Raw genomic sequence first — 57,122 nt, 5'->3', positions numbered from 1 at the left:
GTGATTTGAACAACTTGCATGAATCCGAGCAGGAAGTAATAGCTTTATTGGTGAGTTACCCGGAGGTAGTACAGGAAGCTGGTAAATTATATGCCCCATCTGTGATTGCCAATTACGCCTACGAACTGGCCAAAGCCTACAACCGTTTCTACCAGGAGATCTCGATCTTCAATGAAACCGATGAGCAGGCCCGTCGCTTCCGCATTGCCCTGTCTGCCATGGTAGCCCGCTTCGTGCGCGAGAGCATGAGCCTGCTAGGTATAGAAGTGCCGGAGCGGATGTAGAGCGTTGGGATTAATATGGCCTGCAGAAGTAGGTCATCCCCCGGCCCCCTTCAAAGGGGGACTTTGCGGTGAACGATTGATAGCAAGTACAAACAAATGCCAGTACCAGCGGTTAAGCCGCAAATACTTATACCTTAACAAAACTAAACATGAAGCGCATCGCACAACTTTTGACCCTGGGACTGATAACAGGCCTGACAGCAGCCTGCTCCGGCGGAGCTAACACTGCTAATTCAACAACTGATAAAACTGACAAGATGGCAACGGAGGCAATCCAGCCTGCACAGGCAAACAGCTTTCACGCGTTTAAGGTAAGCAGCCTGGACGGGCAGGAAGTTGATTTGTCGAAGTACAAGGGTAAGAAAGTGCTGGTGGTGAATACTGCTTCGGAATGCGGCTACACCCCGCAATACGCCGACCTGCAGAAACTGCACGAAACGCATGGCGACAAAGTGGTTGTATTGGGCTTTCCGGCAAACAACTTTGGCGGCCAAGAGCCGGGTTCAGAAGAGGAGATCGCGGCCTTCTGCCAAAAGAACTATGGCGTGACCTTCCAGATGATGGAAAAGGTATCGGTGAAAGGCGAGGACCAGCATCCGCTGTACCAGTGGCTTGCTAAGAATAGCCCAAACAACGAAGAGCCGGCCTGGAACTTCAGCAAGTACCTGATCGACGAGAACGGCAAAGTAGTCGCTTTCTATCCGTCCAAAGTGAAGCCGATGGGAGAGGAGATCCTGACGGCGATTCAGAAGTAATGTGCTAAGGTATAGCCTCGGTCGCTATACCTTTAAATATCAACCATACATTGAACAAAACGCAACACATCCCGCAGAATCCAGGTCTGGTAAAGGCCTGGATTTCCGCTTTTAGGCCACGCACGCTGCCCTTGGCTTTTTCCTGTATCGGCATGGGCGGTTTTATGGCCGCTGCACACGGCAGCTTCAATGCAACCGTTGTAGGCCTTTGCGTGCTGACTACGCTCTTTCTGCAGATACTTTCTAACCTGGCCAACGACTACGGCGACTCCCTGCATGGTGCAGACAGTGAGCACCGGGAAGGACCGAAGCGTGCCGTGCAGGCGGGTCACATCAAGGCTGCGCACATGAAAAAAGGGATGGCTGTGTTCAGTTTGCTGTCGCTGGTGTCGGGTTTACTGCTGCTGTGGGTGGCTTTCGGCACGGAGGGGCTATACCTGTTCCTGATCTTCTTGGGGCTTGGGCTGGCGTCGATCTGGGCGGCCATCAATTATACGGCAGGCTCTAAACCCTATGGCTACGCTGGTTTAGGAGATATCTTCGTGTTTGTGTTTTTTGGGCTGGTCGGTGTGCTGGGTACTTACTTTCTGCAGGCGCAGTCGCTGCCGGCGCTGGTGATTCTGCCTGCTCTGGTTTGCGGCTTCTTCTCGACGGCGGTGCTCAACGTGAACAACATCCGTGACATGAAGTCGGATGTGCTGGCAGGCAAGCGCTCTATACCTGTACGGCTCGGGCCAGTGCGGGCACGTATCTACCATACTTCCTTATTGGCAGGAGGGGTGCTGAGTGCAGTGGCTTATGTGCTGTTTAACTTTTACAGCCCTTGGCAATTTCTGTTTGTGCTGGCAGTGCCGCTGGTTATAGTCAACGGCGTTAAGGTATGGCAGAAGCAAACACCCGCCGAACTCGATCCCTACCTGAAACAAATGGCCATCACGACCATGCTTTTTGTGCTGCTCTTCGGCATAGGCCAGGTGGCAGGCTGAGCACTCATAACAGTTCGCTGCTCCGGATGATTTTTGCGCCTCTGGCCAGCAGATCGGCACGGGCCGCGTCATACCCTTCCGGACTGATGGGGCGGGTGGCGTCTTCTATCAGGTACGTCTCAAAACCCTCTGACAGTGCATCTTTCGCAGAGTAGTACACACAGTAGTCGGCTGCAAGCCCTACCAGGTATAGCTGTGTCACGCCTTTACCCCGCAGGTAGTCTGCCAAGCCAGTGGACTTCAGCCGTCCGTTATCATAGAAACCGCTGTAGCTGTCTATCTCGGGGTTGGTACCTTTTCTGAATATAGCCTCCATTTTATTCGTGGCCAGTGCCGGGGCGAGTGCGGCTCCCGGTGTGCCTTGCAAACAGTGGTTCGGCCAAAGCACTTGCGGCAAGCCAAGCAGTTCGGTCATCTCAAAGGGCTTTTTACCCTGGTGGTTAGAAGCGAAGCTTTTGTGGTTGGCGGGGTGCCAGTCCTGGGTGGCCACCACCAGGTCAAAGCGCTGTTGCAACTGGTTCACGACAGGTATAATCTGATCTCCCTCAGGTACGGCAAGTGAACCTCCGGGAAGAAAGTCGTTCTGGATGTCGATCAGGAGGAGTGCTTTCATATAATCATGTTCAGGTACGGCAAGGTATAGGTATAGGGTGACTTATGCAAAGCCATGCTCTCTATGCCTGCTCAGAGGCTTATACCTGTTTGGGCTCACAATTCGTCTGTCAGGTTGGCCAAAGGTGGTTTATGGTCCTCGCCGTAAATCTCAAAATAGACCTTGTCGCCAATGGACTCCACCACGCCCGCCTGCTTAATCACATCCTGGTACGTTTTATAGCAGCTGAGTGCTTTTTTCATCATCTCAATGTCTTCCCCGCGCAATTGGACTTCGCAATCGATGAGGCTGGGGGCGCTGTGTTTCATTATGAAGGTGCCATGCTGCAAAGGCTGCTCGGTTTTGTTCGGCAAGGTGAGGAAGGCAAGTCGCTTCAGGTAGTCCGCACCGCCATCGCGCATTTCCAGGTATAGCCGCTTAATCACCGCGTGCATTACCAGGTGGTCGTGAAAGCCGCTTACGCCATGCACCGGGTACGACACGATTAGCTGCGGCTCGATCTGCCGGATGTGTGCCCTGACCACCTTCTCAATCTCACGCGGGTCCATTTCGGCCAGCCCATTGTCGGGCAGGTCGAGTACGGTCATGCCAGAAAGACCCAATGTGCGTTCCACCGCCAGCATTTCCTTATACCTGATTTCGCCCATTTCTTCCACGCTCAGCCCCATCTCGTGGCGAACCTTCGTAGCGCCGCCTCTGGTAAGCGTGAGCAGGTATACCTGGTGGCCTTGTTCGAGTTGTTGCCACATAACCGGGACTGGCCCAAAGGATTCGTCGTCGGGGTGGGGGAAGATGTAGAGAATGCGCATGATAGAGGTCTGGTTAAGTTCAGGTACTTAAACGCAGGATTGCGCTACTACGGTTTGGCCGGTTCCAGCAAGCGGCACCATGGCGAAACCCCTAAAAAGACCAAAAGCCACCTTTAAGGCGGCTCCCGGTAGCTAAACCTAACAAATTCTTTATTTAATTTCCTCCACCATTTCCGCCTTGCTGTTCGCCGGCTTTCATGTCATCATTCTTGATGCCGCGCTTTTTGCGGGCAATGTCACCCTTCAATTGGCCAAAACGGTAGTTGAAGCCCAGGCTGTAGCGGCGCATCAAATAAATGGACTCCTGATTCTGGGTGAAGCGCGGGTCATTGATCTCGTTGAGGACGCGACGGTTTTTTTGGAACGGACTGTTCACCGAGAAACTGATGCTGGCTTTGTTGTCTTTGAGGAACTGCTTGTTAATGGAAATACTGTTCCAGACATAGCCTGCAGAACGGCCCTGCAGCAATATGCGCGAAGAGTAGTAGCCCAGGTTTCCGCTTGCACGCCAACCTTTCTCGAAGCGGTAGCTGGAGTAACCATAAATACTGTAGGTAAAGCCCTCGTTGTTCTGAGGCAGCCCGTTGATCATGCTGGTAAGCTTCACATAATTGGTGCTGCTGCTTAGGTTAATGCTCAACTTCTTAAACAGGGTCGTGTTTCCGCTCAATGAGAAGCCGTAGGTCTGGTTGCGGCCAATGTTGCCATAGGTCGTGCGTGCCACAGTGTCAGCCCCCAGGGTGGTATAGCCCTGAATGGAGTTGTTCGTGTAATTGTGGAAGATACTGGCGTTGACGGAAGTGCCTTTCATAAATGTGCTGTAAGCCAGATTGAACACATTGTTGGTTGCCGGGGTCAGTTTCGGGTTGCCGTAGCTGATATTGCGCGGGTCAGTCTGGTTCACGTAAGGGTTCAGGAAATAAAGGCTCGGGCGCTCGATTCGTTGGGTATAGGACAGGCGCATGGTGCTGGTGCCTTTAAGCTTGCGCGACAGCGTGACGTTCGGGATCAGGTTCAAGTAATCCGGAATGGCTATGGGCGTGGCGGACCTGAAGTTGGCGTCGATTTTGGTCTCTTCCAAACGTAGGCCGGTCTTCAGTCCCCAATCCCCCTTTTTGAGGCTGAGAGAGGTATAGGCCGCATAGATATCCTGCCGGTAGTCAAAATTGTTGCTCAGGCTAGGGTCCAACACAAATTCGCCGGTCTCCGTGTGTTGGGTCTTGTAGAAATAGTCGCTGCTGTTGAGGCGCATGATCGTCTTGACGCCTAGCTCCAGCGTTTGCTTGTGGATGGGCTGCACATAGTCCGCCTGCACGGTATGCTCTATAGAGTGGCCCTCGTTGTCGGTTTGGCTTACCTGCCCATCGTAGTTGAGCAGCGGCTGTATGGTGAAATCAGTACCGTTCCCGTTTCCGTTGCTGCTTAGTTTGTAGGAAAGCGTGAACAACTGGTCTTTGTTTCTTTTGAAAGTGCGCTGGTAGTCTGCGCCAAAATCGCTGCCCTGCCAGCGGAAAGTGCCTTGGTTCAGACGTCGGTAGGCCTGGGCCAGGTTACCGGAGGCGTGGTATAAATCCACCTGCTGCCTCAGGCTGTTGGAGCCTGTGTTCAGGTTCATGCTGAAATTGGCTGTAAACAGGTTGAGCGTGTCCAGCTCGTAGCTGAACTCCCCGCTGGCGTATTGAAAGGTGTTTCTGCTAGTGCTCTCTCCGGTCTGCTCCAGCGTAGTCTGGAAAATTCTGTCTTCCCTGAACAGGTTGCTGCTGTTGGCCGGACTGAAGTAGCTGCCCCTGCCGAAATAGCCTGAGAAGCCGGCTTTGCCAGCCTTTACCGTTAAGTAGCCACCTATGTTTGAGCCTTTGGGGGTGCTGGCCTGCAGGTTGACGGAGCCGTTGTAGCCGCCTATGTTCTTTTTATGAGTTATGATATTGATGATGCCGCCCACGCCCTCGGCCTCATACTTGGAAGGCGGGTTGGTGATTACCTCGATGTTCTTGATCGTGCCGGCCGGCATGCTGCGGAACACGTCTTTCGGGCTGCGCAAAAACAACGATGAGGTTTTGCCATTGATGAGCACCCGGTAATTACTATTGCCATTCAGCGTGATGTTGTCTTCTGCGTCCACCATCAGCAGCGGCACTTTGCGCAGCATATCCAGCGCAGTCATGGTCTGGCTCTCCGGGTCGGCGTCAACGTGATAGGTAATCTTGTCGATGTCCTGCTCTACTAACAGCTTTTCGGTTACGACCTGCACTTCCTTCAGCTGGTTTGCCGACGAGACAAGCAGTAGCTTGCCCAAGTCAAGAGTAGAGGAGGTAATGGAGGGTAGTGGCAGTACCTTTGTTTTATAGCCCACATAGGAGAGCACTAACTGGTACTGTTTTTCGGGAAGCCCTGTTAGTTCAAAGGAGCCGTTCTCTTTTGTGAAGGTGCTTTTGATGGCCTGATTTTTCCCGGCTTCCTGCACGACAACGGTTACGTAACCAAGCGTGGCCTGGCTGGCTGAGTCTGCCACCGTGCCTTTTATGGTGCGTGACAAGGTATGGGCAGGACCCGAAGTCTGCGCAAAGGGTGCCGTAAATGCCAGGCAACACAGCAGTGCCAGCAATAGAGTTTGTTTCATGTAGTAGTGGTTACTGGTTGCGGCATCCTACATGGCCCACACAGCTGCACAACATGCTGCTTTGCGTTTTGCCATCGCCTGAACAAGGCACTGAATCTAGCACTGTGTATGGAATACTGGGTAATCCTGATGGGTCAAGGCCAGGCTTAACCTATGTGAATTAAAAAGTATTATATTAGCAGGCTTTTTCCTGGGATGAAAATCTTTACAGGTAAGTGTATAAGAATTTGTGCCAATATATGACAGAAAAGATTATATAGAAAATATTAAATTGATTTTAACTCAGTATTATTTTTAATATACTGAGTTTCAGTGCGATTTTAAATAAGAAGGTTTTAGACTGATAGGAGGGAGACTCACTTCACTGGAATCGGTGCTAAGTAAGGCATACATAGGAGTGGTGATGGGATTGCCCAACTAGCTGCATTGGAGTATGTGAAGTTGACACAGTGTAATAAAAAAGAGCCGCTCCAATGGGGGCGGCTCTTACACTTTATCTTAGCTGTTATCCTGCGGTACCGGCTGGCTGCTGCCTTGTGCATTGGAATTGCCAGGCTTGTTCCGGTTGCGGTTTTTATTCCGGTTTCGGCTTTTGTTGCGGTTCGGTTTGTGCTCACCTTCCTGCCCTTCGGCCCTTGGGGCTCTTTCTCCCTCGGGGCGTGGGTTGGCTAACTTCACAGGTCGGTCGCCCCCCTCTCTGCGAGGAGCTGATGTGCCCTCCGGTTTGGGGCCTCTGCGGCGGTTACGGTCTTTGCTGCCACCTTCGCTGGCACGTCCGCCGCCTGATCTGCCTCCTCCTTGTCTGCCACCGCCTTTTCCGCCTCTTCCGAAATCGCGACGGGTCGGGTCAAATACTGGAGCCGGACCGAAGCCCTCCGGAAGCGCCAGTTTTGGCAAGTCACGCTCTATGAGTTGCTCTACCTTGCGTACACGGTACATGTCGTTCTCGTTCACAAACGTGATGGCCATACCTGTGGATGCGGCACGGGCTGTACGGCCTACACGGTGCACATAATCCTCTGCATCCTGTGGCATGTCAAAATTTACCACGTGGCTCAGACTGTCGATGTCTATACCTCTGGATAGGATGTCGGTTGCGACAAGTATCTGGTACTTCTTGTTTTTAAAGCCCTGCAAAGCCTTCTCGCGTTCCTCCTGCGTCAGGTCCGACATAATGCCTTCGGCCCCAAAACCCATCTTTTGCAGAGAGCGCACAATCTGATTCACGTTGGATTTGCGAGAGGTAAAGATGATCATGTTAGACACCTCCAGTTCACGGATCAAATGCTCCAGTAACGGCAGCTTCTGGTTGTCGTAGGTCAGGTAGAGGCGCTGGTCAATTCCTTCAGCTGGTTTTGAAATGGCCAGGTTGATTTCTGACGGCTCCTGCAATATCTGCTGGGCGAGTTCACGAATCTTCTTTGGCATAGTGGCCGAGAAAAGCAGCGTCTGGCGTTTGGCAGGGAGGGAACGCACGATCTTCAGGATATCATCCATAAAGCCCATGTCTAGCATTTTGTCGGCCTCGTCCAGCACCAGGTACTGCAGTTGGTCTAGTTTCACATAGCCCAGTGCCATATGCGACATCAGGCGGCCTGGTGTCGCAATAATAATGTCGGCCCCGCTGGTGAGGGCGCGTTTTTGCTGCTCCCACTCATCGCCCTTGCTTCCGCCATAGATGGCAATGGAGCTGACAGGTGCAAAATAACCCAGTCCTTCTACCTGCTCGTCAATCTGCTTGGCCAGTTCACGGGTAGGCACCAAGATGAGTGTGCTGGTGAAGCCAAAGTTAGCATGTGAAATGCGGTCAATGAGCGGCAACAAATACGCTGCGGTCTTGCCTGTTCCGGTTTGGGCGCACGCTATTATGTCTTTGCGCTCCAGTATCAGTGGTATGGCTTGCTGCTGCACCGGCGTTGGGGTATTGTACCCCATTGACTCGATTCCGGTGATTACATCGTCGTGTAAGTTGAATGAACGAAAATCCAAAGTTATCTCCTTAAAATTATTTTTATGGCCTGGCGGCCTCTAATCCGCATTTATTGTGGTAAAGATACGATTTTTATACCTTATTTAAGAAAAATTTAAAAGTTGATGTTATTTATATTGAAAATTATATTAATATTGCATCGGCTTAAGGGAGATAATTGTAGTAATCTCTTATAAAGTTGAATGACTATTTGAAATGTTCAAAGTATTAGAATATCTCTATATAGCATGTAAGTTTGAAATATCACCCGGAATAAAGGTTTTCGTTAGTACTATATATAACTTAAACAATATTAGATTTTATTTACATAGATTTTTTTATATAAACGCTGAAACATTAAAAAAAAGACGGCGTAAACAAAGTCAAAGTGATTTAAACCATCATCTAAAAAACGATAAAAAAAGATTTATTTAAATTAAAATGAAAAAAGCTATACAAGACTCACCAAATTTCTATCTGCTTCTTGGCGTTAACATCATCAACGCGATCTTCATGCTGATATAGCGGCATCTCTACTCGATTTTAGATTTCAAAATTATATAGGCAGTTCTCCTTATCCGGAGAACTGCCTTTTTTTGTGGCTTTTTGATAGCTTTGCTAAAATGAGCTACCAGGCTTTTTAGAATTTACTCTACTTAAACGGAGCAGCGCTATGAACAAAGCAGAAGAACCCGTGTGTCAAGGTATGCTGGTGCTGGAACTGGCCAGTGTTTTGGCCGGGCCCAGCGTTGGGCAGTTTTTTGCAGAACTGGGGGCCACGGTCGTGAAACTGGAGAATGCAGTCACCAAGGGCGACGTAACCCGTACCTGGAAACTGGCCTCAGAGCGCATCGATACGGATAGCTCTGCTTACTTCTCTGCAGCCAATTGGGGAAAGCTGTCCCTGGGGCTGGACATAACGCAACCGACGGCCCTGGAAGTGGTGCACCGGTTGGCAGCAAGCGCCGATGTGGTGATTGCCAGTTACAAACCCGGCGACGCCGAAAAGCTCCAGGTAGATTACCATACTTTGCGCCAACTAAACCCCAGGCTGATTTATGGACACATTACCGGCTATGGTGCGGACGACAAGCGGGCAGGGTATGATGCGGTTGTGCAGGCCGAAAGCGGCTTTATGTATATGAACGGCGACCCGGATGGGCAACCGACCAAAATGCCCGTGGCCCTCATGGACATCCTGGCGGCACATCAGCTCAAAGAAGGTATACTGGTTGCCCTCTGGCAACGGGAACGCACCGGAAGAGGGCAGTATGTAACGGTTTCGCTGTTGGAAGCGGCCGTTTCGGCACTCGCCAACCAGGCGACCAATTACCTGGTGGCAGGGTACAATCCGCAACGGATGGGGTCGGGACATCCCAATATAGTCCCTTACGGCAGTGTGTTCATGAGCAAGGAGGGTTTGCCACTTGTGCTGGCCATAGGCGATGATCGGCAGTTTAGTAGACTTTGTGCCGTGCTGGGAGCCCCTGATTTAGCCGTGAACCCGGATTTTGCAACGAATGAGGCGAGAGTGCATCATCGGGCAATCATCAACGCGAAACTGAAAGAGCTGATCGGGCAGCAGGAGCGGAGTAGCTTGCTGGAGGCATTGCATACACGGCATGTACCCGCTGGGGCGGTGAATAGCATAGCAGAAGTATTCGAGCAGCCCCTGGCACGACAGATGTGCCTGCATGGAAGTGCGGGCTCAGCCGGCCTGCGGCAGGTTGCGTTCAAAGAGTCCGCCGCAGGTATAGCGGCCCTGACACCGCCCCCTGCTTATGGCCAGCATACCTGGCAAGTGTTGCAGGAATTGGCTGGCCTCAGTCCGGAAGAACTCACCGAGCTGCAACGCCAGGTATAGTAGTCGGTCAGGCGGCTTCAGAATTGCCCGAATGCTATACCTGCAATAACTATTTGTATTGCAAAACAGTACAAAATACAGCCATTTTTTAAAAAGGAATACCCTTATCAATATGAAAGATAGACTCGACGATATAATAACCGGCCTGCAGCAGAAGTCCACTACCAAGCAAGCCATCTACCGCAATACCCTGGATACTTTTAATCGGATGAAGGAAATCTCGCAGGAGATCGTAGCCGAGCTGACAGACCGCATTACCAAGCACAACGCCGATGTGGTGATTGAGTACCGCGCCATCAGCGACCTGGAGTTTCAGATTAAGTTTTCAGGTGATTTGCTGGTGTTTGTGATGCACTCCAACATTGTCACTTTTCCGGACGACTATGAGATCATGCGCACGGATTATATTGATGAGGATTTCAGGCGCAGGTTTTTTGGCCACATCATGGCCTATAACTTTATGGCCGACACCATCAAGTACAACCGTCTGGATGACCCGGGCTATTTGGTGGGCCGCATGCTCATCAACATTGAAAATCATTTCTGTATCGAGGGTGTCAAGCAGCTTGACCTGCCTTACGACCAGATCGCCCGAAATGTGATTACGGATGCGACCTTGCGGCTCATTGTGGAAAGTGCCATGATCGCCGCCGTGAACAACGACCTTATGGGCCAGGATGTGTCTGACATTGAGCGCATCACCTACAAGCAAAAGCTCGAAAATTCACAGCTGTCGAAGCCACGCAAGCTGGGTTTCATGATCAACCACGAACTGACGCATTGATCTCCCTTTTATTTTTATAGATTAATTATTGGCCCACCCCGCCTTACTCGCAGGAGTTTGCAGGAGTGGGCCAATATTGTTTCAGGAACTAGTTCAGAGGTGCAAATTCCTTCTTTCTCAACTCATCCAAAGCCTTCTCGATTACTGGCAGGCTATCCCGTAGCTGCTCAAAACTGCTGATGCAGAAATACTGACTCTGGAAGGTTTCTTTGATATAGCCTGTATCCAGGATGTGCTGCACATCAAAATCAAACTTCACGCTTTCTTCCGATACAGACAGGTTGCTTTCTCCTACCGAGGAAAGGATGCCTGCCCCATAGATCTGGGCTTGCTGACCTGGTTGGCGGAACAAGCCAAACTCGATGGTGTACCAGTAGATGCGTGTCAGCCGATCGATAATGTCTGGGCGGTCGAGGTGACCTAGCGCCATTTCGGACAGTTTAGCCAGGAAATCGCAGTACACAGGTATGGTGAGGAGCGGCACGTGGCCGAACACGTCATGGAACATGTCGGGTTCTTCGAGGTAGTCGAGCTGCTGCATGGTGCGCACCCACACCGTGGCCGGAAACTGCTTGTTGGCGATGAGCTGGAAGAACAAGGCGTCGTCTACTATACCTGGCGCAGCCACAACCTCAAACCCTGTGAGGGGCTTCAGTTTGCTGTTTACCTCAGCAAAGTCAGGTATACGGTCCCGGCTGAATCCTACTTTCTCAAGCCCTTCCAAAAATTCGGGTACGGCCTTACCCGGAAGGTTATGTATTTGCCGATCGTAGAGGATGGCCCATACCTGGTGGTTCTCTGGAGTATAGCTGCTGTAGTTCTGTGTCAGGTTCATGGTTGAGTTTTATAAAATTTGTTGTTTGAGTTAGGTATAAAATGAAAAAAGCAGAGCTTTCGCTCTGCTTCAGTTATATCAGTCAGGGTTCCTTTTTGGTTTGTCCCTGGTTTTTACTTCTTGTAAAGTCGCCTGATTGCCTGAGAGAGCGCCGTAAAGCCGCGGTAATAATAACCGTAGCAATAATAGGACGCACGATAGGAATCAGCGGAAACAGCATGCAGCAGCTCCATGCCGAGAGGCATTGGTAAAACGAGGGTCGCTATGGCTGCTTGTTTATGCATTTGGTTTATGATGTACGCAAAGACGTGATATTTCGGGACAAACGCAAAATAATAGACAAAGTTTTGCACGATCACGCGAAGTAAAGGCCTTTACGCCATAACTTATATTGGTTTCGTATACATTAATGAAGGGAATCTTTTATAATTCAACGACTTAAGACCATGAAGCCTTTTTGGAAGGATCGCAGAACAAACAAAAGCTATACGTTCGGTAGGGGCTTGTTCTCTGCATTGGTCCTGACTTCGATTGCTTTGCTATTGTCTTGTGCTTCCATGAATACCAAAGAAAAAGGCATGCGCACGGAGTATGTCGTGATTGTCGTGATCGACGGGACACGCTGGTCCGAAACCTGGGGCGCAACTCCTGGGCTGATTCCCAATATGTCGGGCGAGTTAAGAAAGGAGGGAAGTTTTCTGCCAAAGTTCTATAATGACGCCTATACCTATACCAACTCCGGCCATGCCGCTATTCTGACAGGGGTAAACCAGCCAATCGACAATTACGGCGATGAACTTCCGGCTAACCCCTCCATTTTTCAATATTATCTGAAGCAGACAGGCAAACCGGCAACCTCCGCCTGGATCGTTTCGAGCAAAGACAAGCTACACATACTGGCTGATACCAAACGCCCGGACTGGAAGGGCACCTTTAATCCGTCGGTGAATGCGGGCGTGAACGGTCCCGGCACCGGCTACCGCCAGGATTCGCTTACCCTGGTAGAAGCAAAACGGGTGCTGGCCACACACAAGCCTAACCTGATGCTCATCAACTTTATGGAGCCTGATGGCTATGCGCATGCCGGCAACGAGGAATATTACCTGCGGGGTATTATGCGAAATGACAGGTATGTGAAGGAGCTTTGGGATTTTCTGAATGAGCAAGCGCCTTTTAAAGGCAACACGACACTGCTCATCACCACAGACCATGGCCGTCACCTGGACGGGATAGACGGTGGCTGGATGGAGCACGGCGATAACTGCGCTGGCTGCCAACAGAGTTATCTGCTGGCACTAGGCCCCGATTTCAGGCGCGGAGAAATAGAAACCCGATATACCCTCATCGACATTGCTCCCACAGTGGCCCGCCTGCTCAATTTCACAATGGACTCGGTGGTGGTGGTTCCCCGCGTGGACACCACGGTAGTGGAACTGGCTATGGACACTACGCTGATGGCAGCCAGAAAAGACTCCATCCGGCTGGAAATAAAAATGGACACCACTGTGCTAAAGGCGCGGGTTATCGAAGAGCTGTTTTCCGGAAAGGGCCGCCGGTAATTGATTTTAACAGAGCCTATACCTATCGGTCGTATTAGCATTTGGTTCAGGCAAAAAGGTAAAACGAATAAGCTTTATCTCGCATTTATATGCCTGCTTATACCTCAAGTATGAGGTTTTGATGGTAAATGCCAAGAAGACTTATACAAATAAAGAATAAAAGGATGCTTTCAGTTATTACACCAGAGATAGTGCGTTGCCTGGCTTGCCGCTTTGCATACCCGCTGGTGTACTTTATGCTGCTATGGCAACAGGCTTCGGGACAAACGCTGGCGCTTACGGCAAGTGATGGCGAACAGGCAGCTCTGGTTGAGAACACAACTAGTAAGGAAAATCCGCTGTTTACGGACGAAACCGTTCTGCAATTCAGACTGGTAGTGGATTACCAGGAGCTGCTCAAAGATCGCGGTGACGAACGGGGGTACCACCAAGGGACATTGTCCTATACCGGATCTGCTGGCGAAACCTTCACGCTGCCCCTTAAAGTAATGGTGCGGGGCAATCGCCGCCGTGATCCAAGTGTTTGCCGTTTTCCGCCGCTTATGCTCAACTTCATCCGGAAAGCCATGCCGGAGGGGACTATCTTCGCGGGTTCGAATAAAATAAAGCTTGTCACGCACTGCATAGGCGAGGATTATGTGTTGCGGGAATATCTGGTGTATAAAGCTTATAATGTGCTCACAGACCAAAGTTACCGGGTGCGCCTTTGCCAGGTGGAGTATGTAGACGCAGCGGGTGAGCGGAAAACGGAGCAACGGTATGCTTTTATGATCGAAGACGACAAAGATATGGCCTCCCGTAACAAGGCAAAGCTGCTTTCAAAGAAGGTCTTTGTCAGGATGGATCGGGCGGACCAGAAGGCCATGGCCAGGCTGGCTCTGTTCCAGTACATGATCGGAAACACAGACTGGTCAGTGCCTTTCCGCCATAACATCGACCTTATCTACACAGACCCACTTGCGCCGCCTATACCTGTGCCCTTCGACTTCGATTATTGTGGCATGGTAGCGGCGCCCTATGCAAGCCCACCGCCCGAACTAGGTATAAGTTCGGTCAAGCAGCGGCTATACCGGGCTTATGCCTTCCCCGAGAATATACATCGTGAGATGGTCAATACATTTAACTCGTACCGCACGCCAATCTATGCCGTTTACCGGCAGTGCGAACCCATGAGCAGGTCCGACTTGAAACGCTCGCTCAAATACCTGGACAGCTTTTACAAGACTATCAACAACCCCAAGAAATTTGAGAGTAAGATTGTGAAGGTCGGGGAGAGGAACCAAAAAAGCTATGTGTCCGTGAAAGGACTGCAATAAAAAAATCGAGGCAAGAAACAGCTGAGCTGCTTTTTGCCTCGATTATATGTTACAGCAGGTATAGCCTACATGATCTCTGACAGTTCCAGCCAGCGCATTTCCTTCTCTTCCAGCTGCTCATTTATCTGTTTCAATTCGGTGGCCCAGGCTGTCAGCTGCTCGTGATCAGAGGTGGTGCCGGCGTTCATGGTTTCGATGAGGTTGATTTTTCGGGTCTCGAGCTGCGCCATTTGCTGCTCCAGTTCCTCAAACTCTTTTTTTTCCTGGTAAGAGGGCTTGCGCTTGCTAACAGGTTTCTCTTGCTTCTTCTCCATAACAGGGGCGGCTTGCTTTGTCTCCTGTTCGGTTTTTTCCTCTGCCTTCAGCCACTCGCGGTAATCGGTGTAGTTGCCCGGGAAGTTTCGGATCTTGCCTTCGCCCTCAAACACAAACAGGTGGTCTACCAGCCGGTCCATAAAGTAACGGTCGTGCGACACCATGAGCATGCAGCCGCCGAAGTTGAGCAGGAAGTCCTCGAGTATGTTGAGCGTGATGATATCGAGGTCGTTCGTGGGTTCGTCCAGTATCAGGAAGTTAGGGTTCTTGATCAGTACACGCAGTAGTTGCAGACGACGCTTCTCGCCACCGCTCAGCTTACTCACAAAGGTATACTGCTGTGCCGGCGCGAACTGGAAGTGCTGCAGAAACTGGCTGGCCGTGATCACCTCGCCATTGGCCATCTCCACCACTTCGGCAATCTCCTTCACTATGTCGATTACCCGCTGGTCATCTTTGAAGGTGAGCTCATCCTGGGTATAGTAACCAAACACGGTGGTCTGGCCGGCATCTATCGTGCCGCTGTCAGGCTGCAGTTTGCCGGTAAGCATGTTCAGGAAAGTGGATTTTCCGGCCCCATTCGGGCCGACTATACCTATGCGGTCTTTCTTTTTGAAGACATAGGAGAAATCATCTACTATTTTCTTGTTGCCGAAGGACTTGGAGATATGGTCCACCTCGATGATTTTGCCCCCCTGACGTGTGGTTTTGACGGATAGCTCCAGCTGTGGCGCAGCTGTTTTCTTGGCGGCTTTCTCCTTCAGTTCCTCAAAGGCATCTACCCGATACTTGGCTTTGGTGCCACGGGCTTTTGGCTGGCGTCGGATCCAGTCGAGTTCTTTGCGCATGAGGTTACGGGCCTTCTCGGTTTCAGCGGCTGCCATTTCCTCACGCGAAGCTTTTTTCTCTACAAAGTAACTGTAATTGCCTTTGTAGGTATAGAGTTCGCCGTTGTCGAGCTCGGCTATTTCGGTGGCTACTTTGTCCAGGAAATAACGGTCGTGGGTCACCATCAGGATAGTGGTGTTCTGAGTAGAGAGCAGGCCTTCGAGCCACTCAATTGTGTCAAGGTCCAGGTGGTTGGTGGGCTCATCCAGAATGAGCATAGTGGGCTCCTCGATGAGTACACGGGCCATGGCCACACGCTTGCGCTGTCCGCCCGAGAGGTGTTTGATCTGCTGCTCTAGGTTGTGAATACCCAGCTTGGAGAGAATCTGCTTTACTTTGATCTCAAAATCCCAGGCCTGCAATTCATCCATACGCTCCATGAGATGCTGCATTTTCTCGGCGCTGGTCTCCGGGTGCGAAATGGCCACTTCGTATTCCCGGATCGTGTCGAGCACCTCGCCCTGACCCGAAAAAATGGTCTGCTGCACGGTAAGCTCTTCATCAAACTCCGGGTTTTGTCCCAGGAAGCCGATGGAAACTTCTTTGCGCACGCTCACACTGCCTTCGTCGGGTGGCAATTTGCCAGCCAGCACATTGAGCAGGGTGGTTTTGCCGGAGCCGTTCACGCCCACTAGTGCCACACGCTGCCCCTGGCTAATACCAAAGTTCAGGTTTTTGAAAAGCCAGCGCTCGCCGAAGCTTTTGGATATATTTTCTGCAGATAGGTAATTCATAAGGCAAATTTACGCATTTATACGCTTAGGTTCAGACAAAATAAAACAGGCTGACTTTAGAAGCCAGCCTGTTTTCGTGCCCGGTCAAAAAATTACCGGAGTGTCTCTTCGTGTGCGACATTGGTTTTGTAGGCTCTGCTAGGCGTACGGTGTGTGGTGAGCGAGGCCAGCATCGAGAATACCCCAAAAATCAAATGGGGCGCATAAACAAAGTCAGCGAAGCCAAACAGCCAGGGTGAAAGTGCCAGGATAACGCCTATGCCAAAGTCCATCATCAGGTGTGTCTGCATCGGGATCTTTTTAACGATGCCCGCCTCAAAGTCTGTGAATACGGTCTGGAGCAGCACAAGGGCACCTATTACGACGGCCACCCATGTTTCAGCCCCGCCTGCCGCAAATCCGAAAAGCCACGGAGACGCGATCAGAAGAATACCATATACATAATCCAAAATGCCGTGGAAACGGGTTGGGATAAATCTCATAATTTCCTCCTTTCTGCTTGATATACAAGGTATATTATACGTACGCCAAAAAGGGGTGGTAGCAATTAGCCAGAATTTTTAGTGCAATTTACTGCTCTGTCACCACAACGATAGTGCGGGCAATACAATCGTGCAGCGCCTGGCGGCGACGGGTGCTCAGGATCAGTAAAAAGCCTGTCAGTAAAGGCAGGGCGGAGATTATCTTGGAGAAGTAGCGCAAATTGGCTTGCCAGAAGGAAATACGCTTGCCCCTCAGGTCAGTCACTTTCAGGCCGAGAGTAAATTTGCCTATGGTCGCCTGCTTGGGAGAAGACTCCAGCAATGTGTTATAGAGCCAGTGAAGCACAGGAAAATAGAGACTGAAAATAAAAACCTTAAGCACAGCCTGAAACTCCATGATGCTGATGCCCCCATTCGACAGAACTTCTTTCCAAGTATTAAACTGCAATGGGTTTTCAGCCGTGGAGTAAAGAATGATTGAATAAAAGAAGACCAGAATCGTCATGTCTACCAGAAAGGCGACAGCACGGCTAACCAGGTTGCCGTACAGGGGAGCTCGCCTGATCATAGGCGAGGCAGGCATGCTCACAAAAGCTGAGTTTGAGATAGCAGTTGGCATAAGGGCTAGGTTTAGTGGTAAATAGACTGCTGTATCTGCTGTATGATAAAGCCAACGTGATGTCAATTGTTTAGCTGGTCCGGATGGGTATTTCCGTATAACCTTCACCTTGTAAATATACTGATCTAAATATAGTAAGTTGTTTTTGCAGTTACAAAATATATTGTTAAAATAATATAACTTGTAAACAGTGTTCAGGGCTCCGCAGTTCGAATTATAACCCAATAATAATTTCAAATAATTCAATTCAATAAAATTATTCAGCCAACGTGCTTCAAATCATGGTCAGCGTCATTTTTTAACTGAATTTGGCCTATCTTCGCTTATGATGGTACAAGAAAACAAGCATAGGCCCATTGGGATATTCGACAGCGGCATTGGGGGATTAACGGTGGCGCAGGCTATCGTACAGGCACTTCCCGATGAGCGATTGGTATACTTCGGCGATACGGCGCACTTGCCCTACGGCGACAAGTCCACAGCGGCTATTCAGGCTTATGCCGTCAAGATATGCGACCTGTTGTTACGGCAACGCTGCAAAGTTATCCTGATCGCCTGCAACTCGGCTTCGGCGGCTGCCTACGAATTGGTGAAAGAGTATGTGGGCAGCAAAGCCAAGGTACTGAACGTGATAGACCCCATCGTGCAATACATCGGCCAAACATACCCGGGTAAAACAATCGGCCTGATTGGCACGAAACAGACCGTGAACTCCAATGTGTACCGTAAGAAGGTGGATGAACTCGACTTGAACATCACGCTGAAGTCGCATGCCACACCACTTTTAGCGGCCATGATCGAGGAGGGGTTTTTCAACGACTCTATATCAGAGAGTGTGATCCATGCTTACCTGTCGGACCCTGATCTGCAAGGTATAGAGGCGCTCATACTAGGCTGCACGCATTACCCGCTCATCAAAAAGCAGATAGAGAGCTATTATCAGGGCAAGGTCGATGTGCTGGATGCCAGCCAGATCGTGGCACAGCATGTAAAGGCATTTCTGGAGACCAGCGACCTGGCTTCGGACCAAATTACGAGCGACCATACCTTCTATGTATCAGACTTCACCCGTTCTTTCGAAGAGAGTACCCGTATTTTCTTTAAGCGCGAAGTGCACCTGGAGCATTATCCGCTGTGGGAGTAGCTGGAAATTAAGAGTTGGAGAGTTTGGGAAAACAGTAATCTATCCAAATTGTGCACCCGACAATTAACGAACAACGGATAACGATCAACGAAATTTACAGTGAGTTGTGCACCGTAACCGACAAATCAACGGTTAAGCAATTAATACAGACGGCTGTCCAACAATTCCAAAACTGCCGTAAAACAAGTACCTTTATATAACAATCGAGAATTGATATGAAAAAGCGATATTTAACGATAGGGGACTTCAAGCGCAATGCCTTTATTGTGGCCGCCGCCGCTACGCTGGGCCTGACTAGCTGTGATTCGAATCCCCGGAATGAAGACGAGTGGAATGCCGGTACGGAAGTGCCTGCTCCGGACGGTATCGTAACCGAGCTGACCGAAGAGGCGCCCGACCAATGGAAGATAACGGATGAGCGCACCACAGCGCCGGGCCAGAGCATGGCGATTCTGAAGTATAACGATGGCCGTGTAGACACCTTGCAGGGACTCGCCTTAGAAAACCAAATGCGCGACATCGCCAAAAATGAGCAGCAGTACAACCAGGGTGGCTTCGGTCTGGGCAGTGTGCTGTGGTGGAGCGGTATGGGCTTTATGGCCGGCCGTATGATGTCGCCAAGACCAGCTTACTATGCCAATCCGGGCGTGATGAACAATACAGCAGCCTGGAGACAAAATGTGCAGACTTATCGCCAACAAGCTACAGCGCCGAGAAGTGGCCGTAGTGGGTACTTCCGTGGACGCAGCGGCGGGGCAGGTGCTTAGTTTTTAGGTATAGGCCGTATTCATAACTGACACTAGGTATAACTTAGTCTATTGGTTGTATACCTTTCTATACCTTCATTTTAGGTATAGCCTAATAGGCATAACCCTATGTGGCTATACCTGTATTTAAGTCCAATCTCTTTTTTCAGGGAGTTTCATGTTAGAAAATTCTAAAACCAGTATCCGCACCGTAGCGCATGGCGGCGACGTGGAAAAAGCAGTGCGCGGTCTCGGTTGGGAGTGGTGCGTGGAAGATGGCTGTGCTAATTATCTGCCAGGCGAGGCAGTGGTAATCAGCGAAGAGGAGGCTGAAGAATTGCTCGACGCGGCCAGTGCACTTTATGATATGATGGTGCAGGCCGTACCAAACGATCTGCCTGACGCTTTCCTGAAAGTGCTGGGTATACCGGAGAATCTCTGGCAACTCGTGCGCCTGTCCTGGAACGACGACCGGCAGTGGCACCTCTATGGCCGCTTTGACCTAGCCATGACGCCGGACGGCCCCAAGCTGCTGGAGTTCAATGCCGATACGGCCACCTCTATACCTGAGACAGCTGTGGTGCAGTGGGCTAGCCTGGCTGCGGCCGGTAAGAACGAAGCGAACCAATATTCCGGTTTATACGAGGCTTTGGTAGAGCAGCTCAAGCAATGGCGTGAGCAGAACAGCGACCTGGCACCGGCTCTGTTGGTCACCTACATCGGGGCCAGCCTGGAAGACGAGGCCAATTGCGCAGTGATCACGCAAGCTGCCATTGAAGCGGGCTTTGAAGCGCATTTGTGCCCGATCGAGGACATGACAATCTCAACAGAGGGCGAAGAGAAAGGTATATGGGCGCAGGTAGATACAGACCAATGGCGTCATTTTCCTTTCCTTTTCAAGCTATTACCCTGGGAGCAGATTGCCTGGGAGGAGCCAGAATTGTTGGATAGCCTGACCTTGCTTTCCCGTTCCCGCACCGTGACTATTGCTAACCCAGCCTATACCTTGCTCTTCCAAAGTAAAGGCATGCTGGCTTGGCTTTGGAAGGCGTTCCCATACCATCCGTTACTGCTGGAAGCTGACCTGGAGCCCCTGACAGGGAAATACATCAAGAAACCATATTTCGGCAGAGAAGGCCAAAGCATAGAAGTAGTGGATCGCGGCAAGGTGACTAAAGTAGAGGGCGAGTATGACCAGCAACAACAGGTATACCAGCGCTGGTGCGAATTACCAGAGGACGCAAAAGGCTACCAATACCAGGCCGGCGTGTTCTGGGCAGGCGAGGGTAGTGCCATCGGTTTTCGTCGAGAGAAAGGCATCATCACCAACTTGTCGCAGTTTGTGCCGCATCTGGTGGAGGGGTGAAAAGATTTGAAGACGTGGAAATTTGAAAATGAATTTCGGACAAGCTGTGCAACCTGCTTTTAAAGGAAGCCGCATATTAGTAGAGTATTAAGCAGATCTGAATTCGCTGCTGATTTTTCAAGTATCAAAAATTAAAAAATCACTTTGTCTCCTAAATTCCACATCTTCAAATCTCCAAATTAAAAACTTACCTTTGCCTGTTACTAAAACCTGACCGCCTATGCTTGCTTTCGTGCTGACACTTGTGCTTTTACTGGGCATCGTAATCGTGCTGGCGTATGCAGAGCGGAAGGTGGCAGCCTTTATGCAGGACCGCCTTGGCCCAACAGAGGCGGGGCCGTATGGCTCGTTGCAATCGGTGTTGGACGTCGTAAAACTGCTCCAGAAAGAAGACATTATACCTGCAGCGGCTGACAAAAAACTCTTTAAACTAGCACCCATCCTTATTTTTGCTGCCGTATTCGCGGGCTTCGCCGTTATACCTTTCGCACCGGAGTTGGTGCCGGCAGGTATAGGCATCGGGGTTTTCTACCTGCTGGCCATTATCTCGCTCGATGTGGTCGGCTTGCTGATGGCGGGCTGGGGTTCCAATAACAAGTATGCCATGTTGGGTGCTATGCGCTCAGTCGCCCAAATCGTGTCCTATGAAATTCCGGCTGGCCTGGCTATCCTTTCTGTGGTCATGGTCTGCCAATCGCTCGACTTTCAGGAGATCAGCTACCAGCAAGGAATCCTGCTGAACCGCTTCTCTGGACTGGAGTTCGAACAGAACTGGCTCTTTGGCATTGAAGCCCTAGGTATAGACACAACCAAAATAGGCGGTATCACTACCTGGAACATCTTCCGGGCACCTATCTTGCTGGTCGCTTTTGTGATTTACTTTATAGCCTCGCTTGCCGAAAGCAACCGGGCACCGTTCGATATACCTGAAGCGGAGTCGGAACTGGTGGCGGGTTTCCATGTGGAGTACTCCGGTTTCCGGTTCGCCGTGTTGTTTCTGGCCGAGTATAGTATGATGGTGTTGGTCAGCCTGGTGGCAGTAATCCTGTTTCTGGGGAGTTGGAATACGCCGCTGCCTAACCTGACTGCCCTGAAACTGGCCAATTGGACAACGGGTACGATAGGCGGTGTATCAGGTATACTTTGGGGAGGGTTTTGGCTACTGAGCAAAACTTTCGTACTGCTGTTTCTGCAACTGCAAATTCGCTGGACATACCCGCGTTTGCGCGTAGACCAGCTCATGCACTTGTGCTGGAAAGTGCTTACGCCCATTGCCTTGGCCGTTGTGCTGCTAGCAGGTATATGGCGGTTGCTGATGATTTAAGTTTAGATTGTAGTAGTTAGACGTTAGATATTAGACATTAAAATATTAGGCTTATAGAGGAGATCAGGAATAGAACGTTTATGTCTGAATTCTAACATCTGAAGTCTAGTGTCTTATAAAAAATGGAAAGAACAGCCCTAAAACATAAAGCCGGATTTTGGGAAGTAACCAAGTCGCTGTTGAGTGGCTTGCGGCTGACCTGGAAGCATTTTACCAATGCAGGCAAGCGGCGTAATCCCGTGCCCGTCATGGATAAGAACTACTTTAACCAACCGGAAGGACTGGTTACGCTCACTTATCCGTATGAGGCTATACCTGTGCCAGACAACGGCCGTTACCGGTTACACAACGAGATCGACGATTGCATTGTGTGTGACCTTTGCGCCAAGATTTGCCCGGTTAACTGTATCACGATTGAGTCAGTGAAGGCGACGGAAGAGATTGGCATGACCTCTGACGGTACCAAAAAGCGACTTTACGCCCCCGTGTTCGACATCGACATGGCGAAGTGCTGCTACTGTGGCCTCTGTACCACCGTCTGCCCAACCGACTGCCTAACCATGACACCGGTGTATGATTTCGCAGAAGTGGATATCAAGAACATGATTTACCACTTCACAGATCTTTCGCCTGAGGAGGCAGCGGAGAAAAAGCAACTCTTGCAGAAGCAGCAGGAGGAGATGGCGGCAGCTAAAGCAGCGGCTCTGGCAGCCAGAAAGCAGCAGGGCTGATCCATAGGAATGATTACTGTTAATTGATTACTGATCACTGATAAAGATGCTTTTCTATTTTTTTGCAGCGGTAGCAATTCTTTCTGGCGCTTATATGGTGCTGACACGCAACCTGCTCTATGCAGGATTCGCGCTTCTGCTTACCTTGCTGAGCGTGGCGGCGATCTATGTGCTGTTGTTTGCCGACTTTGTGGCCGTTACACAGCTGATGGTATACGTGGGCGGCGTGCTGGTATTGATTCTGTTCGGCATTATGCTGAGCAGCCGCGTGCACGACAAATCGGTGATGTCAGAAAATGTGAACAAAGGCTGGGGTATCACGATTTCACTGTTAACGCTTATTGGGCTTTGCTATACCATCTGGCAGACCAAATTTGCCTCATTGCCCTGGTTGCAGGCAGCCAGCACGGATATGTTGGGGGCTCAGAAAAGCACGGTGCAAGGTATAGGCATCAAGCTGATGACAGACTTTGTGTTGCCATTTGAAATAGCCTCCTTGTTGCTGCTCATTGCCTTGATAGGAGCCGCTTATATCGCCACTGATAAACAAGAAGTATAATGCTCAACCAGATTCCTTTAGAACATATTTTGCTGCTGAGCGCTGTGCTTTTTAGCCTGGGTATACTGGCTGTCATCACCAAGCGGCATGCAGTGGTCGTCCTGATGGGGATAGAGCTAATTTTCAATGCGGCCAACCTCAACTTGGTAGCATTTAGTCGCCATGATCCTCAGCTCATGCAAGGTCAATTGTTTTCCCTCTTTGTTATTATCATAGCAGCTGCCGAGGCCGCCGTTGCATTGGCAATCGTGCTACGTGTTTACCAGCATTTCAATACCGCTAACCTGAACCAAATTGTAACATCGGAAGATTAAGGTTAATCCTCATTCTACAAATTGGTGTTCTCAATCTTTCCTTCCAAAAAGGCCATTTCTTCATAGCCTAATTATTGTCGCCCATTAAGTGGTGATAAAGAAGTATTTATGTGATGATTATTCGGTGGTTAAACACTGAATAAAAAAATATTCCCATTAGATATCTTTTTTGAACTTATAAAATTGGCTAAGAGTTACTGAACAAATTCTATCATTAATAGCATTACTTCAGTATTCAAAAATTTTACTTTTAGCCAAAATGACAAAAGAGATGGCATGGGTAAGATATGCGAAAGCATATATTTTGCTTGTGTTTTGTGTATATGCTCAGTCGGCTAATGCACAAGCAGTAGAAATGGGTAGTATAGTAAGGGCCTATACGCAGGATTTCAATTCCTTACCGAGAACCGGGACTCAAGCTGAATTAGGTGTCAATGCCTTTATTCCAGATGGCTGGACGGTGCATCGTTCCCCTGCCAGCAATGTCATTTTCGTCAATAACGGCTCATCCAATACAGGTGGACTTTATAGCTATGGCCATACAAGTTCGACCGATCGGGCACTTGGCGCTCTTACCGCTTCCGGGACAGAGATAACCTATAACCTTCTGTTGCAAAACACATCAGGCAGAACCATCACTGCGCTTGATTTGAGTTACATAGCAGAGCAGTGGCGCTGTGGGAGTGCAAATACAGATGTTCAGCGACTACTTTTTACCTATGCCATTGCAGAGCATCCCTCAGCTTTTAACCTAACTGTCAAGCTCAATACCCCCGGCTGGACCACCGTACCTTCCTTGCAGTTCAATAGTCCTGTCAATAAGAGAACGGCGGGTCATGTTGATGGCAACCTGCCTCAGAACCGTATGGAGTTTTCCTATACCTTCCCGGAAGCGATACCGAGCGGGCATTACATCATGCTGCGCTGGTATGATCCGGATGAACTGCAACAGGACCATGGCTTGGCGATAGATGATGTGCGCGTATCGTGGAATTTTACACAGGATTATACGCCGTTGCCGGTAGAGCTTACTAAGTTTACAGCACGGGCAACAGGAAATGCGGTCGAGTTGAATTGGACAACCGCATCTGAGCAGAACAGCCGCCACTTTGAAATTGAGCGTAGTACCGATGGGCGGCAATATCAGACAGCAGGTATAGTCGCGTCGCAGGGAACAACCAGCCTTATTACTCACTATGCCTTTCGCGATGAAAATCCATTGCCTGGCGTTTCCTACTACAGGTTGAAGCAAGTGGACGAGGACATGACGTATGCCTATTCGAAAGTAATAACTGTAAGTACAGGGCAGATAACTTCAGCTTCTTTATACCCCACCATTGCCTCTCAGGAAATTAAGTTACAAATACCGCTATCACAGACAATTTATACTGTGATGGTGTATGATAAACTTGGAAGAAATGTTCTCCAGCAGTCACTCTTGGGCAGTTCGGTCCATACCCTAAATATCAGTTCGCTCGGCTATGGCAATTATATGCTGGTGCTGTTGGATGAGGCGGGAAAGAAACAGGTGATGAAGTTCCTGAAAAAATAAGGCTGAGGTATGCCATAAAAGCAGAAGGGCCAGCTAGTAAAAGCTGGCCCTTCTGCTCTATATAAGCTGCTGTTATATTAAACGGAGAAACTGTCGCCGCAACCGCAGGTACGGGAAGCATTGGGGTTATTGAAGTAAAAGCCTTTGCCGTTCAGACCGTCCGAAAAATCAAGTTCGGTACCGGCTAGGTATAGGAAGCTTTTCATGTCAACCACTACCTTTATGCCTTTGTCTTCAAACTCCTGGTCCATGGGCTTTACCTCATCATCGAAGTCGAGGTTATAGGAAAGCCCGGAACAGCCACCACCTGCAACAGATGCGCGCAGACGAAACGTATCGTCGAGCTGGGCGTCCTGCTTCAGCTTCAACACCTTCTCTTTTGCTTTATCTGATACTGTTATCATAATCGTTTTCTTTAAGACACCGGGTTTAATACAACACTGAAAACAGTGATCGTGTTCATGTCCCGGCCAAAGTATAACTTGTCAAGCGCCTCGTACATGTTGTGTGCCCGGAAATAGGAAGTATTCAATTCCTTATCTCCACGGGCCATCCATTGTACGGTATAAGGGCTCTCCTTGTCTTTATAACTCTGCACGTAGTCAAGCATGCGGTGCAGCACATCCAGTTTGTCGTAGCCCAATTCGGTATGGAAGAGGAACGACTGATTGTGGCGCGGGTTTACCGTAATCAGGTCCAGACGCACTTTGTTGTCCATCTGTCTGAATTCGAAAAGCAGACTGTCGCCACTTAATCCTAAGTGGTTTTCAATCTGCTTTTGAATACGCGCAATCTCTACGTGTACTTCTGGTGTTGACTCCATGCGTGAGTCTAGGTCTTAGTGGTGAGATTTAGGCATTTCCAATGCTGGAAGGCCGTTCTTTACTCTGTAGTCGTTAATGGCAGACTTGATCGCGTCTTCAGCCAGTACCGAGCAGTGAATTTTCACAGGAGGCAAGGCCAACTCTTCCACAATGTCCATGTTGTCGATTGACAGGGCTTCGTCCACAGATTTTCCTTTCAGCCACTCGGTAGCCAGAGAAGAAGAAGCGATAGCAGAACCACAACCAAAAGTCTTGAACTTTGCGTCTGTGATAATCTGGTTTTCGTCTACTTCAATCTGAAGGCGCATTACGTCGCCGCACTCAGGCGCACCTACCAGGCCGGTACCCACATTGTTCTTCGCTTTGTCAAGCGTTCCAACGTTGCGTGGGTTGTTATAATGATCGATTACTTTATCTGAATAAGCCATAGCTATATTTAATTACGAATTAAAAATTATGAATTGCATCAGGATTGAAGAGTTAAGCTATGCTTAATTCCCCATTCCTGATTTTAATTGATTAATGTTCCGCCCACTCAATTGAGTTCAGGTCGATACCTTCTTTGAACATCTCCCACAGAGGAGACATCTCACGCAGCTTGCTTACCGCTTCTTTTACGTGGTCGATGGCGTAGTCCACTTCCTCATCAGTTGTGAAACGGCTCAGGCCGAAACGCAGCGAAGAGTGAGCCAGGTCATCACTTAAACCTAACGCTTTTAGTACGTAAGATGGTTCTAATGAAGCGGAAGTACAGGCAGATCCGGAAGAAACAGCGATGTCTTTCACACCCATCATCAGACCCTCACCTTCTACATACTTGAAAGAGATGTTGGACACGTGCGGCAGACGGTGCTCAACAGAACCGTTCACATAAGACTCTTCGATTGTCAGAAGCTCTTTCTCCAGACGGTCGCGCATAGCAGAGATACGGGCTGTATCGGCTGCCATCTCTTGCTTGGCCAGTTCGCAGGCCTTGCCCAATCCAACTATACCTGTTACGTTCAACGTGCCAGAGCGCATACCGCGCTCGTGTCCGCCACCGTCCATCTGGGCAGTTACTTTCACACGCGGGTTCTTACGGCGTACATATAGGGCACCAACACCTTTCGGGCCGTACATCTTGTGACCGGAAAAAGCCAACAGGTCAATACCATCGGCTTCCACGTCTACCGGAATTTTACCAACTGCCTGCGTCGCGTCTGTGAAGAACAGCACACCGTGCTTCTTGGCGATAGCAGATATTTCTTTGATCGGCTGGATCACACCTACCTCGTTGTTGGCATACATGATCGAGATCAGGATCGTCTGATCCGTGATGGCTTCTTCCAACTGCTTGAGGTCAATCAGACCTTCTGCGTCAACTGGGAGGTAAGTTACCTTGCCACCGATCTTCTCAATGTGCTTGCACGTATCCAGCACGGCTTTGTGCTCGGTAGTAGCCGTAATAATGTGGTTACCCTTAGAGGCATACATCTCAAACACACCCTTAATAGCCAGGTTGTCAGACTCAGTAGCGCCCGAAGTGAAGATGATTTCTTTTGGTGAACAGTTGATAAGTGAGGAAATTTGCTCACGTGCATAGTCAACAGCCTCCTCGGCATGCCATCCAAATGCGTGGTTACGGGAAGCGGCGTTGCCAAACTTGTTAGTAAAGTACGGCATCATAGCCTCCAGCACACGTGGATCCATGGGCGTAGTGGCATTGTTGTCTAAGTATATCGGAAATGTTAGCATATCACTATTTTTTATCTCTTTTTGTCCTGTCTGATTAACAGTTGTGAGAAATTATTAGTTTTGAATTCCCTGCAAAATTAACAAAAAAAGGTTACTTAGACTAATTACAAATTGAAAATGCTAAACGTAGAACATATAGGTATAGCGGTTAAGAATTTTAGCGAAGCAAACGGGCTATATTTCAAACTGCTGGGCGTAGAGCCCTACAAAACTGAGTTTGTGGAGTCAGAGGCAGTAAACACCTCTTTCTTTAGGGTTGGCGGCACCAAAATCGAGCTTTTGGAGGGCACAACGCCCGATAGCGCTATCAGTAAATTTATAGAGAAGCGTGGCGAGGGTATACACCACATCGCCTTTGAGGTGGAAGATATACTGGCCGAAATGGAGCGGCTGAAAAAAGAAGGGTTTACACTGCTGAACGAAACACCCAAAAAAGGCGCCGACAACAAACTGGTGTGTTTTGTGCACCCCAAAAGCGCAAACGGCGTGCTGATAGAGCTGACACAGGAGATTAGGTAAATGATTAAATGGCTGTATTGTTAAATTGTTAAACGTAGCTATACCTATTCATTAAGTATAGAAGCATTTATAGTAACAACCATTTAGCCATTAAACAATTTAACCATCAAGAAGATGAAACACTTTCTGAAAGAAGTACAGGCGGCGGAAGAAGAGTTGCTGGTCGGCAACGTGATCTTATATCCTACCGACACGGTATGGGGCATTGGCTGCGATGCCGAGAATGCCGAAGCTGTCAAAAAAATATTCAAGATAAAGGAGCGGGAAGAGTCCAAGTCGATGATTATACTGGTGAGCGACGTGGAAATGCTCAAACGCTATGTAGAGGAGGTGCCAACAGGTTTTGCAGAATTGGCAAAAACGCAGGAGCGACCAACTACTTTTGTGCTCTCAGGAGCCCAGAACCTGCCGAAAGAACTGGTGGCCGAAGACGGCAGCATCGGTGTGCGTATCGCCAAAGACGAATTCTGCCACCGCCTGATGCAGCAAATCGGTCGCCCCTTGGTTTCCACATCGGCCAATGTAAGTGGGGAACCCTCGCCACAAACTTTCGCCGAAGTGTCTGATAAGATCAAGGAGCGAGTAGACTATGTGGTGCAGTGGCGTCAGGACGAGGAGGTGGAGAGCAGGCCGTCCCGTATCATTAAGATTGACGAAAGTGGCAAACAGACAATCATCAGAGATTAAAGCAATGGCGAAATAAGCGGCGGCTTTCAATATATCTCTTTATTTTTGTGCCTCAGCCGTGCGGTTCTGTACTGTCTGAGGTTTTGATACTTTTGAATGGATAACATAAAATTACCGGAGCACCCCATTTTTGACACAGTGGCCGCTGCAGCCGAGGAGGCTGGCGTAGATGCTTATGTGATCGGGGGATTCGTGCGTGACCTGGCCCTGAAACGGCCTTCCAAAGACATTGACGTGGTTTGTGTGGGCAATGGGATTGAGCTTGCCGAGCTTGTGTCGCATAAACTGCCGCATAGGCCCAAGGTGTCGGTTTTCAAGCATTTCGGGACGGCCATGCTGCGCTCCGGCGAGTGGGAGGTAGAGTTTGTCGGTGCCAGAAAGGAGTCTTATCGGGAGCATACGCGCAAGCCAGATGTAGAAACCGGGACGCTTGAAGATGACCTGAAACGCCGGGACTTTACCATCAATGCGTTGGGTATAAGCCTCAACAAAGAGAATTACGGCCAGTTGATTGACCGCTTCGAAGGTATAAAGGACATGAAGCGCAAGATTATCCGCACGCCGCTGGAACCCGGTATTACCTTCTCCGACGACCCGCTGCGCATGATGCGGGCCATCCGCTTCGCCTCCCAGCTCAATTTCGACATTGCCCCCGAGACCTTCGACGCCATTATCGACAACAAGGAGCGCATCAAAATCGTGTCGCAGGAGCGCATCACGGACGAGCTGAACAAGATCATCCTGTCTCCACAACCTTCCTATGGCTTTAAGCTGCTCTTTGCCTCTGGCCTGTTGCAGCTTATTTTTCCGAAAATGGCCGAGCTGCAAGGAGTGGAGACCATCAAGGGGAATTCGCATAAAGACAACTTCTACCATACCCTGCAGGTGCTCGACAATGTGGCCGAGGTGTCAGATGACCTGTGGCTACGCTGGTCTGCTATTATGCACGACATTGCCAAACCCGATACCAAGCGCTACCACGAAAAAGTAGGCTGGACCTTCCACGGGCATGAGGAACGGGGTGCCCGTATGGTGCCGAGACTGTTCAAAGAGTTGAAGCTTCCGCTGAATGAGCACATGAAGTTTGTGCAAAAGCTGGTGCGCCTGCACTTGCGGCCGATTGCGCTGGTGAAAGATACCGTGACAGATTCGGCTTTGCGCAGGCTTCTGTTCGAAGCCGGAGACGACATCGACGCCCTCATGAAACTTTGCCGGGCCGATATCACCTCCAAAAACGACACCAAGGTAAAACGCTACCTGCAGAACTTCGACAAGGTAGAGAAACGCCTGATAGAAGTAGAGGAAAGCGACAAACTGCGTAACTTCCAACCGGTGATTACAGGTGAGATCATTATGGAAACATTCGATCTGAAGCCATCTAAGACGGTAGGGGAGTTAAAGGAAGCCCTGACAGAGGCGATACTGGAAGGAACCGTTAAAAACGAGTTTGGCGAAGCCTTCGCTTTCCTCCTCAAAAAGGGAGAAGAGATGGGACTCCGCCAGGTAAACTCACCAAACAACTGAATCACTCAGGTATAGAACCTGTAAGCAGGTATAAAGTTTTATTTTGTACTAAGAGCAGGATAATATAGGTATAGGAGAGGGATAAGCCAATCGGCTTATCCCTCTTTTTTGTAAAACTATTACAGGCGAGATACCTTGCTAGCACCCGATACATCAGTTACCACATTGCCTGGGTTGCCTCTGTAACGAATCTTGCAAGCCCCTGCGGCGTCAGCACGGAGGGTATTGGTGGCGTGAACATCGGCCGAACAGGCACCTGCAGCCTCAACATTCACAGTGCTGGCAACCAATTTTGTCGCGTCTAGCCTGCTGGCTCCTGCAATGTCCATGTCTACGGTTTGAGCACGGCCTGTGAAAGTACTTTTAGAGGCTCCCGCGATATCGGCTTGCAATCTATCCACATTCACATCTACAAACGCCTGCGTAGCACCGGTTAAAGCAATATTCAGGTGGTTTGTTTGGATGTGCCCGATGTCAGCTTTGATAGCGCCGCCCAAGTCGAGGCTGCGGAGACGGGGTAGGGTAATCTGGATCAGCACCGTTTTCTGTCTGTCGAAAAGTCGAAAAGTGCTGCCTTCGGGGTTGATTACCAGTTCATCGCCTTCCTTTCTTACCTCCATCTTTTCAAGATCTTCTGGGCTGCCGCTGGCAGTGATGCTATAGTTGTTGCCTTGCGTAATCTGTACATGGTAAGCACCGTTGACGGTAATTGCGTCGAAGTTGCTATAGTCATAGGTCTGCTTGTTGGAGCTATACTCTGATTCGTTTTTCAGTACGCTGCCTCCCATGCCCATGGTGGCAGCTGAGTTGTAAGTGAAATCACTCTCGGTCACGTCCAGCGTGTCAGATGCGCAGGTAACGCAGGCAAGCAGGTTGCCTTTTACTTGCCACAGGTTGCGAAGTGTCTTCTCACGGCTGTATTCTTCCTCAAAAGCACTGCTCGGCACCATGCGCAGGAAGTTGCTGGTCAGGCGCAGTTGCTTGTTCTGAGGTATAGCCAGGGTCACATCCATGCGCTGGTTGCGGTAGGCGGCACCCGAGGCGAACTCAAAGCTATCGTCGAAACGCACCACAGAGTCGCGCTGCACTACCCGGTAAGTTACCATGCGGGCGTTTTCCTGCGCTTCGGCTTCGGTTCTGCCCTTCGCCTGCAAGCGCTTGATCACCTCCAGGTCGTTGCCACTATGGCTCTGCACGTCGAAATAAATGCGGTTGTCATAAGAGGAGTTCGTGTTGTAGCCATCCAGCGTAACAACCGGGTAATCCGAAACCGGCAGCGACTCCGTAACGATCACTTCGCCCGATCGGCGGAAGTTCTCGCTGTGCATGGCAATGAAGGTGATCATGGTGAACAAACTGATCAGCCAGATACCGAACAAGGACCAGCCTACCAGTGGGCGCATGAAAAAACGCTTCGCCAACAGACCGATTGCCAGTAGTATTAGAAAAAGAATTGGTATAAGTCCTACAAAAAAACCTGCCACCAGTCCGAGCCTGGGAAAGCCCTCCAAAAGAACGGAGGCCGGAAAGTCACCCATCATGATCGCACTATGTTCATCAACTATGCCCAAAGACACAAACAGGGAGGTGAAAAGCGCTACAGTCAGTCCCAGAGATATAACCAGCAGGATAATGCCCGCGCCAATTCGAATGAGCGTGATCAGGACGGCCAGCAAGGGACCAAGTGCTCTGCTAAGCCAGTTTATCACCTGCGATATGAGTCGAAATGGGAGCAGGAGTACTTTAGCGGCTGTGCTCTCCTCCCCGTTATGGTCGCGCATGTTCAGGTTCTCTTTCAGGGAGTTTTCAATACTGGATAGCGTAACCGGGTTCCCTTGCATTTGCATTTTCTCCGTAAGGGTAGTGGCCTCTGGTACTGCAACCCAGAGGATGATATAGGCAAGTATGCCAAATCCTCCCGCAAAAATCAGCGCCAGGAACAGAATGCGGACAACGGCGGTGTCAACCCCAAAGTACTTGGCTATACCGCTGGCTACACCGGCCAGTTTCTTGTCAACCGGGTCACGGAATAGTTTTTTGACGGTGATCTCGGGCAAAGAGTAGTTCACAGGCAGCGCAATCCAGAGAATGATGTACAGGATCAGGCCGAAAGACCCGGAAATGCCATCGGTCAAAGGGGTGCCGATCACCAGGAACACGAAAATAAGACGGATCCAGAGTGGGTCTATGTTCAGGTAGTTGGCTATACCTGCCGACACCCCGCTAATCACTTTTCGGGAGACATCGCGATACAGTCTTTTCGGTGCGGCCTCGGTGCCGGTGGTTGCAAATGCAGGTTCTGGTCCTCTGTAGGTTTCCCTGGCAGCACCGCCGTAAGGCATTTCCTCTTCCATGGGCTCCAGTATCTCAAAGTCAGTCACATCGCCCATCTGTGCTATCAGCGACTGCACATCTTCCAAAGTGATGACCTGCTTGCCAGGAGATAGTCTTGTGGAGAAAATTTCAGCGATACGGGCTTCGATGTCAGCCACAATTTCCTCATGTCCCTCATAACTTGAGAAATAGTTGCGGATAGACATCAGGTACCTGCTAAGTTGCTCATAGCCATCTTCTTCTATATGGAATATGATGCCTTGCAAATTGATATTTATGTTCTTTTTCATAATTGCTGAGCTTTCTTGTGTTGGATAATGAATTCTGTGGATGCTACCAGTTCGGTCCAGGTATTCCGGAGCTGGTCCAGAAATAAGCGCCCGGTCTCGGTGAGCGTGTAGTACTTGCGGGGTGGCCCAGAGGTAGATTCAACCCAACTATAGTCGAGAAGCCCCGCGTTCTTGAGGCGAGTGAGCAGGGGATACAGGGTACCCTCCACCACTATCATCTTGGCAGCTGTTAGCTCCTCCAACATATCGGACGCATATACCTCACCACGAGAGATAATCTCCAGGATGCAGAACTCCAGAATTCCCTTCCGCATCTGCACTTGTGTGTTTTCTACTTTCATGATGATTCCGTTTAATGTTGAAGCAAATTTAATATAAGGTACTATGTAAAACAAGGTACTGTGTAAAAATAATTACGAAACTTTTTTCAAAGGGTTTAATCGGCAGCTGATTGTGGATTAAATTCTTTATTTTTGAGTGAGAAATAATGTCACAATTAGTCAACTTATTTATTTTTTGAAGTGTTAGGAGGCAAAATGGCCACTCTGTGGCAGCGTGAGATTTTTTCTGAAAATTAGCCAAGAAGCCTTTACTGATATACTCTGCCTGTGCCCATGAACAGATTTACCCTCTTTCTCTTTGTAAGTATCCTGTTGCTGGGGGCTGGCGCCGCCCATGCGCAGGTTGCCACGCCCAAGTACAGCAATGAGTTTCTGAACATTGGGGTGGGTGCCCGCGCGCTGGGAATGGGCAATGTGCAGGTGGCCATCGCCGACGATGCCACGGCGGGTTTTTGGAATCCGGCGGGTTTGCTGAAGCTTCGGAACAGGTATAACATCGCGCTTATGCACTCGGAGCTGTTCGCCGGTATCGCCAAAAATGACTTCGGAAGCTTCGCTATGCCCATTGACTCAAGCAGCGCCTTAGCTGTTTCAATCATCAGGCTGGGCGTGGACGATATTGTGGACACGCGTCGCCTGCAGAATGAGTATGGTTACATCCAGTACGACAGTATCCGGTTCTTCTCGGTGGCAGACTACGCCATGCTGTTGTCGTATGCCCGCAAGAGCAATTTGATAGAGGGGCTGCAGCTAGGCGTGAATGCCAAAATCATATACAGAAATGTGGGGGAGTTTGCCAATGCCTGGGGTTTTGGTTTTGATGCCGGTGCGCAGTTGAAGCGCGGAACCTGGCACTTTGGCCTGATGGCGAAAGACGTAACGACCACCTTTACTGCCTGGACGCACAATGTGGAGGCGCTAGAGGCTACATACCAGCAAACCGGCAACGACCTGCCTGAAAACACCGCCGAACTGACACTCCCCCGTTTAGTGGTAGGTATAGGCAAAAGCTTCTCTTTTACTGATAAGATCACAGGCCTTTTGGCGACAGACGTGGACTTTACATTTGACGGAAAGCGCAACGTACTGCTTAAATCCGACTTTACCTCCGTGGACCCGCACATAGGAATGGAGCTGGCTTATGCCAATACCGTGTTTGTGCGCGGGGGAATCAACAATTACCAGCAGTTCAGGAATTTCGATGGAAGCACTTCGTCTAAGGTGCAGCCTAACTTCGGAGTGGGTTTTCAGAACAATGGCCTGGACATAGACCTGGCCATGTCACGGATAAGCGGGCGTGATGCCAACACGGCCAATGCCGGGGGGCTTTATTCCATTATCATCTCCCTTGGATACTCTTTTAATTAAAATATACGGTTTTTAGTAAATCAGCCGATGAATATTAGTAAGCTATATAAGCAGTTTCTGTTTTTGTGCACAATGATCGTAGGGTTGCAGACGATGGCCATTGCCCAATCGCCTACGCCCTATGGTAATGAGTGGATCGACTATTCAAAAACATACCACAAACTAAAGGTCGTAAATACTGGGCTCCATCGTCTTAGCTATGGTTTTCTGGACAGTTTAGGTTTGGCAGGTACCAATCCCCGGCATTTTCAGCTTTTCAGAAGAGGCAAAGAAGTCGCTATTTATGTAGCCGGCGAAGCAGACGGAAAGCTGAACACACAGGACTTTATCGAATTTTACGGCGAGCGCAACGACGGCAGGCTGGATCAGGACTTGTATAAAAACATTGCCCATCAGCCTCATCAGCTTTATAGCTTCTACTCCGACACAGCGGCTTACTTTCTCACCGTGAATTCCGTGGGTGGCAAACGTATGCGGGAGATTAATCCGGCTGTGAATGGCAAGACCCCTGAACCGTATCATTTGCAGAAAGTGACGCAGTTCTATACCAATAAGTATTATGAAGGCAAGAAGCACGGAGACGCCTATCTGTCCTGGATGGACGAAGGGGAGGGTTATACCTCGGTTGCTTCTCGTTCAGCAAAGAATTATGATATCAGCCCAGTCACCAACGTTTTTAATACTGGGCCCAAGCCAGTTGTAGAGTATGTGGTAGGGGCTGCGAATGCGAACGTGCATACTGGGGCAGTACAAATCGTTTTGCCAGCAGGGGGTACCCGGCAATTGGGGCGCTTTCAAATGATAGGCGATGGTTTTGTGAAGGGCAGCGCAGCAATAGAGTTTTCCGATATATACACTACCGGTAAAATAACACTGCAGACCCTGCCAGATGTTATCACATCAAACGATATTACTTTTTCTTATGGCAAGTTGACCTTCCCGCAGCGCACGGTACTGGTTGGTAACTCCATGTTTTTCTATACTGACTCAACAGGGAGCAGAGCCCCGTATTTTGAGTTTTCGGGGTCTAGTGCAACCACTATCTCTTACGATGTGACCGATCCAGTCAACCCTGTTAGGGTAGAAGGCCATGTAAACGGGCAAATTAAGGGCTTTGTGTTTGAGACAGAACCAAGAACGCACAAAATCCTGCTGGCCAATTCGGCAAAACCATTCAAGCCGGTAGGAAAGTCGTCAACTGTCAGGTTCAGGAATATCGCGGCCGCGTCACACAACTACATCATCATTACGAACAAAAGGCTAATGAAATCGGTGGCAGGTTACCAGCGAAACGCGGCTTCAGAGTATGCGGCCTATAGGGCTTCCGCTGCTGGAGGGGGGTACGATACACTGCTGGTTCACATGGATCAGGTCGTGGATCAGTTTCATTATGGTGAGTTCTCCTCCAATGCTATCCGTAAGTTCATGTCATTCATGCTAACCTCTGAGCGCCCAAAGCATTTGTTTTTGATAGGTAAAGGCCTGAAATATTATGCCTCCTCTGATTTTCGAAGCGTTGATAACAATAGCAGTCGGAATAGCCTGTATCATGTGGGTATGAGGTATAGCAAAGCCTATGAAATAGATTTGGTGCCGACAGGTATGTTTCCCTCATCGGATATTTTCTTCACGGCTGATTTTCGGAATGAAAAGTATGAGCCAAGGGTGCCCACAGGCCGATTGCCAGTACTTAAACCTGAAGAGTTGATTGATTACCTCAATAAGGTAAAGGAATATGAAGCGTTACCGGAAGGGCTTGCCTGGCGGAAGAACGTGTTGCAGCTTGGCGGCGGAAGTTCTGAACCTCAGATGAAACAGTTTGCAGGATGGTTAAAAACTTATAAAAGCATTGCTGATGGACCTTTTCTTGGCGCAAATGTCATTGAGAAGTATCGGCAGAGTGTGAGTGAAATTGTAGATGTTATTAACGTCACCGAGGAAGTAAATGCAGGTCTCTCCATGATGACTTTTTTTGGGCATAGCTCCTCCACAACCAGTGACCTTGAAATCGGCTTTGCATCGCAAAATCAGTATGGATACCGAAATAAAGGGAAGTATCCATTCATCCTGATGAATGGCTGCGGAACCGGCGACGCTTTTATTTATAAATACAAGTCTTTTGGGGAAGACTGGCTTTTGACACCTGATCGGGGAGCTATTTCATTTATAGCGCACGCGCATACAGGTGGTGATATCCCATTGTACCTTTATTCCCATAATTACTACCAGGTAGCGTTCAGCGATGATAATTTCTATGGAAAGTCGGTTGGCGAAATCCAAAAAGAAGCAGTAAGGCGCTATTCCACTGGATATAAAGGGGGGTATTATGTAGCCACCATGACCCAAATGGTGCTGCAAGGTGATCCGGCAATGAAGCCATATGCACCCAGCAAGCCTGATTATAAATTCGACAATAATAGTTTCGCTATCAAAGATGAGAAGGGAGCAGTTGCGACTTCAGTCTCAGAGAAATTGGTGCTGGAGGTGAATGTAGATAACTTGGGGAAAGCCATTCCGGACTCGGTTTACATTTCTGTAAAAAGGATTTTGCCGAATAATACTGTCGTAGAATCTGGAACAATCAGGGTGAAACCAATTCTTAAGAAAGACCAACTTTCCATTACCCTCTCCAATGCAGGGCTTTCAGTGGCCGGAATGAATAGGTTTGAGATAAAACTTGACAGTAAAGAAGTTGTAGAGGAGCTTAGAGAAGACAATAATGTGTTGCAGATTCAGCATTTCTTGCCAAGCTCAGGAATTTCGGTTTTGGCTCCGATGGAATATGCTGTTGTGAACAGCGCAAATGTGAGCCTTGTGGTGCAGTCAACTCAATTGGGAGCGGAGCCAAAGGGCGTTTACTTTGAATTAGACACGACCGATACCTTCTCATCGTCGCTTAAGCGCACATACAAGGCAGCAGCCGGGGTGCTACCAGCCTGGAATGCAGCGTTGCCATTACAGCAATCTGCCGCGGATAGCACGGTTTACTACTGGCGGGCACGCTTTGATAGTTTTGCGGCAGGTGAAGATACGGTGTGGGTGCAAAGCTCGATCAGGTTTATACCCAACAGTACTGGAGGCTGGTCCCAAAGCCATGTGGGTCAGTTCAAGAAAGCGACGTTGCAGAATATAAGTAACAAGGAGGCTACTCAAAGCTGGGAATTCAATCCGCTGTATGCGAGTATCGAGATTCGTACAGTAGGAGGCGATGTCAGGTATAACCAACCCCCTTATGGAATATTTATTAATGGTACTGCGGTGACCCATAATGCTTGCGGCAATTTTGAAGGATCGTCGGCCCCACGCATGTATTTCTTTGTGTTAGACAAGGCTACGCTGGAAAGAACCAAGGTGCCTGGCTTCTCAGGTTGTACCTGGATACCCGATATGTACCAATACGGAGACTTAAATAATCCCACGGTCAGAGCCAATATGCTAAAGTTCCTCAATGGTATTCCTGAGGGTAACTATGTATTGGCTATCAGCATGAACAAAGTGCCGTTCGAGTCATTTTCTGCGGAACTGAAAGCGGCCTTCAAAAATATAGGTTCTGGTTTGATTGATAATTTGAAGTCGAGCCATCCTTATGCCATTGTAGGGCAGAAAGGCGCAGCGCCTGGAACTGCCAAAGAGAAAACTGCGGAAACTACCAATACCAGCACACCTGCTACATCACAGGAAATCATACTGACCACCATGCTGCAAACTAAAATGCAGGAAGGTATAGTTACTTCAACTATCATCGGGCCTGCTCTGAGCTGGGGTTCGTTGCATCACAACATTGAGCGTTTTAAAACAGGCAATGATAGTTATAAACTGAGCCTGTATGGCATCAATGCGAATGGCGACAGGGATTTGCTGTATGAGAATGTAACAGCCAAAAACTACAACTTGGCTACAATAGACGCCATAAAGTACCCGAATCTGCAGCTAATGGCTACCCTCTCCGATAGTGAGGCCCGCACGGCTCCTCAACTTAAGCAATGGATGGTGTACTATGAGGCGGCACCCGAAGGCGTGATCCGACCAGATTTGGTTGAGGTGAGCGAGCAAATCCTGACGGACCAAGCCAGCCGGGGACTTATCAACATGCCAATGGCTTTCCAAAACATCACTTCCTATGCATTCCGAGACTCACTGACGGTCGAGGTGACAGTGACAGGAGAGAGCGGCGAGCCTGTCGTTTCACGCTTTAAGATCGGGGCGCTCCAAGGAAACCAGACGGCAAATTTCAACTTCTCGATGCCTACGCTTTCGCTTGACGGAAACTATAAGCTTACCATGTATGTGAACCCGCAGTTACAGCCAGAGCAGCAGTATCAGAACAATATCTATGAGGTAAACTTTGTCGTGAAGTCCAAACTGCATCCGATCATGGACGTGGCTTTCGATGGGATGCACATCATGGATGGGGAACTTGTTTCACCGAGTCCGCTCATTAGCATTACTATGAAGGACGAAAACAAGCATATCTACTTAGAGAAGGCCGATGCAATGGAAGTGTACCTAACGCATAATGCGACCAATGTATCAGTGGACATAAGGGAATCTGCAAAACCGAGTGAACTGCGGGTTTTTCCAGCCGATGAGAAAAATGATTTCCGGTTCGAGTACAAGCCAGAGCGATTAGAGAATGGAATCTATACCTTGGAGGTGAAGGGCAAGGATGTGAAAGGAAAAGCATCCGGCGTTTCACCTTATCGAATCAATTTTGAGGTTGAGAACGAGTCTAAAATCACGAACTTTTACCCGTACCCGAACCCTTTCTCTACGAAGACACAGTTTGTCTTCACCCTGACAGGGGGCGTTATCCCGGATAATTTCAAAATCCAGATCATGACCGTGACAGGCAAAGTGGTGAAAGAGATTATGCGAGAGGAAATCGGGCCGATACGTATTGGGCATAATAAAACGGAATATGCCTGGGACGGTACGGATATGTTTGGAGACAAACTAGCCAATGGCGTCTACCTTTACCGCGTAGTCATGCCAAAGGACACCGAAGAGATGAAGCACATTTGGAAGAAAGGTGATAAAGGCTTCGTAAATGGCTACGGGAAGATCTACATATTGCGATAGGGTCTTAACAGACAGTTTTCTTTAAAACAAAAAGGAGCACCGTTGGGTGCTCCTTTTTGTTGCGGCTATACCTTGCGGCTATACCTTGCGGCTATACCTTGCGGCTATACCTTGCGGCTATACCTTGCGGCTATACCTTGCGGCTATACCTTGCGGCTATACCTTGCGGCTATACCTTGCGGCTATACCTCTTGAAGGTATAGGCATACTTGTTCTTTTCGTCTGGCTCGTGGCTTTCAGAGCTCACTTCCTGCCATTCGGCCTCTTTCAATTCTGGGAAGAATGTATCTCCCTCGAAAGCATGGTGCACCCTGGTCAGGTATAGTGTATCCACTAAAGGGAGGGCTTGCTTATAAATCTCTGCACCACCCACAATGTTCACCTGTTCGCTGTCCAACTCTTTGCCTTTGGCGATGGCCTCTTCCACCGAGTTCACCACGATACAACCTTCCACCTGATAATCCTTCTGACGCGTAACGATGATGGTCGTGCGACCGGGAAGGGGCTTGCCGATGGACTCGAAGGTTTTGCGACCCATGATCATGGGATGGCCCATGGTCTTTTGCTTAAAGTGGCGCAGGTCGGCGGGCAGGTGCCAGATCAGCTGGTTGTCTTTCCCGATAACGTTGTTCTCGGCTATGGCTACGACTATGGCGATCATTTATTTAATGTGCTAGTTGATTAACGTGCCCTTTGGCATAAATGAAGAATAAGGAGTAAAGGCTTTTGCCAAAACTATAGTGATACCTCAAACTTATACCCCCTGAGCAAATCCTGCACCGGCATTCGTTTTTTTCCTTCCATCTGTAAGTCCAGAATCGAAAGGGCACCAGCAGCGGTCTGCACGTGCAGGAAAGTTTTGTTGTCGGTTTTGATTTGGCCCGGTGCTAAGGTATAGGTGGTATTTTCCAGTACTTCCGTTTTGAAAATCTTGAACGTTTTGCCGTCGAAACGGGTCCAAGCGGCCGGGTAAGGAGAAAGACCACGGATGAAGTCTCGTACCTGACGGGCAGGCTGATTCCAGTGTATCTCGCAGGTCTCCTTGAAAATTTTCGGGGCGTGCTTCGTTTCGGCAGTCGTTTGCTGCGGTTGTGGCTGTATTTCGCCTCGTTCGATGGCTTGTACAGTGCGCACGGCCAATGCAGCACCTTGGTATTTCAACTTTTCGTACATGCTACCAAAGTCGTCTTCTTCCAGTATCGGCATGCGGTCCTGGAAAATCAGATCACCTGTGTCAATTTCATGCTTCAGGAAAAAGGAAGTTACACCAGTTTCTTTCTCACCGTTGATGATAGCCCAGTTGATAGGCGCCGCGCCACGGTATTGCGGCAGCAAGGACCCGTGAATGTTGAAAGAACCCAGCTCCGGCATAGCCCACACTACTTCGGGCAGCATTCGGAAAGCTACAATAATTTGCAGGTTCGCCTGATAGCTGCGCAGCTCTTCGAGAAATGCCTCTGACTTCAGGTTGGTCGGCTGCAGCACCGGTATGCCCTGCGACACGGCGTATTCCTTCACGGGCGATTGCTGTATTTTCTGACCACGGCCCGCTGGTTTGTCAGGGGCAGTGATGACGGCCACTACGGGGTAATTATGTTCGACGAGCGCTTGCAGGGTAGGCACGGCAAAGTCGGGCGTACCCATGAACACGATGCGTAAATCGGGCATGGTTTTATTCAAAATCAGGGTATAGCAAATAGTTTTTTCGGAGCACTTTGTAATCAGCTAGCTCTGGCTCCCAGCTGGCTCTGATCTCGGTTTCGGTTTTGCCGGCCATCACCTGCTTGCGCAGTTCGGAGGTGCCCGCCAGTTTCTCGAAGAAGTTGTTGAAGAATTTCTCCTTGTTCGACGAGTTGTTGTACATCTCCAACAGGTACTTCAAGGTAAACGGTTGCGCATGCGACGGATCGGTTAAGTCCATGCCATAGCATTTTACGCCCTTGTGCGGCGGATCGGTGGCACCCGGTGTGCTCACAGGTGTAAAAGCAAAATCCTTCTTCTGGTAAAACGGACTGCCAATTACCTGAAAAGGAGTAGGCGTGCCGCGGCCCACGCTCACATTTGTCCCTTCAAAGAAACAGATAGACGGGTATAGTGCAATAGCTTGCGCATTAGGCAGGTTCGGGGAAGGACGCACAGGCAAATTATAAGCCATTGTATGATCGTAGTTCTCCATTTTGATTACGGTCAGGTTACAGCTTCTTTCGCCCTCCAGCCATTTTTCTCCGTTGATCATCTCAGCGAGTTCGCCTACCGTAAGGCCATGCACAATCGGAATCGGGTGCATACCCACAAAGGACTTGTGCTCCATCTCCAACACCGGACCATCTACATAGTGACCGTTCGGGTTCGGACGGTCGAGCACGAGCATGGATTTGCCACTTTCAGCGCAGGCTTCCATGGCATAGTGCATGGTGCTGATGTAGGTATAGAAGCGCGTGCCCACATCCTGAATGTCGAACACCAGCACGTCGAGGTGCTGCATTTGCGCTTTCGATGGCTTCTTGTTACTGCCGTAGAGGGAGATAATCGGCAAACCCGTTTTCGTGTCTTTTGCGTCTTTGATATGCGCTCCAGCGTCGGCCTCGCCTCGGAACCCGTGCTCCGGTGCAAAAATAGTCGTCACTTCCACGCCACGGCTGATCAGCGTGTCCACGAGGTGGGTGTTGCCTATCATCGAGGTCTGGTTTACGACCATACCTACCCGCTTGCCTTCCAAGTGTTTCAGGTAGCGGTCGAGTTGCTCGGCGCCCAAGGCCAGTGGCTTGCTGGCTGGTGCTTGGGCTGTCTCTTCAGTAGGCGGGGCTTGTGGCTCAGCAGTAGTGGCGGTTGCCTGTTTTGGTGCGCAGCTGTTGAAGCTGAGCAACAGGGCGCCGCAAAGTATAGCGAGTGGTTGTATCATCTGTGTTTTTATTTCAGGGCTGTGTTTGGAGTTTCGCTCACAAAAACGAAACTTTAAAAGGTCCTAAGTCAAAATTCATACCTATCTTTAAGGCAGTTTAGACGCAAGCGAGTGAACGTATCCAAATTCATATCTGATAAAATTTCCGAAGTGCAGGCTGGTTCTTTCACCACGTCTGTGACAAAAATAGCAATTATAAGCATAGCGGCAGGCATTGCCATCATGATTGTGTCATTTGCGATTCTGGAAGGCTTCCGTGGCGAGATACGGAACAAGATTTTCAGCTTCGGGGCGCACCTGCAAATCAGCAAGTACGATACCAACAATTCCTTCGAAGGCGCTCCCATCAGCACGGCTACAGGTATAAACAGCACCGAAGAGATAACAGGTATAAAGCACATACAGGGCTTCGCCCGCAAAACGGCCATCATCAAAACCGAAGATGAGGTGTTAGGGGTGGTGATGAAAGGTGTGGATAGAGACTACGACCTGAGCGCCATGCAGGCCAATTTAGACGAAGGCGGCATAGTGAATTTTACCGACACGGCTTCTTCCAAAGATGTCATGTTGAGTCGGCGTATCGCCAACAAGCTTCGGTTGAAGGTAGGCGATGAGGCTATATTTTACTTCATCCAGAATCCACCGCGAGCCAGAAAGCTCAAAGTGGCGGGTGTGTTCAACACAGGTTTGGAGGAGTTTGACGAGGTGTTCGTCATCGGTGACCTGCAATTGATTCGCGAACTTAACAACTGGCCCGATACCTTGGTGGGCGGTGTGGAGATATTGCTCAAGGATTTCGAACAGATAGACGTGGTGGCTGATCAGGTGTTTGACCAGATGAACTACGACCTGCAGCTTGAGAAAATCACCGACCGTCATGCTCAGCTGTTCGACTGGCTTCAGTTGTTACGTAAGAACGTGGTCATTTTCCTGGTGCTGATCATTTTTGTGGCGACGTTCAATATGGTATCCACAATGTTCATCATGATCATCGAGCGCATCAGCATGATTGGCGTGCTCAAAGCCATCGGGGCCACCGATGCCCAGATACGGCAAATCTTCTACTTCCGCGGCCTGCGCCTGACGCTCAAAGGCATGCTCTGGGGAAACGTCTTCGGTTTGGGCTTCTGCACGATCCAGTACTACTTCCAGGTCATCCCGCTCGACCCCGAGAACTACTACATGGATACTGTGCCCATCAGCTGGAATTTCGGCATTATCATCGCCCTCAACGTGATTACCCTCGTGATGACCATGCTCGCCATTCTTATACCTGCCGCCATGGTCGCGCGCATTAAGCCGGTACGGGCAATTAAGTTTGATTAGGGAAGGGTACCTTAGTTAAGTAACTTGTTTCGCTTTCATCTAATTATGATTTCACATGAAAAGATTGGTTGAGCTTAGTTTTTTAAAGGTAGGCGAATGGTGTTATAATGATGGAGGGATTAATTACTCTATTACAGAATGTCTTAGTGAGAAAGATTTACTGTACGCTTTTATTGTTGATGAACAGGTAATGTATATTGGAAAGACTGCCAGCACTTTAAAAAGTCGTATGAATGGCTATAAAAATGCCGCAGTTTCGCAACGAACTAATGTTCGTGTAAAGAATGAAATTATAAATAAATTAAAGGCAGATAGGGTTGTGCAAATATTTGTCTTATTGGATAAGGCAAACCTTATGTTTAAAAATTATAAGGTTAGTCTTTCTGCAGGATTAGAAGATAACCTAATTGCAGCTATTCGTCCTCAATGGAATTACAGGGGTAACAACAGGATAAAAGTACAAGAATTGCCTCAAGAAGATGACAATGTGATTTTAGAAACTACTCCGCCAATTATAGGGATACTGAAGACAGTCAAAATCAAATTAGGGTCAGAATACTTGAAGAATGGTTTTTTTAATTTTTCGAAAAAGGACCTAAATTTTTTGCCAGAAGAACCTATGTCCGTAAATATATATTTAGGACATGATAGTCAATATTGTTTTCAAGGTCAATTCCTATTTGCGAACCAAAATGGACAGCCAAGAGTGCATGGGAATAAGAGTTTAAAAAACTGGTTCATAGATAAAAATTATAGAAAGGGTGACATTATTACAATCGACATAATTACACATGATACATACCGATTGAATTGATTGTTGGACTAACTACTGTTTCTAGATTATTTTTGACAATAGCTGTGGAATAAAAAACGGCAGCCCATACCTGAGCTGCCGTTCCTATTTTTCAAAAATATCTACAAGCTATACCTGCGGCACCGCCTTCGGAGCCTGTCCATTGCTGGAGCTGCTGCTCACCATCTCCCGACGAGGCACTGGCATTTGTATACCTTGCTCTTCGAAAGCGGATTTGGCACGCTCGTTCATGTCCCAGAAAAAGCCCCAATAATTCTCTTTGTTCACCCAGGTGCGCACGCTCAGCGTGAGGGAGTGCTCAGCAAAATCGGTTACCACAATCACAGGTGCCGGCTCGGGAAGTACGCGTTCGTCGGCAGCAATCAAGTCATTTAGAATCTGACGTACCTTGCCGATGTCGTTGTTCACCGATATGGCAAACTTCAGCTCCACCCGGCGTGTACTTTCAATGGTATAGTTCACCACCACACTGTTGGCCAGCGGACCGTTAGGTATAAAAATCGTTTTGTTGTCAGGTGTTTTCACCACTGTGTTGAAAATATTGATCATATTCACGGTGCCCGCCTGTCCCTGTGCTTCAATATAATCACCTACGCGGAAGGGTTTGATGGTAAGAATCAGCACACCGCCCGCAAAATTGGAAAGACTGCCCTGCAAAGCCAAGCCAATTGCCAGACCCGCCGAACCTAGTATAGCAATGAACGAGGTCATTTCGACACCCAGTTGGGCAATCACCAGAATGATCAGCAACACCCGCATCACAACCGCCATTACACTCTTCAAAAAAGGGCGCAGCGATACGTCCACATCTTTCTTCACCATCAGGTTAAACACCATACGGTTCAGTCTATTGATGACCCAAAGGCCGACTAAAAGCGTGATGAAAGCGGAAACGAGGCGCATGCCATAAAGCATGACAAAATTGGTAATGTTGGCGCTGTAGGCTTCGAAATTAAAAAGATCAAACATGCTTTAGGTTTGTGTTATAAAAGAAAAACTCTGGCACCTATCCAAAGGCACCAGAGTTCAAATTTGGTCAATTTTTGGGGCAAAGGCAAAACTAAACCAAGTGCCGGCAGTTCAGAATCAGGTTCGGGTTCGGGCAAAGGTGTTCATACACAGTCCGTTCCGAAAGGCGAGCCACGCCCGGGTAATCGCCTTGTTTTCCGTCCATCGAGCAAATCACCTGAAAGTGCAGGTGCGGCGGCCAATCACCGTTCTCAGGATGCGGACCCACCTCGGCGATCTTGTCACCTTTGCGAACTGGCTTGCCAACCGATAGATCCGAAAGGCAAGCGGTATTCAAGTGGCCATACAAGGTATAGAAAGTAACGCCTTCGAGTTCGTGCTCCAGAATAATGGTGGGGCCGTAGTCACCGAAGTTGGCGTTGTCGGCGAAGCTGTGCACTTTGCCGTCAAGCGGGGCAAACACCGCGGTACCTGCCGGTAGCCACACATCTATACCTAAGTGCAGGTCACGGCTTTCTGCAGCCACGTCGAAGTGCTGGCTGCGGCGGTAGATAAAGCGGTTCTCGAGGTAGCCGCCCACCCCGATAGTGGCGGACTGTTCCTGCAGCATTTGGTTCACCGCTTCGTTAAAGGCCTCGGTATTGCGCAGGTCGGTTTGCTGCAACAGCGCATTGGCTGCCGTAAAATCAAGACGGCATACATGCGCACCATTCAGGTCCGTGTCGAGCACGGGGCCGAAAGTAGCAGTATGCCGTCTCAGTATATCACCAAGATTTTTGTTTTGTTCCATAAAATAAATGCAGGCGGAGGATGAGCCACCACGCAAGTATAAGAAGAATTAAGCAGCTTCTTCTACATACTTAGAGAGCGTTTTCAGGCTTTTGGTTTTGCCAAACAGCTCTTCGGATTTTTTGCTGTAAGCCTGTGCAGCCTCCTGCAGCGTGTCGAACGTGCCGAGGTTGATGCGTTGCTTGTTGTGGTGAATGATGGCGCGGTACTTTTGCGCCTCTTTGTGTACCCCACGCACACCCAGCTTGTTCTCTGTTTTGGAGGTGTTGCGCACGATCTTGCAAAGCGGGGCCCACTCCAGGTTCTCGCGACGGCAGTCCAGTTTGTTGCCGTTTTTGAAGTGCACATAAAGCTTAATGTTGCTTTCCGGCTTCTCGATCAGCTGTTCGCCGATCATCTTGTGCAGGTAAATGGTTTCGTTACGGTACTTGCCGTTTTTCAGGGGCCAGTTCTTCTGGAAGAACGCGTAGCCGTTGGAGTGGATGCGCAGATGCTTCAGGAATTCGATCTGCTGCAGATATGCATTGTTTTGAATATACTCGTAGGTGCGGTCGTCCACCACTACGGTTTTTTCACAGTTTTTGAGAGTTAGTTTGTAGAGCATTGGTGTTTTCAGTAATTGTAAGGTAAAGAACGGAATGTGGGAGTTAGTCACTACCCAACTGCAGTACAAGTGCATGCGATGTTACAAATGTGCAGCTTTTTTTTCATTCACCGTTCATTCTGTTAATGATTTGGTTATAATACGTGATTCGTGATTTCGGTTTTAAAAATTCTCCGATATTTTCACTCAACAGCACAGATTGTCGTAACTTTCAGCTTGAAACGGAGTTTTCTACTTACAAAATGATAAAATAGCGATATGAGTAGCCCTTATTTCATGCTGAAAGTCGTGGAGATCACCCGCGAAACTTCAGATGCGATTACGATCCATTTAGAGCATCCCGATAAAAAAACGATTCCATACAAGGCAGGGCAATTCCTGACGCTTATCCTTCCGATCGAGGGCAAGAAAGTCCGCCGTTCCTATTCGCTTTGCAGTGCCCCTGCAGAAGGTGCACGTCTGTCTGTTACAGTTAAACGTGTAGAGGGTGGTCTGGTTTCTAATTATTTGCTTGATAATCTGAAAGTTGGGCAGGAAGTTGAGGTGATGGAGCCGCTTGGTAATTTTAACCTCGTGCCAGACGCGGGCACCAGCCGCCAAGTGCTGCTTTTCGGGGCAGGCAGTGGCATCACCCCGCTCATGTCGATGCTGAAGACGGTGCTGCAGGAAGAGCCCAACACCAAGGTCGCTTTGCTTTACGGTAACCGGGACGAGGACTCGGTGATTTTTAAGCAACAGTTGGAAGAATTGGAGGCGGCGCACCCTGAGCGGCTGCACGTAGAGTATATCTATAGCCAGCCCAAGCACGACTGCGAGCACCGTGGCCGTATGAATCAGAGCATGATCCTGAAAATACTTGAGCGCCTGCAATTGACCAGGCCTGCTGAGGCGCTGTACTACATGTGCGGACCAGAAGGCATGATGGAAGAAACGCGCAAAGCCCTGAACGTGCTGCACGTGCCGGCCGACCGCATCTACCGGGAGAGTTTTGTGAGCAATAAACTAATTGAGCAACAGGAGGTGGAGCACCATGGCGATGTCTCTTCTTCTGAGGATGATGGCGAAATCAAAACCCAAACCGTGACCATTATTTACGAAGGGGCCGAGTACAGTGTGGAGGTACAACCGGACCAAACCATACTGGAGGCCGCTCTCGACCAGGATGTGGACCTGCCATACTCTTGTCAGGCAGGCTTGTGCACTGCCTGCCGCGGCAAATGCCTGAGTGGGAAAGTGCATTTGGATGAGCGGGAAGGCCTTTCTGACGCTGAGCTCGACGAAGGTTACGTGCTCAACTGTGTGGGCCATCCCTTAACCTCCAACGTCGTGATAGAAATAGGATAAAACTGCTTGTTGTAACTTCATTTATGCTGCACTATGTCTATTAAGATATAGTGCAGCTTTTTTTTGTACTTTCAGGAGAAGTGCCTATATTACCTTTTCTTTTACAGAACTGTCTATGAGTAAACCAGCAGCTATGATACAAGTACCCGAAAAGAAGAAACGGGTTTACCTTTCCGAAAGCTTTCAGATTGATAAATGGGAAACCATACAGCCATATTTTGAAGAACTGAAAAACCGCACGATCCAGTCGGTGGAGGAGTTGGAAAAATGGATGAAGGACCGCAGCGAGCTCGAAAGTGTGCTTTCTGAGGACCTGGGCTGGCGCTATATCCGCATGACCTGCGACACACAGAACGAGGAAATCACAAAGGCTTTCCAGTATTTCGTGTCAGAGATCGAACCCCAGATCGCCCCTTATGACCACGAGCTCAACCTGAAGCTGATGCATTCGCCCTATGTGAATGCGCTTGAGCAGAACAAATACCGTATTTACCTGCGGGGCGTGGAGCGTGCGCTCGAGATCTTCCGGGAAGAGAACATTCCGCTTCATACCGAGATCAGCACCAAACAGCAGCAGTACGCCGCCATGACGGGTGCCATGACCGTGACGCTGGATGGTGAGGAAATGACGCTGCAACGCGCCGCAGACCGCCTGAAGCGCAACGAGCGCCAGGTGCGTGAAGAAGCGTGGCGCGTTATACAAGACCGTCGCACACAGGATCGCCATAAACTTGATGACCTGTTCGATGAATTGTTGACACTGCGCACGCAGTTGGCCAAAAACGCCGATTTCGATAATTACCGCGATTACATGTTTGCCGCCATGGGCCGCTTCGACTATACCCCACAAGATTGCTTTGATTTTCACCAATCCATCGAGGAAACCATTGTGCCCTTGCTGACAGGTATAGACCGTGAGCGCAAAGAGAAACTAGGTATAGCTGAACTGCGCCCCTGGGATTTGGATGTCGATCCGAGCGGCAAAGCACCGCTGGAGCCATTCAAGTCAGGCGAAGAATTGTTAGAAAAGACCATTCAGGTGTTTTACAACCTGGATACGTACCTGGGCGACTGCCTGGCCACCATGCGGGAGATGGGCCATTTGGATCTGGAGTCGAGAAAAGGAAAGGCTCCGGGCGGATATAATTATCCGCTGGACGAGATTGGCGTGCCGTTCATTTTTATGAATGCGACCTCTAGTCTACGGGACGTGATTACGATGCTGCACGAAGGGGGCCACGCAGTGCACTCTTTCCTTACCCGTGACCTGACATTGAGCGCTTTCAAACACCCGCCTTCCGAAGTAGCCGAGTTGGCTTCTATGTCGATGGAGCTGATCTCTATGGACCACTGGGACATCTTCTTCAGCGATGAGGACGAACTTCGTCGTGCCAAGCGTACTCACTTGGAGAGTGTGCTCGAGACATTTCCTTGGGTAGCTACCGTGGACAAGTTCCAGCACTGGCTGTACGAACATCCGGAACACAAACAGCAAGAGCGGCATCAGGAGTGGCTCAACATTTTTGAGCGCTTCAACCATTTGGAAGTAAACTGGAACGGGCTGAAAAAATATAAGCCTTTCATTTGGCAAAAACAGCTGCACATTTACGAAGTGCCTTTCTACTACGTGGAGTATGCTATGGCACAACTTGGAGCCATTGCCGTTTGGAAAAATTTCAAAGAGAACCCTGCTGAAGGATTGGCTGCTTACAAGCGTGCTCTCAGCCTGGGCTATACGGTCTCGATCGGCGAGGTATATGAAGCCGCCGGTATCAAGTTCGACTTCAGCACGGCATATATCAAGAGCCTGGTTGACTTCGTGAAAGGAGAGATGGCCAAGGTATAAGGTATAGCTATAGCCTTTGCGGAAGCCCCGTCGTTACTAAATGGAGTAGCGGCGGGGCTTTTGCTATTTCAACCCCATACAGGTTTTAAGCTAAAGCAATGCGAAGAGTCAGCTTAGGTAAAGGCCTGTTGCTTGCACTGGAAAAATGCGGCTAAAGTGACTTGCAGGTATAAGCAGTAAAGCTAATTGAAAGAGCAGTAGGGTATAAAAAAGGATCGCCTGTTGTTTCCAACAGGCGATCCTTATTTAGTATCTAATAATTTAAAGTGGCTTAAACTGCTCAAACATCTGCCGGCAGTTGTTGCAGTAATGCATAGAGCGGCAAAGAGTCGGGCCAAAAGGCGTGCGCATATCTGTGTTATCGCTGTCGCAGTACGGGCACTTCACATGCTCCAAAATGTCCAAATCTAGAATAAGGTCATATTTGGGAGGAGGCGCTAAGCCAAATTCCTTTAGCTGCTGCCGGCCTTTCTCTGAAAGTTTGTTGCTGTCCCAAGGCTTGTCAAAAGTCATATTGACGGTGTGCGAGGTGATGCCGTGCTTATTCAAGGTACGTTCCACGTCCTTTTTCATATAGTCCATGGCAGGGCAACCAGCGAAGGTCGGTGTCATGTTCACGGTTACGTGTCCTTCGTCAGAAATCTCCACACTCGTGATCACCCCCAAATCCACCAGCGACAATACCGGTATCTCAGGATCTTTCACTTCCTCTAACAGGGTCAATATGTTTTCTTTAGTCAGCATTCGTTTCGTTATGGGTTATTCGTTGTTCGTTACTCGTTACCCGGATTCACAAAAGCGATAAATGAGTAACGAACAACAAGCAACGACAAGTTTACCACTCCGCCGTTGGGTCGATCTTAAACACCTCGGCCATTTCGTCAAGGAGCGGCTGCAGGTGTTCGGTATGCTCACCGTAGCGGCCTCCCATTTTAGGTTCTACCGTGGCAAAGTCTGGCAGTTTCAAATCAGTTTTTTCCAGCACGGCCTGTATACGTTTCAACCACTCGGCTTTCACAGCTTCCTCGCCTGGGTATACGCCAGCCTCGATCAGTTCTTGTTCGTACTTAGACGGCTCGAACATGCCTAGTGCATAAGGTATAGCCTCGTTCAGAGAAGACTGTAAACGCAGGATGGCTTCCTCTGTCGACGTGCCTAGGTTCTTAATCCATGTGTTGGCATGCAGCACGTGGTATTTCACCTCGCCTTTCAGTTTAGTGGCCACCTTGGCAATCGGTTCGTAGCTTGACTGGCTCAACATCTCAAAACGGATGATCTCGGCGTTGTCATACAGGAAATGACGAATGAGACTGAAATCGTACTCGCCGTTTGGAAGCTCCACCAATTGGTTGTTATGAAATTGGTTTGCATTGCGGGTAAAGGCAACCGTATCCGGATCGGCTTCGCCAAGCTCTTGCAGCAAAGTATAGAAAGCCAGGCTATGGCCAATTTTATCTTGTGCCATCGACGAGAAAGCAATGTCCTCCTCCAGAATTGGTCCGAAGCCAGTCCACTCGGAGTTGCGGTGGCCCAATATCAGTTGGTCGTCGGCCAGTTTGTATAGCAGGTCTTTTATAGCAAGCTCGTTCATTATTGCGCAGTCGTTTGATTTTCTTCCTTATACTTTGTGATTTTGTCCATCACCCTGTAGGCAATGGCTTCACGGTACTTTTTCTCAGGTATAGTGGTCCACATGTCCTTATCCTCTTCCGCCGATTGCAGCACATGTTTCGACTTCACCACCCACACGTTCACAATCGGACCTTTTTCGCCATATTGCTTGCGGGCTTCCTGAAGTGCTTCCTGATAAGAGGTTGCCATGACACGGCCGGCGTGGGCATGGGCTTTGCCACGCTTCTTCAAGTGGAAAATCTCATAGGCTTCCGGTTGTTCGCTGCGCCCGGCTGGCTCTTCCACACGCATCATGTCGTATACGTTCTCGCCGTCGTTGGTGTAAGGCGTTACCTGAATGTGCTCAGTGCGAGCAACCCAAATGCCTACACAAGCAAAACGGCGGCTGTACTGCTCTTTCGCAAACAGGAAAGCCACGTCTTCGTTCGGGGCATGAACAGGGCCAACATAGGTATAGGCAGCCCCTTCTTTCTTCTGATGAAAAGCCTCGTATGTTTCAAACTGATCAAGCTCCTGTTTTGGTTCTATAATAAGGACCTCTTCCGGAAGATTCAATCGGGTTACTCTAGGGTCTAATGACTTTAAACTCATGTTGCGTTCCTAATGAATTAAAGATTAGAAATGTGAAAAGAAGCCAAGCCATTTCGCGACCATATACTTCCAATCAAATTCTAATTCATAATTTCTGGTTTCTAATCTGCCGTTAAGCTAACGGCTTCACGTATTTCGCTTTTGGGTTGAGGAGGGCTCTGCGAACCCAGGCTCCGCGTTCTTCGGCGGTGCGGCGAACGGCAAGGCGCTCGGCGTTGCAAGGACCATCGCCATTGATCACACGCTTAAACTCATCCCAATCCGGCTCGGTATATTCCCACTGGCCAGTTTCCATATTCTTCTTCAGGTTCGGGTCTGGCACGGTCAGGCCAAGCTCCCAGATTTTCGGCACATACATGTCGAGGAACTGCTGACGGCACTCGTCATTAGAGGCCATCTTCACTTTCCAACGCATGAGTGTTTCGGTGTGCGTACTCATCTTATCGGACGGTCCGAAGAAGGTCATGATCGGGGGCCACCAGCGGTTAAGCGCGGCCTGAATCATTTCGCGCTGCTTTGGTGAGCCTGTTGCCATATGCACCACAGCATCGTGGCCATACTTCAGGTGGAAAGCCTCTTCTGCGCAGATACGCTCCAGCGCACGGGAGTAAGGACCATAGCTACCTTTGGCGTTTGCCATCTGGTTTACGATCGCACCAGCGTCGATCAGCCAGGAAATAATGTTAGAGTCTGCCCAGGTAAAGGCCGGATAGTTGAACACGTTGGAGTACTTACTCTTGCCGTTGATCAGGTCCGTCAGCATTTGCTCGCGGGTTTTGCCCAGTGTCTCAGCGGCAGAGTAAAGCAGCTGTGCGTGCCCTACCTCATCCTGCACCTTGGCCATTTGGGCCATTTTGCGGCGGAAGCCCGGCGCACGGGTGATCCACGTACCTTCCGGCAAGGCACCAATAATCTCAGAGTGCGCATGCTGCTCAATCATGCGAATCAGCTGCTTGCGGTATAATTGCGGCATCCAGTCGTTTGGCTCGATCTTCTCGCCACGGGCAATGCGTGCTTCAAACTCGGCCAGCTTTGCAGGGTCTTCTGTCTGCAGGTCGTCGAATTTGGTAGCTTCGAAAACGTTTCCTCCTCCGTACATAATATTTTAAGTTTTAAGGTTCGGTAATAGTTGCCGGACTGTTAAGGTGGCAGTCCGGCAAAGGTTAGGATTAGTTAGGGTGTACTAGGTAAAGGTTAGGTATAGATCAGTTTAATTAAGGTTCGTCTTTAATCCGTTCAGCAACATGGCCGACAGATTCTCGGCAATCTCCGCTGGCTTCATCTTTCCTTCCGGCTTGTACCAGGTATGGATCCAATTCAGCCCCGATAAAATAGTCAGCACGGCAAACTTCTCGTCCGGCACCTGAAACTCTCCGCTGGCTATACCTTGGCGGATGATCTTGCGGAAGTAATGCTCATACCGATCGCGCAGGGCCAGAAACTCTGTATGATGCGGCTCGCTCAAATGGCGCCACTCCTGCAGGAACACAGCTGAGGCCTCCGTATTGCGGGTGAGTACCTGCACGTGCGCTGAAATGGCCCGCTTCAGTTGCTCGGTCGCGCTGGCTTTCTCATCTTTCAGTACCTCGATGGCGCCGAAAAACTCATCTGCCATCCGGAAGCATACCCGCTGCAGAATCTCTTCTTTAGAACGAATGTGCGAGTAAATACTGGCGGCCTCTATACCCAGGGCGTTGGCCAGGTCGCGCATGGACGTAGCAGAAAATCCTCTGGTCTTAAACAAGGCGGTTGCCGTTTGCTCTATCTGTTCTTTCCTGCTCAATGTATACTCCTTATATAGATAACAACAAATGTAAACAACCTAACGTTCGTTAGCAAATAAATTTTACGTGAATATTATCTTTGAAGTTGCTATTCAATCTTGTGCTGGCGCTCAATGAATGTGCAAGCACTACTGCCTTCAAAAGCTTTGCTGCATATGTTTGAATAGAATGCGAGCGCCCATGCAACCTTGGACCGTTTTTTGCGCTCTGTTTAGTAAAGGAAATTGCGTGAAAGCCTGTGAAATAGCGGACGTTTCCCTATCTTAATGGAGCATTACCGAGTTGCTCGCGTATACCTGAAGCCGGCTAGCCGGTATGTGTAACCAAAATTAGAAGACAATACTACCATGACTGACACAACACAACCGCCTATCACGCAAACCATGTATTTCGTGCGCTACGAAGTGAAGGAGCGTGTTGGGTATATTACCCTTACCAGATCTGAGAAGCGAAATGCACTGAATGCTGAGATGGTTACTGAGTTAAAACGCGCCTTTGCCGCTGCCGAAGACGATGAGGCGTGCAAAGTGATCGTGCTTCGCGCCGAGGGCAAGGTGTTCTGCGCCGGTGCCGACCTCGAGTACCTGCAGCGCCTGCAGCAGTACGATTACCACGACAATCTCGCCGACTCCACGCACTTGATGGAGCTTTTCCGTCAGATTTATACCTTAAAAAAAGTTGTCATAGCACAGGTGCACGGCCACGCCATAGCGGGCGGCTGCGGACTGGCAGCTATCTGCGACTTCACCTTCACCGTGCCGGAGGCTAAATTCGGTTATACTGAGGTAAAGATCGGCTTTATACCTGCCATTGTAAAGGTCTTCCTCCTCCGCAAGATAGGAGAGGCCCGCGCCAAGCAACTTTTGCTAACCGGCGACCTGATAGCTGCTGATGAGGCCCAGATGTATGGTTTGGTTAACTATGTGGTGGCTGCTGAAGAACTGGAAGAGAAAGTGTTCAGCTTCGCACAGAAGCTTTGCAAAGAGAATTCCCGCCAGAGCATGGAGGTAACCAAAGAGATGATCGCTCGCGTGCAGGAAATGTCTTTGGAGGATGGTCTGCAGTATGCGGCTGAAATGAACGCCGTAGCCCGGGGCAGCGAGGACTGCCAGCGCGGTATAGACGCCTTTTTGAACAAACAAACGCTGACCTGGTAGATTTCTGTTAAACTTTCAAAACCATTTGTTAAACTTGTTGTTTGATGAGTATGCTGATGGGCCTTGGAATCATGTTGATTACTTTTGTGGCAATGGAAGGTGTGGCCTGGGCCATGCACAAATATGTGCTGCACGGTTTTCTGTGGTTCCTGCACAAGTCCCATCACACGCATCATAAGCACACCTTTGAGTGGAATGACCTGTTTTTTGCCTATTACGGAACGCTGGCTATGCTGTTCTTTGTGTTTGGCAGCGAGCCTATCGACTATAGATTCTGGATAGGCGCAGGTATTACACTGTATGGGGTGGCTTACTTCCTGATACACGATGTGTTCATCCACAGGCGCATCAGGCTTTTTGGTAAAACGTCTAATGTTTATCTGAAAGCCTTAAACATGGCGCATAAAGTACACCATAAGTATGAAGCCCGCGATGGCTCCGAATCTTATGGTATGCTGTGGGTGGCACCGAAGTATTTCAGGGCGGCATACGCCATTTTACACAAACGACAACAAGGGGAACAGACGTGGCGCAATACACCATCAAAGAGCTAGAGCACCTTTCCGGTATCAAGGCTCATACCATCCGCATCTGGGAGCAGCGCTACAACGTGCTGTGTCCCCAGCGCACCGACACCAACATCCGCTACTACAGCGATGCTGACCTGAAGACCCTGTTAAACATCTCGCTCCTCAACGAACAAGGGTATAAGATTTCCAAAATCGCTAAAATGAGTCCTGAGCAGCTGAAGCTGACAGTGCAGCAATTGGCCGAGCATGGGAATTCTACGCTCTCTCATCACATCAATAGCATGGTCACGGCTATGATTGATATGGATGAGGAGCGGTTCGATAAGTCATTCTCGACAGTTACCTTGCAGCTGGGTTTTCAGGAAGCGATGATGCAGGTGGTATACCCTTTCCTGCATAAGATCGGTATTCTGTGGCAGACCAATAACATAAGTCCTGCGCATGAGCACTTTGTGAGCAACCTGGTGCGGCAAAAACTGATCGTGGCCATAGACGGGCAGGTATTGAAGCGCAAGGAAGGTTCGCCATCCTATCTGCTATACCTGCCTGAAGGCGAACTGCATGAAATTGCCTTGCTTTATATGAACTACCTGATCAGGTCCCAACATCAACAAGTCATATACCTTGGCCAGAACCTGCCTTTCGAAGACCTGAAGCGTACCTACGATTTGCTGAAGCCCGAAATCATCTGCTCGGTAATGACCATTATACCTGAGCGAGAATATGTGCAGGAATACATAAATCGGCTGTCGGCTACTTTTCCGGCGGCAACCGTCTACCTGTACGGATACCAGGTGCAGCACGACTTTCTAATATTCCCCAAAAACATACACCGCCTGAGCTGCATGACTGATTTCATGACTGTGTTGGCACAAATTGGCTAGCAGATAAATTTTACCAGCTTGCCCCATTGTTCAACAAAAAGGGCCAAATCGTTTGAGATTTGGCCCTTTTTGTTTTTAAAGA

At 49.3% G+C, this 57,122-nt stretch carries 54 protein-coding genes (1 of these 54 only partly in view); 28 read left to right on the top strand and 26 right to left on the bottom strand.

The window, feature by feature from the left end:
* From argS to H9Q13_RS16355, 3 genes are all read left to right on the top strand, one after another.
* Positions 1 to 284 carry the 3' portion of an arginine--tRNA ligase gene (argS, locus tag H9Q13_RS16365; protein ID WP_191184880.1) on the top strand. The gene continues 1,507 nt to the left of window position 1, outside the view, so only the last 284 of its 1,791 coding nucleotides appear in the window; its start codon lies beyond the left edge, outside the window; it ends in the stop codon at positions 282 to 284.
* Positions 285 to 433: 149 nt separating this feature from the next.
* Positions 434 to 1,039 carry a glutathione peroxidase gene (locus H9Q13_RS16360; RefSeq protein ID WP_191184879.1) on the top strand — a complete coding sequence of 202 codons (606 nt, stop codon included), beginning with the start codon at positions 434 to 436 and terminating at the stop codon, positions 1,037 to 1,039.
* A 50-nt stretch (positions 1,040 to 1,089) separates the two neighbouring features.
* Positions 1,090 to 2,025, top strand: coding sequence for a 1,4-dihydroxy-2-naphthoate polyprenyltransferase (locus H9Q13_RS16355; RefSeq protein WP_191184878.1), 936 nt, complete (start codon positions 1,090 to 1,092; stop codon positions 2,023 to 2,025).
* A gap of 4 nt (positions 2,026 to 2,029) precedes the next feature.
* Here H9Q13_RS16355 and pncA read toward each other — a convergent pair whose 3' ends face one another.
* The 4 genes from pncA to H9Q13_RS16335 form a co-directional block, all read right to left on the bottom strand.
* Positions 2,030 to 2,638, bottom strand: coding sequence for a bifunctional nicotinamidase/pyrazinamidase (pncA, locus tag H9Q13_RS16350; RefSeq protein ID WP_191184877.1), 609 nt, complete (start codon positions 2,636 to 2,638; stop codon positions 2,030 to 2,032).
* A gap of 95 nt (positions 2,639 to 2,733) precedes the next feature.
* Entirely contained in the window at positions 2,734 to 3,447 is a 714-nt protein-coding gene (locus H9Q13_RS16345; RefSeq protein WP_191184876.1) for a PIG-L deacetylase family protein, read from the bottom strand.
* A gap of 154 nt (positions 3,448 to 3,601) precedes the next feature.
* Positions 3,602 to 6,067, bottom strand: a complete 2,466-nt coding sequence (locus H9Q13_RS16340; RefSeq protein ID WP_191184875.1) for a TonB-dependent receptor domain-containing protein — start codon at positions 6,065 to 6,067, stop codon at positions 3,602 to 3,604.
* Positions 6,068 to 6,565: 498 nt separating this feature from the next.
* A complete protein-coding gene (locus tag H9Q13_RS16335; protein WP_191184916.1) occupies positions 6,566 to 8,002 on the bottom strand; it encodes a DEAD/DEAH box helicase in 1,437 nt (478 codons plus the stop codon).
* Between the two features lie 707 nt (positions 8,003 to 8,709).
* On the opposite strand from H9Q13_RS16335, the gene H9Q13_RS16330 reads away from it, so the two are divergent.
* On the top strand, positions 8,710 to 9,900 hold the full coding sequence (locus tag H9Q13_RS16330) for a CaiB/BaiF CoA transferase family protein (RefSeq protein WP_224744345.1): 1,191 nt from the start codon (positions 8,710 to 8,712) through the stop codon (positions 9,898 to 9,900).
* 112 nt (positions 9,901 to 10,012) lie between these two features.
* Positions 10,013 to 10,684 carry a hypothetical protein gene (locus H9Q13_RS16325; protein WP_191184874.1) on the top strand — a complete coding sequence of 224 codons (672 nt, stop codon included), beginning with the start codon at positions 10,013 to 10,015 and terminating at the stop codon, positions 10,682 to 10,684.
* Positions 10,685 to 10,772: 88 nt separating this feature from the next.
* On the opposite strand, the gene H9Q13_RS16320 is transcribed toward H9Q13_RS16325, so the two are convergent.
* Both H9Q13_RS16320 and H9Q13_RS18075 read right to left on the bottom strand, forming a co-directional pair.
* Positions 10,773 to 11,519, bottom strand: coding sequence for a phenylalanine 4-monooxygenase (locus H9Q13_RS16320; RefSeq protein ID WP_191184873.1), 747 nt, complete (start codon positions 11,517 to 11,519; stop codon positions 10,773 to 10,775).
* A gap of 113 nt (positions 11,520 to 11,632) precedes the next feature.
* Positions 11,633 to 11,803 carry a hypothetical protein gene (locus H9Q13_RS18075; protein WP_224744344.1) on the bottom strand — a complete coding sequence of 57 codons (171 nt, stop codon included), beginning with the start codon at positions 11,801 to 11,803 and terminating at the stop codon, positions 11,633 to 11,635.
* 273 nt (positions 11,804 to 12,076) lie between these two features.
* On the opposite strand from H9Q13_RS18075, the gene H9Q13_RS16315 reads away from it, so the two are divergent.
* The gene (locus H9Q13_RS16315) at positions 12,077 to 13,078 is read left to right on the top strand and encodes an alkaline phosphatase family protein (RefSeq protein WP_224744343.1); all 1,002 of its coding nucleotides are present in this window, start codon (positions 12,077 to 12,079) and stop codon (positions 13,076 to 13,078) included.
* Positions 13,079 to 13,242: 164 nt separating this feature from the next.
* Complete coding sequence (locus H9Q13_RS16310; protein ID WP_224744342.1) at positions 13,243 to 14,394, top strand: hypothetical protein; 1,152 nt, start codon at positions 13,243 to 13,245, stop codon at positions 14,392 to 14,394.
* A gap of 65 nt (positions 14,395 to 14,459) precedes the next feature.
* On the opposite strand, the gene H9Q13_RS16305 is transcribed toward H9Q13_RS16310, so the two are convergent.
* The 3 genes from H9Q13_RS16305 to H9Q13_RS16295 all read right to left on the bottom strand — a co-directional run bounded on the left by H9Q13_RS16305 (position 14,460) and on the right by H9Q13_RS16295 (position 17,432).
* The gene (locus tag H9Q13_RS16305) at positions 14,460 to 16,331 is read right to left on the bottom strand and encodes an ABC-F family ATP-binding cassette domain-containing protein (protein WP_191184871.1); all 1,872 of its coding nucleotides are present in this window, start codon (positions 16,329 to 16,331) and stop codon (positions 14,460 to 14,462) included.
* Between the two features lie 92 nt (positions 16,332 to 16,423).
* Complete coding sequence (locus tag H9Q13_RS16300; RefSeq protein ID WP_191184870.1) at positions 16,424 to 16,813, bottom strand: SPW repeat protein; 390 nt, start codon at positions 16,811 to 16,813, stop codon at positions 16,424 to 16,426.
* Between the two features lie 88 nt (positions 16,814 to 16,901).
* Positions 16,902 to 17,432 carry an RDD family protein gene (locus H9Q13_RS16295; protein ID WP_224744341.1) on the bottom strand — a complete coding sequence of 177 codons (531 nt, stop codon included), beginning with the start codon at positions 17,430 to 17,432 and terminating at the stop codon, positions 16,902 to 16,904.
* 325 nt (positions 17,433 to 17,757) lie between these two features.
* Between H9Q13_RS16295 and murI the strand changes: the two genes are divergently transcribed.
* From murI to H9Q13_RS16255, 8 genes are all read left to right on the top strand, one after another.
* Positions 17,758 to 18,576 carry a glutamate racemase gene (gene murI, locus H9Q13_RS16290; RefSeq protein ID WP_394367984.1) on the top strand — a complete coding sequence of 273 codons (819 nt, stop codon included), beginning with the start codon at positions 17,758 to 17,760 and terminating at the stop codon, positions 18,574 to 18,576.
* Positions 18,577 to 18,791: 215 nt separating this feature from the next.
* The gene (locus H9Q13_RS16285; protein WP_191184869.1) at positions 18,792 to 19,343 is read left to right on the top strand and encodes a hypothetical protein; all 552 of its coding nucleotides are present in this window, start codon (positions 18,792 to 18,794) and stop codon (positions 19,341 to 19,343) included.
* Between the two features lie 157 nt (positions 19,344 to 19,500).
* Positions 19,501 to 20,688 (top strand): glutathionylspermidine synthase family protein, encoded by a 1,188-nt coding sequence (locus tag H9Q13_RS16280; protein WP_191184868.1) that lies wholly within the window; start codon positions 19,501 to 19,503, stop codon positions 20,686 to 20,688.
* Between the two features lie 220 nt (positions 20,689 to 20,908).
* On the top strand, positions 20,909 to 22,012 hold the full coding sequence (locus tag H9Q13_RS16275; RefSeq protein WP_191184867.1) for a complex I subunit 1/NuoH family protein: 1,104 nt from the start codon (positions 20,909 to 20,911) through the stop codon (positions 22,010 to 22,012).
* Positions 22,013 to 22,134: 122 nt separating this feature from the next.
* Complete coding sequence (locus H9Q13_RS16270) at positions 22,135 to 22,743, top strand: NuoI/complex I 23 kDa subunit family protein (RefSeq protein ID WP_191184866.1); 609 nt, start codon at positions 22,135 to 22,137, stop codon at positions 22,741 to 22,743.
* Positions 22,744 to 22,789: 46 nt separating this feature from the next.
* A complete protein-coding gene (locus H9Q13_RS16265) occupies positions 22,790 to 23,302 on the top strand; it encodes an NADH-quinone oxidoreductase subunit J family protein (protein ID WP_224744340.1) in 513 nt (170 codons plus the stop codon).
* Positions 23,302 to 23,616: an NADH-quinone oxidoreductase subunit NuoK gene (nuoK, locus tag H9Q13_RS16260; RefSeq protein ID WP_191184865.1), complete on the top strand. Its 315-nt coding sequence runs from the start codon at positions 23,302 to 23,304 to the stop codon at positions 23,614 to 23,616. Before H9Q13_RS16265 ends, nuoK begins: the two co-directional genes overlap by 1 nt.
* A gap of 259 nt (positions 23,617 to 23,875) precedes the next feature.
* The gene (locus H9Q13_RS16255) at positions 23,876 to 25,168 is read left to right on the top strand and encodes a T9SS type A sorting domain-containing protein (protein WP_191184864.1); all 1,293 of its coding nucleotides are present in this window, start codon (positions 23,876 to 23,878) and stop codon (positions 25,166 to 25,168) included.
* A 77-nt stretch (positions 25,169 to 25,245) separates the two neighbouring features.
* Here the strand turns inward: H9Q13_RS16255 and H9Q13_RS16250 are convergent, their stop codons facing one another.
* The 4 genes from H9Q13_RS16250 to H9Q13_RS16235 form a co-directional block, all read right to left on the bottom strand.
* Entirely contained in the window at positions 25,246 to 25,572 is a 327-nt protein-coding gene (locus H9Q13_RS16250) for a HesB/IscA family protein (RefSeq protein WP_007656691.1), read from the bottom strand.
* Positions 25,573 to 25,583: 11 nt separating this feature from the next.
* Complete coding sequence (locus H9Q13_RS16245) at positions 25,584 to 25,991, bottom strand: hypothetical protein (protein WP_191184863.1); 408 nt, start codon at positions 25,989 to 25,991, stop codon at positions 25,584 to 25,586.
* 15 nt (positions 25,992 to 26,006) lie between these two features.
* Complete coding sequence (iscU, locus tag H9Q13_RS16240; RefSeq protein ID WP_018478387.1) at positions 26,007 to 26,420, bottom strand: Fe-S cluster assembly scaffold IscU; 414 nt, start codon at positions 26,418 to 26,420, stop codon at positions 26,007 to 26,009.
* Positions 26,421 to 26,511: 91 nt separating this feature from the next.
* Positions 26,512 to 27,726 carry an IscS subfamily cysteine desulfurase gene (locus H9Q13_RS16235; RefSeq protein ID WP_191184862.1) on the bottom strand — a complete coding sequence of 405 codons (1,215 nt, stop codon included), beginning with the start codon at positions 27,724 to 27,726 and terminating at the stop codon, positions 26,512 to 26,514.
* Between the two features lie 117 nt (positions 27,727 to 27,843).
* Here H9Q13_RS16235 and mce point away from each other — a divergent pair, with 117 nt between their 5' ends.
* The 3 genes from mce to H9Q13_RS16220 all read left to right on the top strand — a co-directional run bounded on the left by mce (position 27,844) and on the right by H9Q13_RS16220 (position 30,456).
* Entirely contained in the window at positions 27,844 to 28,245 is a 402-nt protein-coding gene (mce, locus tag H9Q13_RS16230) for a methylmalonyl-CoA epimerase (protein WP_191184861.1), read from the top strand.
* Between the two features lie 114 nt (positions 28,246 to 28,359).
* Entirely contained in the window at positions 28,360 to 28,932 is a 573-nt protein-coding gene (locus H9Q13_RS16225; RefSeq protein ID WP_191184860.1) for an L-threonylcarbamoyladenylate synthase, read from the top strand.
* A gap of 96 nt (positions 28,933 to 29,028) precedes the next feature.
* On the top strand, positions 29,029 to 30,456 hold the full coding sequence (locus H9Q13_RS16220) for a CCA tRNA nucleotidyltransferase (protein ID WP_191184859.1): 1,428 nt from the start codon (positions 29,029 to 29,031) through the stop codon (positions 30,454 to 30,456).
* A gap of 119 nt (positions 30,457 to 30,575) precedes the next feature.
* On the opposite strand, the gene H9Q13_RS16215 is transcribed toward H9Q13_RS16220, so the two are convergent.
* Positions 30,576 to 33,080: a GIN domain-containing protein gene (locus H9Q13_RS16215; RefSeq protein WP_191184858.1), complete on the bottom strand. Its 2,505-nt coding sequence runs from the start codon at positions 33,078 to 33,080 to the stop codon at positions 30,576 to 30,578.
* Complete coding sequence (locus tag H9Q13_RS16210) at positions 33,077 to 33,421, bottom strand: PadR family transcriptional regulator (protein ID WP_191184857.1); 345 nt, start codon at positions 33,419 to 33,421, stop codon at positions 33,077 to 33,079. The genes H9Q13_RS16215 and H9Q13_RS16210 overlap by 4 nt, the downstream gene beginning before the upstream one ends.
* Positions 33,422 to 33,694: 273 nt before the next feature.
* Between H9Q13_RS16210 and H9Q13_RS16205 the strand changes: the two genes are divergently transcribed.
* From H9Q13_RS16205 to H9Q13_RS16195, 3 genes are read left to right on the top strand one after another with little or no spacing between them, the layout of a single operon-like run.
* A complete protein-coding gene (locus H9Q13_RS16205; protein ID WP_224744339.1) occupies positions 33,695 to 34,789 on the top strand; it encodes a putative type IX sorting system protein PorV2 in 1,095 nt (364 codons plus the stop codon).
* Between the two features lie 27 nt (positions 34,790 to 34,816).
* Positions 34,817 to 39,868, top strand: a complete 5,052-nt coding sequence (gene porU2, locus H9Q13_RS16200) for a putative type IX secretion system sortase PorU2 (protein ID WP_191184856.1) — start codon at positions 34,817 to 34,819, stop codon at positions 39,866 to 39,868.
* A 42-nt stretch (positions 39,869 to 39,910) separates the two neighbouring features.
* A complete protein-coding gene (locus tag H9Q13_RS16195; protein WP_191184855.1) occupies positions 39,911 to 40,063 on the top strand; it encodes a hypothetical protein in 153 nt (50 codons plus the stop codon).
* Here H9Q13_RS16195 and H9Q13_RS16190 read toward each other — a convergent pair.
* The 3 genes from H9Q13_RS16190 to H9Q13_RS16180 form a co-directional block, all read right to left on the bottom strand.
* Entirely contained in the window at positions 40,038 to 40,529 is a 492-nt protein-coding gene (locus tag H9Q13_RS16190) for a dihydrofolate reductase (protein WP_191184854.1), read from the bottom strand. The genes H9Q13_RS16195 and H9Q13_RS16190 overlap by 26 nt on opposite strands.
* Positions 40,530 to 40,603: 74 nt before the next feature.
* Positions 40,604 to 41,536 carry a methionyl-tRNA formyltransferase gene (gene fmt, locus H9Q13_RS16185; RefSeq protein ID WP_191184853.1) on the bottom strand — a complete coding sequence of 311 codons (933 nt, stop codon included), beginning with the start codon at positions 41,534 to 41,536 and terminating at the stop codon, positions 40,604 to 40,606.
* Between the two features lie 4 nt (positions 41,537 to 41,540).
* The gene (locus tag H9Q13_RS16180; RefSeq protein WP_191184852.1) at positions 41,541 to 42,770 is read right to left on the bottom strand and encodes an exo-beta-N-acetylmuramidase NamZ family protein; all 1,230 of its coding nucleotides are present in this window, start codon (positions 42,768 to 42,770) and stop codon (positions 41,541 to 41,543) included.
* A gap of 111 nt (positions 42,771 to 42,881) precedes the next feature.
* On the opposite strand from H9Q13_RS16180, the gene H9Q13_RS18220 reads away from it, so the two are divergent.
* Entirely contained in the window at positions 42,882 to 44,096 is a 1,215-nt protein-coding gene (locus tag H9Q13_RS18220) for an ABC transporter permease (protein ID WP_191184851.1), read from the top strand.
* Between the two features lie 55 nt (positions 44,097 to 44,151).
* Entirely contained in the window at positions 44,152 to 44,910 is a 759-nt protein-coding gene (locus tag H9Q13_RS16170) for a GIY-YIG nuclease family protein (protein ID WP_191184850.1), read from the top strand.
* Between the two features lie 108 nt (positions 44,911 to 45,018).
* Here H9Q13_RS16170 and H9Q13_RS16165 read toward each other — a convergent pair whose 3' ends face one another.
* The 3 genes from H9Q13_RS16165 to H9Q13_RS16155 all read right to left on the bottom strand — a co-directional run bounded on the left by H9Q13_RS16165 (position 45,019) and on the right by H9Q13_RS16155 (position 47,272).
* The gene (locus H9Q13_RS16165) at positions 45,019 to 45,879 is read right to left on the bottom strand and encodes a mechanosensitive ion channel family protein (protein ID WP_191184849.1); all 861 of its coding nucleotides are present in this window, start codon (positions 45,877 to 45,879) and stop codon (positions 45,019 to 45,021) included.
* A gap of 91 nt (positions 45,880 to 45,970) precedes the next feature.
* A complete protein-coding gene (locus tag H9Q13_RS16160; RefSeq protein WP_191184848.1) occupies positions 45,971 to 46,669 on the bottom strand; it encodes a peptidoglycan DD-metalloendopeptidase family protein in 699 nt (232 codons plus the stop codon).
* Positions 46,670 to 46,717: 48 nt separating this feature from the next.
* Positions 46,718 to 47,272 (bottom strand): HNH endonuclease, encoded by a 555-nt coding sequence (locus tag H9Q13_RS16155; protein WP_191184909.1) that lies wholly within the window; start codon positions 47,270 to 47,272, stop codon positions 46,718 to 46,720.
* Between the two features lie 258 nt (positions 47,273 to 47,530).
* On the opposite strand from H9Q13_RS16155, the gene H9Q13_RS16150 reads away from it, so the two are divergent.
* Positions 47,531 to 48,616 (top strand): ferredoxin--NADP reductase, encoded by a 1,086-nt coding sequence (locus tag H9Q13_RS16150; RefSeq protein ID WP_191184847.1) that lies wholly within the window; start codon positions 47,531 to 47,533, stop codon positions 48,614 to 48,616.
* Between the two features lie 133 nt (positions 48,617 to 48,749).
* On the top strand, positions 48,750 to 50,462 hold the full coding sequence (locus H9Q13_RS16145) for a M3 family oligoendopeptidase (RefSeq protein WP_224744337.1): 1,713 nt from the start codon (positions 48,750 to 48,752) through the stop codon (positions 50,460 to 50,462).
* A gap of 261 nt (positions 50,463 to 50,723) precedes the next feature.
* On the opposite strand, the gene paaD is transcribed toward H9Q13_RS16145, so the two are convergent.
* From paaD to H9Q13_RS16120, 5 genes are all read right to left on the bottom strand, one after another.
* The gene (gene paaD / locus H9Q13_RS16140; protein ID WP_191184845.1) at positions 50,724 to 51,206 is read right to left on the bottom strand and encodes a 1,2-phenylacetyl-CoA epoxidase subunit PaaD; all 483 of its coding nucleotides are present in this window, start codon (positions 51,204 to 51,206) and stop codon (positions 50,724 to 50,726) included.
* A 91-nt stretch (positions 51,207 to 51,297) separates the two neighbouring features.
* Positions 51,298 to 52,053 (bottom strand): 1,2-phenylacetyl-CoA epoxidase subunit PaaC, encoded by a 756-nt coding sequence (gene paaC, locus H9Q13_RS16135; RefSeq protein WP_191184844.1) that lies wholly within the window; start codon positions 52,051 to 52,053, stop codon positions 51,298 to 51,300.
* Entirely contained in the window at positions 52,053 to 52,685 is a 633-nt protein-coding gene (locus H9Q13_RS16130; RefSeq protein WP_191184843.1) for a phenylacetic acid degradation b, read from the bottom strand. The genes paaC and H9Q13_RS16130 overlap by 1 nt, the downstream gene beginning before the upstream one ends.
* 112 nt (positions 52,686 to 52,797) lie before the next feature.
* On the bottom strand, positions 52,798 to 53,784 hold the full coding sequence (gene paaA, locus H9Q13_RS16125) for a 1,2-phenylacetyl-CoA epoxidase subunit PaaA (RefSeq protein WP_116543088.1): 987 nt from the start codon (positions 53,782 to 53,784) through the stop codon (positions 52,798 to 52,800).
* Between the two features lie 111 nt (positions 53,785 to 53,895).
* Positions 53,896 to 54,468, bottom strand: coding sequence for a TetR/AcrR family transcriptional regulator (locus H9Q13_RS16120; protein WP_191184842.1), 573 nt, complete (start codon positions 54,466 to 54,468; stop codon positions 53,896 to 53,898).
* 348 nt (positions 54,469 to 54,816) lie between these two features.
* Here H9Q13_RS16120 and H9Q13_RS16115 point away from each other — a divergent pair, with 348 nt between their 5' ends.
* The 3 genes from H9Q13_RS16115 to H9Q13_RS16105 are packed head-to-tail and all read left to right on the top strand — an operon-like array spanning position 54,817 to position 57,040.
* Positions 54,817 to 55,626: an enoyl-CoA hydratase/isomerase family protein gene (locus tag H9Q13_RS16115; protein WP_394367983.1), complete on the top strand. Its 810-nt coding sequence runs from the start codon at positions 54,817 to 54,819 to the stop codon at positions 55,624 to 55,626.
* 44 nt (positions 55,627 to 55,670) lie between these two features.
* Positions 55,671 to 56,180: a sterol desaturase family protein gene (locus tag H9Q13_RS16110; protein ID WP_191184841.1), complete on the top strand. Its 510-nt coding sequence runs from the start codon at positions 55,671 to 55,673 to the stop codon at positions 56,178 to 56,180.
* Positions 56,153 to 57,040: a MerR family transcriptional regulator gene (locus tag H9Q13_RS16105; protein ID WP_191184840.1), complete on the top strand. Its 888-nt coding sequence runs from the start codon at positions 56,153 to 56,155 to the stop codon at positions 57,038 to 57,040. The genes H9Q13_RS16110 and H9Q13_RS16105 overlap by 28 nt, the downstream gene beginning before the upstream one ends.
* Positions 57,041 to 57,122: the final 82 nt, after the last annotated feature.

Source organism: Pontibacter aquaedesilientis, from assembly GCF_014773225.1.
In the GTDB taxonomy this organism is placed as follows: domain Bacteria; phylum Bacteroidota; class Bacteroidia; order Cytophagales; family Hymenobacteraceae; genus Pontibacter; species Pontibacter aquaedesilientis.
The sequence above is the reverse complement of the archived record's forward strand: the minus strand, read 5'-3'. Positions and strand labels throughout refer to the sequence as shown.

Coding starts and splice junctions, on each gene's coding strand:
- H9Q13_RS16215 (WP_191184858.1), bottom strand. CDS start 33,080: ATGAAAAAGAACATAAATATCAATTTGCAAGGCATCATATTCCATATA.
- H9Q13_RS16265 (WP_224744340.1), top strand. CDS start 22,790: ATGCTTTTCTATTTTTTTGCAGCGGTAGCAATTCTTTCTGGCGCTTAT.
- H9Q13_RS16325 (WP_191184874.1), top strand. CDS start 10,013: ATGAAAGATAGACTCGACGATATAATAACCGGCCTGCAGCAGAAGTCC.
- paaD (WP_191184845.1), bottom strand. CDS start 51,206: ATGCTGACTAAAGAAAACATATTGACCCTGTTAGAGGAAGTGAAAGAT.
- H9Q13_RS16155 (WP_191184909.1), bottom strand. CDS start 47,272: ATGCTCTACAAACTAACTCTCAAAAACTGTGAAAAAACCGTAGTGGTG.
- H9Q13_RS18075 (WP_224744344.1), bottom strand. CDS start 11,803: ATGCATAAACAAGCAGCCATAGCGACCCTCGTTTTACCAATGCCTCTC.
- H9Q13_RS16180 (WP_191184852.1), bottom strand. CDS start 42,770: ATGATACAACCACTCGCTATACTTTGCGGCGCCCTGTTGCTCAGCTTC.
- H9Q13_RS16225 (WP_191184860.1), top strand. CDS start 28,360: ATGAAACACTTTCTGAAAGAAGTACAGGCGGCGGAAGAAGAGTTGCTG.
- H9Q13_RS16285 (WP_191184869.1), top strand. CDS start 18,792: ATGAAAAAGCGATATTTAACGATAGGGGACTTCAAGCGCAATGCCTTT.
- iscU (WP_018478387.1), bottom strand. CDS start 26,420: ATGGCTTATTCAGATAAAGTAATCGATCATTATAACAACCCACGCAAC.
- H9Q13_RS16160 (WP_191184848.1), bottom strand. CDS start 46,669: ATGGAACAAAACAAAAATCTTGGTGATATACTGAGACGGCATACTGCT.
- fmt (WP_191184853.1), bottom strand. CDS start 41,536: ATGCCCGATTTACGCATCGTGTTCATGGGTACGCCCGACTTTGCCGTG.
- H9Q13_RS16235 (WP_191184862.1), bottom strand. CDS start 27,726: ATGCTAACATTTCCGATATACTTAGACAACAATGCCACTACGCCCATG.
- paaA (WP_116543088.1), bottom strand. CDS start 53,784: ATGTACGGAGGAGGAAACGTTTTCGAAGCTACCAAATTCGACGACCTG.
- H9Q13_RS16270 (WP_191184866.1), top strand. CDS start 22,135: ATGGAAAGAACAGCCCTAAAACATAAAGCCGGATTTTGGGAAGTAACC.
- H9Q13_RS16205 (WP_224744339.1), top strand. CDS start 33,695: ATGAACAGATTTACCCTCTTTCTCTTTGTAAGTATCCTGTTGCTGGGG.
- H9Q13_RS16220 (WP_191184859.1), top strand. CDS start 29,029: ATGGATAACATAAAATTACCGGAGCACCCCATTTTTGACACAGTGGCC.
- H9Q13_RS16255 (WP_191184864.1), top strand. CDS start 23,876: ATGACAAAAGAGATGGCATGGGTAAGATATGCGAAAGCATATATTTTG.
- H9Q13_RS16170 (WP_191184850.1), top strand. CDS start 44,152: ATGAAAAGATTGGTTGAGCTTAGTTTTTTAAAGGTAGGCGAATGGTGT.
- H9Q13_RS16315 (WP_224744343.1), top strand. CDS start 12,077: ATGAATACCAAAGAAAAAGGCATGCGCACGGAGTATGTCGTGATTGTC.
- H9Q13_RS16275 (WP_191184867.1), top strand. CDS start 20,909: ATGCTTGCTTTCGTGCTGACACTTGTGCTTTTACTGGGCATCGTAATC.
- paaC (WP_191184844.1), bottom strand. CDS start 52,053: ATGAACGAGCTTGCTATAAAAGACCTGCTATACAAACTGGCCGACGAC.
- H9Q13_RS16340 (WP_191184875.1), bottom strand. CDS start 6,067: ATGAAACAAACTCTATTGCTGGCACTGCTGTGTTGCCTGGCATTTACG.
- murI (WP_394367984.1), top strand. CDS start 17,758: ATGATGGTACAAGAAAACAAGCATAGGCCCATTGGGATATTCGACAGC.
- H9Q13_RS16130 (WP_191184843.1), bottom strand. CDS start 52,685: ATGAGTTTAAAGTCATTAGACCCTAGAGTAACCCGATTGAATCTTCCG.
- pncA (WP_191184877.1), bottom strand. CDS start 2,638: ATGAAAGCACTCCTCCTGATCGACATCCAGAACGACTTTCTTCCCGGA.
- H9Q13_RS16310 (WP_224744342.1), top strand. CDS start 13,243: ATGCTTTCAGTTATTACACCAGAGATAGTGCGTTGCCTGGCTTGCCGC.
- H9Q13_RS16115 (WP_394367983.1), top strand. CDS start 54,817: ATGACTGACACAACACAACCGCCTATCACGCAAACCATGTATTTCGTG.
- H9Q13_RS16190 (WP_191184854.1), bottom strand. CDS start 40,529: ATGATCGCCATAGTCGTAGCCATAGCCGAGAACAACGTTATCGGGAAA.
- H9Q13_RS16295 (WP_224744341.1), bottom strand. CDS start 17,432: ATGCCAACTGCTATCTCAAACTCAGCTTTTGTGAGCATGCCTGCCTCG.
- H9Q13_RS16150 (WP_191184847.1), top strand. CDS start 47,531: ATGAGTAGCCCTTATTTCATGCTGAAAGTCGTGGAGATCACCCGCGAA.
- H9Q13_RS16330 (WP_224744345.1), top strand. CDS start 8,710: ATGAACAAAGCAGAAGAACCCGTGTGTCAAGGTATGCTGGTGCTGGAA.
- H9Q13_RS16360 (WP_191184879.1), top strand. CDS start 434: ATGAAGCGCATCGCACAACTTTTGACCCTGGGACTGATAACAGGCCTG.
- mce (WP_191184861.1), top strand. CDS start 27,844: ATGCTAAACGTAGAACATATAGGTATAGCGGTTAAGAATTTTAGCGAA.
- H9Q13_RS16210 (WP_191184857.1), bottom strand. CDS start 33,421: ATGAAAGTAGAAAACACACAAGTGCAGATGCGGAAGGGAATTCTGGAG.
- H9Q13_RS16245 (WP_191184863.1), bottom strand. CDS start 25,991: ATGGAGTCAACACCAGAAGTACACGTAGAGATTGCGCGTATTCAAAAG.
- H9Q13_RS16305 (WP_191184871.1), bottom strand. CDS start 16,331: ATGAATTACCTATCTGCAGAAAATATATCCAAAAGCTTCGGCGAGCGC.
- H9Q13_RS16145 (WP_224744337.1), top strand. CDS start 48,750: ATGATACAAGTACCCGAAAAGAAGAAACGGGTTTACCTTTCCGAAAGC.
- H9Q13_RS16345 (WP_191184876.1), bottom strand. CDS start 3,447: ATGCGCATTCTCTACATCTTCCCCCACCCCGACGACGAATCCTTTGGG.
- H9Q13_RS16250 (WP_007656691.1), bottom strand. CDS start 25,572: ATGATAACAGTATCAGATAAAGCAAAAGAGAAGGTGTTGAAGCTGAAG.
- H9Q13_RS16320 (WP_191184873.1), bottom strand. CDS start 11,519: ATGAACCTGACACAGAACTACAGCAGCTATACTCCAGAGAACCACCAG.
- porU2 (WP_191184856.1), top strand. CDS start 34,817: ATGAATATTAGTAAGCTATATAAGCAGTTTCTGTTTTTGTGCACAATG.
- H9Q13_RS16300 (WP_191184870.1), bottom strand. CDS start 16,813: ATGAGATTTATCCCAACCCGTTTCCACGGCATTTTGGATTATGTATAT.
- nuoK (WP_191184865.1), top strand. CDS start 23,302: ATGCTCAACCAGATTCCTTTAGAACATATTTTGCTGCTGAGCGCTGTG.
- H9Q13_RS16110 (WP_191184841.1), top strand. CDS start 55,671: ATGAGTATGCTGATGGGCCTTGGAATCATGTTGATTACTTTTGTGGCA.
- H9Q13_RS16280 (WP_191184868.1), top strand. CDS start 19,501: ATGTTAGAAAATTCTAAAACCAGTATCCGCACCGTAGCGCATGGCGGC.
- H9Q13_RS16335 (WP_191184916.1), bottom strand. CDS start 8,002: ATGGGGTACAATACCCCAACGCCGGTGCAGCAGCAAGCCATACCACTG.
- H9Q13_RS16165 (WP_191184849.1), bottom strand. CDS start 45,879: ATGTTTGATCTTTTTAATTTCGAAGCCTACAGCGCCAACATTACCAAT.